Here is a 57,671-nt window from a genome sequence, read left to right on the forward strand (position 1 = left end):
CAACGCGCCCGGCTGCGCGGGCAGCGGACAGTGCGCCGCCGGATGCCCGCACAACGCGAAGAACGGCGTCCACCTCAACGCGCTCCCGCAGGCGTGCGCGGCGGGCGCGCGGATCGTGACGCGGGCGCGCGTGGAGCGGATCCTCGTGGAGCGCGGGACGGCGACCGGCGTCCGCGCGCGCCGTCCCGACGGGTCGGCCTTCGAGATCCTCGCCCCGCGCGTCGTCGTCGCGGCGGGCGCCACGCAGACGCCTCCGCTGCTGCGGCGGTCCGGCCTCGGCGGGCATCCGGCGCTCGGCCGCGGCATGGCGGTCCACCCGGCCACCAACCTGGCCGGGCGCTTCGCCGAGCCCGTCGTGGCGTGGACGGGCGTCATGCAGAGCGTGGGCATCGAGGAGCTGCACGCCGACGGCATCCTGATCGAGGCCACGGCGAGCCCGCCCGGCATGAGCTCCTTCCCGCTGCCCGGCACCGGCCGGGCGCTGCGCCGCGAGCTCGCGAGCGCCGACCGGCTCGCGGTGCTCGGCGCGATGATCGCGGACGCGCCGTCCGGCCGGGTGCACGGCGCCCGGCACCGCCCGCTGCTCCGCTACGACCTCGCCCCGGACGACGCCGGACGCCTCCGCCGCGCGCTCGTCGCGATGGGCCGGGTGCTGTTCGCGGCGGGCGCCGAGGAGGTCCTCACCGGCCTGCCCCGGCACCCGGCCGCCCGGACCGCCGCGGAACTCGCGGACGCGGTCGCCGGCACGCCCGCGGCCGACCTGCACCTCGCCGGGTTCCACCCGACCGGCACCGCGAAGCTGGGCGCCGACGCGGAAGCGGCACCCGTCGCGCCGGACGGGCGGCTCCGCGGCGTGCGGGGCGTCCACGTCGCCGACGCGTCCGTCCTGCCGACCTGCCCGGAGGTCAACCCGCAGCTCACCGTGATGGCGATGGCCCTGCGCATCGCCGAGGGCATCGCCGAGGGCGCCGCCGGAACGTGACGGCGAGGGTCCGGTGGCGGTTCAGGAGCCGAGGTAGCGGAGGACGGCCAGCACGCGGCGGCTGTAGCCGGTCGCGCGCGACAGGTCGAGCTTGTCGAAGATCGCGTTGACGTGCTTCTCGACCGCGCTCTGCGAGATGTGGAGCTGCGCCGCGACCGAGGCGTTCGTGTGGCCCTGCGCCATGTGGTCCAGGACGTCCCGCTCCCGGGGCGTCAGGCGGCTCAGCGGGTCCACGTGCGTGCTTCGCTTCAGCAGCTGGCGCACCACCTCGGGGTCGAACGCCGCACCGCCCGCGCCGACCCGGTCGAGCGCGTCGAGGAACTCGTCCACCTGCGCGACGCGGTCCTTCAGCAGGTAGCCGACGCCGGTGGTGTCGGACGTGAGCAGCTCGGTCGCGTAGCGCTTCTCCACGTACTGCGACAGCACCAGCACCCCGACCTCCGGCCAACGCCGCCGGATCTCCAGCGCGGCGCGCAGCCCCTCGTCAGTGTGGGTCGGCGGCATCCGCACGTCCACGACCACGACGTCCGGCGGGCCGGCCGCCACCGCCGCGAGCAGCGCGTCGCCGTCGCCGACGGCCGCGGCGACCTCGTGCCCCTCCTCGGCCAGCAGGCGGACCAGGCCCTCGCGCAGCAGCGTCGAGTCCTCCGCGAGGATCAGCCGCACGGCAGCTCCGCGGTGATCACGGTCGGGCCGCCGGGCGGGCTGTCCACGCCGAACGTCCCGTCCAGCGCCGCCACCCGCCGGGCCAGGCCCGCCAGGCCGCCGCCGTGCGGGTCGGCTCCCCCGGTCCCGTCGTCCTCGATGCGCACGCGCACCATCCTCGCGCACCCCGCGCGCTCGTGCGCGGCGACCCGGACCTCCACTCGCCCGGCGCCGGAGTGCTTCGCCGCGTTCGTCACGGCCTCGCACACCACGAAGTAGGCGGCCGTCTCGACCGCGTGCGGCGGGCGCTCCGGAAGGTCGTAGCCGATCGCCACGGGCAGCGGCGACCGCTCCGCCACCGTCTCCAGCGCCGCCCGCAGCCCCTCGCCGTCCAGCGCCGCCGGATACACCCGCCAGCTCACCTCGCGGAGGTCGCCGAGCGCGCGCTGCGCCTCCTCGTGCGCCTGCCTCAGCAGGACGGCCGCGCGCTCCGCGTCGCCCGCCGCCCGGCGGGCGCGGCCGATCAGCATCCCCAGCGCGACGAGCCGCTGCTGCACGCCGTCGTGCAGGTCGCGCTCGATGCGGCGGCGCTCGTCGTCCACCGCCTCCACCACCTGCGCCCGGGTGACCGACAGCTCCGCGATGCGGCGCTCGTACTCCGCCAGCGGGGACGGCCCGAGGCAGCGCCGCGCCACGGCACGCTCCAGCGCCACGACGCCGACGAGGCCCTGCGCGGCCAGGAACGCCAGCACCAGCCCCGCCGCGGTCAGATAGAGGACGATCCACCACTCCGGCGCGATGCCGTCCACGTAGTCGCCGGTGACCCACCATCCCCACGCCAGCCCGGCCGCCTCCTCCGCCCCGTACGCGAGGAGCAGCAGGATCAGCCCGCCGAGCAGCCCCACCGGCACCCGCAGGACGAGGTAGGCGAGCGCCCGCAGCGGCCCGTACTCGGCGGGTCTCCCCTCCCCCAGGAACGCCGCGAGCCGCCGCCGCTCCAGCTCCGCGAGCCGCAGCGCGCCGTCCCCGACCGACCGCGGCACCGTCCGGCGGCCGCGCGAGAAGGCCAGCGCGTACACCATGACCGGCGCCGCCACCAGCAGCAGCCCCAGCTCCGCGCCCGCGGAGCAGGCGCCGAGCGCGAGGCCGACCACGGCGCGCGCCACCGCGCCCGCTCTCCGCCGCAGGCCACTGCCACCGTCTCCGTGCTCCGGGCCGGGCGGCGGTGCGGTGGCCTGGCCGTCAGAAGATGCGATCACGTTCGAGTTCTCTCATCCCTTGCTTCTCCGCCCGATGCGCCCCGGGCTCCTTCCCCGCCCGCCGTGACCTCACGATACGGACGGCGACGAACGCCAGCGCCCCGGCCGCCACCAGCGCGACGACCAGCTTGGAGTAGATCCCGACGTACTGCTCCACCGTCCGCCAGTTGTCGCCCAGCCCGTATCCGGCGAGGACGAACGCCGTGTTCCACAGCAGGCTGCCCAGCGCCGTGTACAGCAGGAACGTGCCCATCCGCATCCGCTCCACCCCGGCCGGGACGGAGATCAGGCTGCGGAAGATCGGGATCATGCGGCCGAAGAACACCGCCTTGGCGCCGTGCCGCGCGAACCACGCCTCCGTCCGGTCGAGGTCGGCGAGCTTCACCAGCGGCAGCCGCGCCACCAGCCGCCGGATCCGGTCCCGGCCGATCAGCGCGCCGATCCCGTAGAGCGCCAGCGCGCCCGCGACGGACCCGGCCGTCGTCCACAGCAGCGCCGCGACCAGGCTCATCCGCCCCTGCGCCGCGGTGAACCCGGCGAGCGGCAGGATCACCTCGCTCGGCAGCGGCGGGAACAGGTTCTCCAGCGCGATCGCCAGCCCGGCGCCGGGGGCGCCCATCCGGTCCATCAGTCCGGTGGCCCAGCCCGCGATGCCGCCCGCCGGCTCGGTCCCGGCCGCCGCGGTGAGGAGGTGCGTCGTCTCGATCATGCCTACGACGCTAGGAATCCGGGGGGTGCCGCCACCATGGAGCGCACCGCCCGGACGACCGGCCGCGCGCCGCACCCCCGCCCTGCGGAAAACCGCACCCCGCGGATCGACACCCGCGCCCGCAGGAACCCGCGCCCGCGTGCATCGGGAGGTCGAACGCCACGGATGGGCCGAAACCGCCACCTGGCAGGGCAAGGCAGTCCTAGGCTGTGCTCACAGCGCTCCCAGGCACCGCGGGATGCCAGGCGCCACGCGAGCGCGTCGCCACCGGCCAGGTGCGAGAGCGTCGTCACCGCCGCCGCCGGGCCGGGAACGAAAGGAGCACCGTGGTCGAGGACATCCCGGAGGAGGCCCCTCCCGGCATCGACACCTCCACGCCCAGCTTCGCCCGCGTGTACGACTACTTCCTCGGCGGCAAGGACAACTTCGCCGTCGACCGGCAGGTGGCCGACATGGTGATGCAGCTCGTCCCGGAGGCCCCCGTGGTCGCCCAGGGCAACCGCGTCGCGATCGGACGCGCGGTGACCTACCTAGCGGGCGAGGCCGGGATCGACCAGTTCGTCGACATCGGCTCGGGGCTGCCCACGTCCAGCAACGTCCACCAGTACGCCCGGGACGCCTCGCCCAGCGCGCGCGTCGTCTACGTGGACAACGACCCGATCGTGCTGGCCCACGGCCGGGCGCTGCTCAGCGAACCGGGCGTGGCCACGTTCATCCAGGGCGACCTGTACGAGCCCGACAAGATCTTCGCGGACGAGGCGCTGACCGCGCTCATCGACCTGGACCGGCCCGTCGGCGTCATCCTGGCCGCGATCATCCACCACGTGCCGGACGAGCGGGACCCGGCGGGCGTCGTCCGCGGGCTGCTGCGGTTCCTGCCGCGCGGCAGCCACGTCATGCTCACCCACCTGCACGACTCGGGCGACGACCCGCGCGTGGAGGAGGCCAAGCGCGTCCTCCAGTCGGGGCTCGGCGGGTCCTACTTCCGCCCGGCCTCGGAGATCGAGCGGTTCATGGACGGGCTCACGATCCTCGAACCGGGAGTGGCCCACGTGACCGAGTGGCGGCCGAACGGGCCGCCGGGACCGCTGGAGCATCCCCTGCACACGCAGATGGTCGCCGTGCTGGGACGCAAGGACTGACGGCGGCGCGGGACCGGGCCGCCAGGTGCGCGGCGCGCTCCAGCTCGTCCTCGAAGGCGAGCACCACCATCTCCGGGCCGTCGGGCCGCGGCCGGACGAGCAGGTAGGGGATCCCGGCGCGCTCGGCCAGGTAGGCGACGCCGTCCTCGTCGTGCGCGTAGAGCCGGGCGCCGCGGAACCGGGCGAGCACCTCGTCGTACGGGGCGGTCTCCTCGCGCATGCGGGACATTCCCCCATCCCCACGTGTCGCGCCTGTTTCCGACGGGTGAAGGGACGCCCAACTCCGTCCGAGCAACATCCTCGAACGGCAAGGGGGTGAGTCGGCCGCCGCCCAGGAACCTTAGATGGCGGTGGCCGACTCACCCCGGTCTACGACCGGTTACGGACGGTCATCACTGCGTCTGGCCCACACAGGTCCCCGTCTGCTCGCTCCCCACCGGGATCAGGTCGACGGGGATCGCGAGCACGTTGGCGTCGGCGCCGCACAGGCCGATGGGGACGTTGAGCAGGGTGTTGGAGTTGGTGTTGGTGTCGCCGCCGGCGTCGGCCTGGGCCGGGCTCGCGGCGACGAGCACGCCGAGGATCAGGGTCGCCGCACCGACGGCGAGGGGGGCTGCCTTGCGCATGGGAGTCTCCGTTCTGCGGGCCCTGTCGCGGGCCGGTCCGAGGCGAATACCCCGCAACTTCGGAGAGTAATCGATCGGTCACGGAATGCTTGCCATTCGGTCGCCCCGGCGGAAGGTGCGGAAGGGAGGCGGCCTCCGCTCGACCTGCGGATTAAGCGGAGAGTGAAATCCGTGCCGGGCCCGCGGCCGCACGAGGAGGCTCGGCGGACCGGGATCCCGCAGGCAGCGGCGGGTTCCGGGCCATGGCGGCGGCAGGTTTCGGACACCGTGTCCGGCCAAGAAGTTTTTCTGATCGACTTTTCCGTTAAGAGCCCTTCTTGTAGCGTTCGCAGCGTTTTGTGAAGTGAATTCATGATCGGACTTTCCCGCCACGAGATCATGTAAGGACGCCGCGATGCCTCTGGCGACAGGTCTGGCCGCGGCCGCGCTCCTCGGCCTGCTGACGCTGCTGGCCACCGCGCGGCACGGCCGGCGCCGAGACAGCTCCCCCCACGGCCACCCCGAGTCGCTCACGGCGGTCCTCGACCCCGGCGACGAGGAGTACCTCGCCTGGCTGGCCGACCACCACTGGCCCGGTGACGAGTACCTCGACCTGGAGCACGAATGGCGGGTCGAGTTGGGCCTCCTCGACCCGTCCGGGCTCTACGACTCGCCCGAGTGCCCCCAGTGCAACCTCCGCCGCGAGGACGTGTGGCCCTGCCCGGCGTGCGGGCGGCTGCTGCACCCCTCGTGCGGGCACGGCATGCGGCGCCGGAGGGTCGACCGCCCCTACCGGACGCACGGGACCAATCCGGAGGCCGTCATCGGCGAGTGGATCTGCACCGGCTGCGCGTCCGTCGTCGGCCTGGACGTCGACCACGGGGACGAGCAGGACGGCGATCTTCTGCACTGAACGTCCCGAAATGCCCCGCCTTCCGGGCCGCCACACGCCTCGAAAGGTAAAGAATTCCCCATAGACTTGCATATTTCGGACGGGCAGCGGCAGGCTTGAACTATGTCCCTATTACCGGGACGTAGTGGAGGATCCCGTGACCGCACCCGCACCGACCTGCCCGCACGAGCCGCCCTGCCCCGCGTCCGGCGCACCGGACCGGGAGGCCGCCCGCATCGTCGCCCACCACCCCGAGCAGGGGTGGAGCCTCCTCTGCAACGGCACCGTCGTGTTCGAGGACACCGGCGAGCTGCTGCCGGACGGCCGCGCGATCGCACCGCACCGCCCGGCCACCACCGTCTAGAACCGCCGCGCTCCAGACGCCGCCGCCTGCGGAACCCCGCCGCCGCAGGGCGGGCGGTCCCCGTCCGCCCTCAGGCACCCGCCCCCTCAAGCGGCGCGATCCTGATCGGGACGGCGTTCAGCCAGGCCATCCCGGCGAGCCGCTCCAGGTCAGCGGGGTCCGGGGAGGCCAGTACGTTCACGTTCGCGCCGCCCGCCTCGTTCGCCCGGCGCCAGCCGCCCCGGTGCCCCCAGCCGTGCGGGACGGCGACGGTCCCCTCGGTCATCTCGTCGGTGACCCGCGCCGGGATCTCGATGGACCCGTGCGGCGAGGTGATCCGGCAGAGCGTCCCGTCCGCGATGCCGTACTCGGCGGCGTCCTTGGGGCTGATCCGCGCCGCCTGGGCGCGCCCGCCCCGCATCAGCGCCGGGGAGTTGTGCATCCACGAGTTGTGCGAGCGGATCTCCCGGAGGCCGATCAGGCGCAGCGGGAACCCGTCCGGCGGCTCCGCGGCCGCGGCGAGCCGCTCGACCTCCGCGACGATCTCCGGCGGCGCCAGGTGCACGCGCTTGTCCTTGTGGACGATGCGGCGGCGCAGCGTGCCCGTCCGCTGGTGGTCGCCCAGGACGATGCCGTGCGGCGCCTTCCGGAGCCGGCGCAGGCTGAGGCCGCGGCGGCGCAGCCCGTACCAGTCGCCGGCCGGGCCGGTGCGGATCAGGGCGTCCACGAGGAACCGCGGCGAGGGCCGGACGCCGAGGCGGTGCGCGAGCCGCTGGACGCCGAACGCGCCGAGCCCGAGGCCCATCCGGCGGGCCAGCCCCTCGATGATCTCCCATTCCTGGCGGGCCTCGCCGCGCGGCGGGACGACCGCCTCCGTCCACGTCACGTAGGGCGTGAGGTGGTTCTGGAGGAACGGCAGCGGGAAGTCCTCGCGCTCCAGGAACGTGGTGGCGGGCAGCACGTAGTCGGCCTTGCGGCCCGTGTCGCTGACGTAGAGGTCGATGCAGACGAGCAGGTCGAGCTCGTCCATGGCCTCGCCGAGCGCCGTCTCACCGGGGACGCTGAGCAGCGGGTTGCCCGCCGACACCATGAGCGCCCGCAGCCTCCCCGGGCCCGGTGTGGTGATCTCCTCGGCCATGACGCCGGCGGGGAAGGTGCCGAGGACGTCGGGGTAGCCGCCGACGCGCGACCGCGTCCGGCCGTAGGTGGCGAGCCCGGACATCCGCAGGATCTCGTCCACGCGCAGCGGCGCCGCGCCGAACAGCGCGCCGCCGGGCCGGTCGAGGTTCCCGGTGACCAGCGTGACGGCGTCGATGAGGAACGCGGTGAGGGTGCCGTGGCGGCCGAGGCAGGTGCCCGTCCGCCCGTACACGACGGCGCGCCCGGCGCCCGCGAGGTCCCGGGCCAGCCTCCGGGCGTCCTCGGCCGGCACGCCGCTGCGCGCCTCGGTGTCCTCGGGGGCGAAGCCCTCGGCGAGGGACCGCAGCCGGTCGGTGCCGGACGCCTGCCCGGCGCACGCGGCGGCGTCCTCCAGCCCCTCCGCGAAGATCACGTGCAGCAGGGACAGCAGCAGCCAGGCGTCCCCGTCCGGGGCGACGGGCAGGTGCTCGTAGGCCCGCGCGGTCTCGGTGCGGCGCGGGTCGGCGACCACGACCCGGCCGCCGCGGCGCACGATCGCCGACAGGTCCTCGCGGATGCGCGGGGCGGTGATGAGGCTGCCGTGCGACACCAGCGGGTTGGCGCCGAGCATGAGCAGCAGGTCGGTCCGCTTGAGGTCGGGGATCGGGACGAGCACCGGCGCCCCGTAGAGCAGCGCGCTGGCGGCGAAGCGGTTGTTGACGTCCTGCGACCCGGCCGAGTAGACGTGCGGTGACTTGAGCGCGGCCATGAACGAGTTCATCCACAGCGGATGGCTGTAGGAGAACGTCGCCGGGTTCCCGAAGTACCAGCCGATGGACGACCCGCCGTGCTCGCGGCGGATCGCGTTCAGCCGCCTGGCGATGTCGCCGAGCGCCTCGTCCCAGCTCACCCGCTCGAACTCGCCGTCGGGACGGCGACGCAGCGGATGCAGGACCCGGTCGGGGTCGTTCTGCACCTCCGCCATCGCGATGCCCTTCGGGCAGGCGAAGCCCTTGGACAGCGGATGCTCCCGGTCCGGCCGGATCTGGAGCAGCTCACCGTCCCGGACCGTCGCCTCCAGCCCGCAGAGGGGCTCGCAGATCCGGCAGTAAGTGTGCACTTGCATCGTCCGCATGCGCCGATTGTGCACCAACCGCGCCCCCGGCGGGAGGGCCCCCTCCCCCGCCGGAGATCCCCTCACCGGATCACATGGCGGTCGAAACCCAGCCTGGCCAGCTCTTCCATGGCCGCCCACGGCTCCTCCGGAACCGGCATCGGAACCTGGTGGCCGCGCTCCGCGTAGACGACCATGCGCTGGAGGTCTCCGACCATCAACTCGATGAGCTGCCGCTCGTCCCCGCCGTCCCGGTAGGCGTCGTAGCCGAGGTCCGGTCCGGTGACCTGCCACGCGACGTCCGCCCACTGCCGCCGCGCCGTCGCCAGCGCCCGGCGCGTCATGTACGGCTTGGCGACCAGGATCCCCCGCCGCACCGCGATGCCCAGCCGATCCAGCAGCGCCCGGGTCGCGGTGATGTTCTCTCCGGTGTTGGACGCCGTCTCCTCCAGCAGCAGGGCGTCCTCGGGCACTCCCGCCGCCAGGACGACCCGCGCGAACACGCGCGCCTCCGTTTCGTCCCACCCGGCCGTTATTTTGCCATTGCCACCCGAGACCACTACCAGCGGCGCCCGGCCATCGCGCCAAAGCCGCGCCGCGTGCGCCGCCACCCGCGTGTCGTGGCAGCCCAGCGCGAGGAGCACGTCAGCCTTGGAAGGGAGGTCGGTGAGCACGAGATGGTCCCAGACGACCCGGGCCAGCTCGCGGGCCCGTTCGTCCACCGCGGGCGCCGCGCGCCGCCCGTCCCGGTGCCGGGCGGGCCGATCGTCTCCGGAAGTTCGCATGTCGGGCTCCCATCCGATCGATCACTTGGGTAGCGTTCTACTGTTTTGCTACTTACGCAGGAATCGTGCGAAACTCGACCGCGAAAGGACGGGGTGGTGTGATCGCATTCCTGGTCCTCGTGTCACTGGTCGCCCTGTTCGGCCTGTGCCTGCCCAACCTGTTCCGCCCGATGGCCCCGTCCCCCGCCGCGGACGAGTCCCCCGACGACGCCTCGGGCCCGCCGCCCGACGTCCACCCCGAGTCGATGACGGCCGAACTCGACCCCGGCGACGAGGAGTACCTCGCCTGCCTCGCCGACGAGCTGTGGCCCGAGGACGAGTACCTGGAGATGGAGCCCACCTCGGACGGCGAGGAGGAACCGGGCAGCAACAGCAAACACCGCTGACCACGGCTCCCATGTCGCTCCCGCCGCTCCCGTAAACCGCCGCACCGGACGAACCGTCCCACGGTAGTCGGGCGCTCCCCTCGACAGCTCCGGAAGGCGGCGGCACGGGGAGCCCGGCATGTTCGAGTCCGGCCCGCTCCCGCGTCCGCCCTGAGGCGACGTTGCGAGGACGCGATGGCAGTGCGAGACGTGCCAAGGCCCGGCTACATCGGAGTGGACGTCGACCCCGGCGGAACGACACGGCTCTTGCGGCTGTGTCACCTGTTCCTCGGAGAAGGCGAGACGGCCCTGGCGCTTGCCACGACCGTCAAGGCGCTCCCCACCCTCACGCATGTCCTCGTGACCGACCAGAGGATCCTCGGCTTCGCCGCGGAGAAGCTGGCCCAGGAGGGGCCCCGGCAAGAGACGCCCCTGGACGCGGTCGCCGCCGTCGAGCTCCGGCGGTCGTACAAGCAACGCTGGTTCCTCGTGACACGTGACGAGTCGGGCACCGAGACCGACTTCGGCGACCTGCACGAGCAGGACGCTCCTCGCGTCCGCGAACTCATTCAGAGCAGCATCCGGCCGCCGCACCCGAGGCCCGCGGTCCCCGCTCCCGCACAGCCCCCTGCACCGGCACCCGTCTCGATTCCCACGCCGAGTCCGGCCCCTGCGCCCCTCCCGGCCGCCGCACCTCCTTCAGCGCCGGCGCCGGCGCAACCGGGCTGGAGCTACAACCCGCCGCCGACATGGCCCGCACCGCCACCGGGATGGACGCCTTCGCCCGGCTGGCAGCCGGATCCGAGCTGGCCTCCCGCGCCGCCGGACTGGCAGTTCTGGCTGCCTCCAGCACCTCCGGCGGCCCCGGCCGCGGCGATGCCGCCCGCGCCCGCACCGGTGGCCCCGGCACCGGTTCCGCCCGCACCGGCCCGCCCCGCGCTGCCTACTCCCGCGCTGCCTACTCCCGGGCCGCCTGCTTCCGGGCCGTCCAGGAGCATGCCGGGGTTCGGCGGAAGGAAGCAGCGCATCGAGGAGCTGGAGGCGGAGAACGCCGAGCTGCGTACGTGGCTGGAGCGGCTCGGCGGGCTCGGGGCCCGCGAGGTCGCCGCCGAGATCGAGCGGCTGCGCTCGGAGGCGGCCGATGTGGAACGCGAGAAGGAGAAGGCGCGCCTCCGCCTTGAGCGCCTGCGCCGAGAGATCGTCGAGACGGAGGACCTCGCCCTCCTCCAGGAGGCCGGCGTCTATGAGTACCAGCACCCGCTGGCCGATGTCGTCGCCTACAAGGCCGAGCTGGCCCGCGTGAAGGACCGGATCAAGGCGATGGCCCGCAACGGCAAGGCGGTCGTGGCGACGACCGACTGGACGGTCAACGGCTCGGCGAGCCAGGGCGGCAAGATGGTGCGCGATTTCTCCCGTCTGATGCTGCGCGCCTACAACGCGGAGGCGGACAACCTCGTCCGGACGATGCGTCCGTACAGGCTCCAGTCGGCGATCGACAGGCTCGACAGGAGCGCGCAGACGATCGAGCGCCTCGGCAAGACGATGGACATCCGGGTGAGCCGCGAGTACCGCCAGATCCGCGTCAAGGAGCTCGAACTCACGGCGGACCACCTCGCGAAGGCCGAGGAGGAGAAGGAGCGGATCCGCGCCGAACGGGAACGCCAGCGTGAGGAGGAGAAGGCGCGCAGGGACTTCGAGCGTGAGAAGGCGCGGCTGCTGAAGGAACGCTCACACGTCGAGTCCGCCCTCGCCCGCCTGGAGGCCAGGGGTGACGAGGCGGGCGCCGCCGACCTGCGCTCCAGGCTGGCGGACGTCGAGAACGCGATCTCCGACGTCGAGGGCCGTGCGGCCAACGTCCGCGCCGGCTACGTCTACGTCATCTCCAACATCGGCGCGTTCGGGGAGCGCATGGTGAAGATCGGTATGACGCGCCGCCTGGAGCCGATGGACCGGGTCCGCGAGCTCGGCGACGCGTCCGTCCCCTTCCGCTTCGACGTCCACGCGCTCATCTTCAGCGAGGACGCCGTCGGCCTGGAGAACGCCCTCCACCAGGAGTTCGCCGAGCAGCGCGTCAACCGGGTCAACCTCCGCCGCGAGTTCTTCCACGCCACGCCCGCCGAGGTGCGCGGCGTGCTCGAACGCATGGCGGGCAGCCATCTGCTCGAATACACCGAGCTGCCCGAAGCCGCCGAGTACCGCGCGAGCCGCCGCGCCTGACCGGGCGGACGCCGCCGCCGGTCAGGGGGCGTCGAAGAGGGCGCTCACGGACTCGCCGTCGTGGATGCGGCGGACGGCCTCGGCGAGGGCGGGGGCGATCGACAGGACCTGGAGCTTGCCCTCGTGCTCGCCGTCCGGGACGGGCACCGTGTTGGTGCAGACGATCTCCAGGACGTCGGGCTCGGCCGCCAGGCGCTTGAGGGCCCCGGCGGCGAACAGGCCGTGGGTGCAGGCCACCCGGATCGAGCGGGCGCCGAGCTCGCGCAGCCGGTCCAGCAGCTCCAGGACGGTGCTGCCCTTGGCGATCTCGTCGTCCAGCACGATCACGTCGCGGCCGGCGACCTCGCCGATCACGGTGCTGATCACGACGCGGTCGTCGGAGAAGCGCTGCTTGGCGCCGGCGGCGACCCCGACGCCGAGGAGGCGGGCGAACGCGGCGGCCTCCTTGGCGTTGCCGAGGTCCGGCGAGACGACCGTCGTCCGCGACAGGTCGTAGCGGCGGAAGTGCGCGGCCAGCTCGCGCAGCGCGTGCAGGTGGTCGACCGGCACGGAGAAGAACCCGTGCACCTGCGGCGAGTGCAGCGTCATCGCGAGGACGCGGCTCGCGCCGGACGTGACGAGCAGGTCGGCGACGAGGCGCCCGCCGATGGAGATGCGCGGGCGGTCCTTCTTGTCCGAGCGGGCGTAGGAGTAGTGGGGCATCACCACGGTGATGCGGGCGGCGGACGCGCCGCGCGCGGCGTCGCACATCAGCAGCAGCTCGACCAGGTGCTGCTGGACGGGCGCGACGAGCGGCTGGATCAGGAACACGTCGCGCTCGCGGCAGTTGGCCTGGAGCTGCACCTCCATGCAGTCGTTGGCGAACCGGTCGACGCGGACCGGGCTCAGCGGCACCCCCAGATGCGCGCACACCTCGGCGGCCAGCTCGGGGTGTGCACTGCCACTGAAGACGGCGATCTCGCGCACGGGGACGGCTCCACTCGCATCGGATCAGGCGGGCGGCCTCCATGCTAGGGGTGGCGGCGGCTCGGGCGCTTCAAGATCAGGTGGAGTCGCCGCCGTTCAGCGGGACGCGGCGGGCGAGGATCCTGCGGTGGGTGATCCGCCAGCCCTCCGGCAGGCGGACGGCGGTGTCCTCGTAGGTGACGCTGCCGCAGGAGCCGTCGGTGCGGATGCCGATCCCCTTCGAGCGGACGCGGGCCCGGTCGGCGGTCTCGGCCTCGACCACGACGTTGGTGACGTGGTGGCCGACGGGGTTCCCCGCGCCGAGCGCGAGCGCGGCGTCCCGCAGCGCGGCGAGCCCCTCGATCGGCTCGCCGCCGAGATCGGTGACGTCGTAGACGACGTCCTCGGTGAACAGCTCCCGCATGCGGTCGAGCTCGCCGGCGTCGGTGAGATGCCCGTGCAGGGAGACCAGATCGGTGATCGCCAGGCGGTCCTCGATGGTGAACGGCATACCCGTCCTCTCTAAATGGGGAGTTCCCCGTTTAGAGAGGACGGTAGCAGGACGGCACGCCGCCGGTCATTCCTTCTCAAGCAGCGTCTTCAGCGCGGACATGATCTGCGGCCAGCCCTGGCTCACCAGGCCGATCAGCGCCGTGCCCGGCTTCCCGGCGTCGTGCAGGACGGTGAGCTTGACCGACGTGTCCTTGGGTTCGAGCTCGAAGGTCACCTTGGACCGGGGGTCGCTCGACAGGTCGGCCAGCATGTCGTCGGCCACGCCGTTGGCCTCGGCCCACTCGGGCGTGAACGTGTGCCACGTGTAGGCCAGTCTCCGGTAGGGCTCGGCCTCCAGGACGACCTGGTCCGGGTGGCTGATCGTCACGCCGTTCTCCGTCCAGGTGATCGGCGACCCCGGCTTCCAGTCGGTGTCGAAGGCGACGCCCCAGTACCGGGCCGTGAAGGCCGGGTCGGTCAGCGCCTCCCAGAGCCGCTCCGGCGTGGTCTCGATCCAGATCGTGTAAACGAACGCGCTGTCGGACACGGTCGCTCCTTCCAGAGCCGTCTTCAGATCGGTCAGCGCCCGCGCCCGCTCCCGGTCGTACCGGCTGATCCAGCGGTCGGCGATGGCGTTGATCGGCACCGCGTTGAGGTAGTGCAGCTTCTCGCGGCCCCGCCGCACCGTCGTCACGAGGTTCGCGGCCTCCAGCACCGCCAGGTGCTTGCTGACCGACTGCCTGGTCATGTCGAGCCCGGCGCACAGGTCCCGCAGGCTCTGCCCGTTCCGGGCGTTGAGACCGTCCAGCAGCCGGCGCCGGCTCGGATCGGCCAGCGCTTTGAACACCTCGTCCACGGCGACTCCCCAACACGCAACCATTTGGTTGCCTATCGGCACCATAGGCAACCGACGGGTTGCCTGTCAAGATGGCCGTTCGCTCGCCGTCTGTGCTGGTCGGCGCGGTTCTCGGACGAAGCCGAATGAGAAAGCATCCGACAGAACGGAAGGCGCCGCCCGCACTGGGCTACGGTTTGCGAAGGCCCTTACGGCGATCCCGTGCAGGAAGCGGACATGAGCACAGCTGCAGTCGAGCCAGCCGGCGGTGGATCCCACGAGGCGTGGGAGGCCGGGCCGACGGTCGCCCGGATGGTGCTCGGCGCGCAGCTCCGGCGGCTGCGCGAGGCGGACGGGTACAGCCGCGACGAGGCCGGGGACGCCCTCTGCCGGACCGGCGCGTGGATCCGCGACCTGGAACTCGGGCGCGCCAGGCTCGCGCTGCGCGACGTCGCCGCCCTGTGCACGGCCTACGGCCTCACCGACCGGGCCGCGCGCGCGACCCTGCTCGGGCTCGCCCGGCAGGCGAACGCGCCCGGCTGGTGGTCGGCGTTCCAGGACGTGATCCCGCCCTGGTCGGAGGCGTACATCGGGCTGGAGCAGTCCGCCAGCGTGATCCGCACGTACGAGACGCAGATCGTCCCGGAACTGCTGCAGACGGAGGCGTACGCCCGCGCGCTGCTGGCCCGGCGGCACTCGGAACGGGACGCCGAGCGGATCGTCCGGCTGCGGATGCGGCGGCAGGGCATCCTGCACCGGACCCGCCCGGTGCGGCTCTGGGCGGTGATCGACGAGGCCGCCCTCCGGCGCGCGTTCGGCAGCCGTCCGGTCGCGTTCGGCCAGCTGGAGCACCTCATCGACATGTGCGACCTGGCGCACGTGACGCTCCAGGTCCTGCCGCTGGACGCGGAGGCCCCGGCCGTCTCCGGGGGGACGTTCACGCTGCTGCGCCCGCCCGAGCGCGAGCTCCCCGACGTCGTCTACGTGCAGCGCCTCAACGGCGCGATGTACCCGGCCGACGCCGATGCCGTGGCCTCCTACTGGCACGCCATGAACCGGCTCGTGCTGAAGGCCGCGCCCGCCCGGTCCACGCAGCCGATCCTGCTGAGGATCCTGCGGGGGCTGTGACGCCCGCCGGGAGGAGGTACCTCGAACCCGGGCGACGGATCATGTCCCGCGCCCCCGTACAGAACAAGACAGGACACCTCATGCGCGCAGCCGCCTGCAAAGCGTGGGTACGGCTGGCACCATGAGCGACGGGACACCATGGTCTGCACGGGCGACGAGAGCGGCTCACCATGATCGACGATAGTGCGCGACCCGGCGGGTCGGAGGACTTCATCGCGGCGCTCAACGCGTTCTACGTGTCGTGCAACCGGCCGCCCTACCGCAAGCTCGCGGAGCTCTCCGAGCAGCTGAGCGACCTCTACGGCAAGCGCGGCCTGCCCGTCCTGTCGGCGACCGCCGTGTTCGAGGTGCTGGCGGGCCGGCGCAAGCGGCTGCCGTCCTCGGCCTGGGTCGCCTCGTTCATCCTCTGCTGCCAGCGCCGGGCCTGGGAGACGGGCGTCCTCCCCGTCGACCCGGGCATCGAGGCGCTGCCCTCCTGGCAGGCCAGGCTGCGCGCCGCGCACGGGCCGCCGGCCCCGCGCCGCGGCGACCGCTCGTCCGCCGCATGCGAGACCGCGGTTCCCGGTGGCCGCGCGCCCTCCGTGCCCGGCGCCCGTACGCCGCCGGACGCCGAGACCGACCCCGCCGTCCCGCTCCGCCTCACCCCGTCACACCGGGCGGCCATCGCCGACTACGGCGAGCACGGGCGGGAGCTCCTCGACCGCGCGCCGACCGGCGAGCCCGACGCCGTCTACCGCATCGCGGTACTGATCGGCACCGACCCGGCGCGCGTCCCGGAGGCCGCGGCGCTGCTCATCGAGGCGGCGGCGGGCGGCCATCCCGGCGCCCTCGACCTGCTGGACGCCGGCTCCGGCGACCTCGACCACCGCCACGCCGCCGCGCACGCCTACCGGCTCGGCGAGGCCGCGGCCCGCACGGGCTCCCCCGCGACGGCGCTCGCCTACTACCGGGCCGCCGTCCAGGGCGGCCGCCTCGACGCCGCCTTCAAGATCACCGAGATCCTCCAGGACGCCGGAACGGAGGCCCCCGCCTCCTGGCTCGCCCCCGCCGGAGACCACCGGAACACCGAACCCCCACCCCACAACACCTGACGGAAGATCAGGTGGGGGCGCTGAGCGGGGTCAGCCAGTGGATCTCCAGGTCCTCGCGCAGGTACTCCAGGCGGCGCCGCTGGAAGTCGGCGAGCTCGGGCCGCGCCAGGTGCGCGCGGAGGTCGTCGGCCGAACGCCACAGCTCGTAGAACACCAGCGTGCCCGGGTCGGCCGCGTCGCGGTGGACTTGGTACTGGAGGGCGCCCGGCTCGGCCCTGGTCGGTTCCACGAACGACAGCAGCAGCCGCTCCAGCTCCTCCGCCCGCTCGGGCCGGGGACGGGCGAAACCGTAGACGCCGACGGGACCGCCGGTCTCAGGTACGACGATTGTCATACCTTGGACGCTAGCGAGCACCAAGGTACGATGCAAGTCGTACCTAGGGGGTGGGATGGATCTCGGGAAGGTGTTCGCCGCGCTGGCCGACGACTCGCGGCGGCGGGTCGTGGCCGAGCTCGCGGCCGACCCCGGCGGCGGCGAGCGCGCGTGCGGCTCCTTCGACCTGCCGGTGAAGAAGGCCACGCGGACGCACCACTTCCGGGTGCTGCGCGAGGCGGGGCTGATCGTCCAGCGCGACCACGGCAACGGCAGCGCCGTCTCGCTGCCGAGGGCCGACATCGAGGAGCACCTGCCCGGCCTGCTGGCGCTGCTGGTCGAGGAGCTCGGCCCCCGGCCGGGCGCCGGCTCCGCCTAGGGCTTGCGGCCGACCGCGCCGAACGCGTCCACGGCCTCGGGGGCGTCCCCGACGGTGACCTCCGGCCGCCACTCGGTCACCGACACCACGCCGGGCTCCAGCAGTTCGAGCCCGTCGAAGAAGCGGGCGATCCCCTCGGGCGAGCGCAGCACCAGCGGCGCGTTCCCCGAGGCGTTCCAGACCTCGACGATCCGGTCGGACGCGGCGCCGTGCACGACGTTCGTCCCGTCGTACATGGCCAGGAAGCTCCCGGACGGCAGCGCCGCGACGAGGCGCCGGACGATCCCGTACGCCTCCTCGTCGTCGGTGATGAACTCCAGGATGCCCATCAGCGTGAGCGCGATGGGACGGGAGAAGTCGAGCGTCCGCTCGGCCGCCTCCAGGATGCGGTCGGGCTCGCGCAGGTCGGCGTCGATGTACGCGGTCGCGCCCTCCGGCGTGCTGGTGAGCAGGGCCTGCGCGTGGGCCAGCACGAGCGGGTCGTTGTCGACGTAGACGATCCGGGACTCGGGCGCCGCGCGCTGGGCGACCTCGTGGGTGTTGTCGACCGTCGGCAGGCCCGTCCCGACGTCGATGAACTGGCGGACGCCCTCCTCGGCCGTCAGGTGCCAGACGACGCGGTTCAGGAACAGCCGGGACGCGCGGGCCAGCCGCGCGACGTCCGGGAGCATGGTCAGGATCTGGTCGCCGACCTCCCGGTCCACGGGATAGTTGTCCTTGCCGCCCAGCCAGTAGTTCCAGATGCGGGCCACGTGGGAAACGCTCGTGTCGATCTCGGGCGCGGGTCCGTGCTCGCTCATGCGCCGCCCTTCCGCGGAGGTTAGCCGGACCCCCATCCTGTCCCGGGACGCGGCGCGGCGACAGCGATTCGCGCACGGCCGCCGCGCCCTGATCCCTCCCCCGCTCCGCTCTGTGGTCTCCTTGGCCGTACCCGGGCCGGGTGCTATCAGTCCTTGACCACGGTGTTCGCGGAGATCCGCGCCGTCGCCGCGTCCAGGGTGACCCGGTGCCGCGTGCCGTCCGCCGCCGCGACGCGGGCCTCCCAGGCCGCGCCGTCCCGCCGCCGCTCGAACTCCAGCGAGGTCACCCGTCCCGGAACGGCCTTGAGCGCGACGTCGGCGGCCGCCGCGGCGGTGACCTTCGCGTTCCGCAGCGCTGCCGCGCCGTCCGCGGACCTTCCTTCGTGGCCGCGGTGGCGCCCGTGGTCATCGCCGTGATCGTCGCCTCGGTCGTGCCCGTGGTCGTCGCCGTGGTCGTCGTCGCGTCCGCGGTCGTCCCCGCGGTCGCGCGGCTCGTTGGTCAGGACCTTGCCCGTGCCGGAGTCGACGACGACCTCCCGCCAGGTGCCGTCCTGCCGGGCGAAGGCGGCCACGCTGTCGGCGGCGGCGAGGCCGGCGCGCTCGGCGAGGCGCCGCCAGTGGGCGGCGAAGTCCGGGCGCGCGAGCGGACGCGGCGGCTCGGGCCTCGACGTGTCGGGCAGCGGCGAGCTCTCGCGCGGGTCCTTGGGGGTCCTCGGGAGCTGGGCCAGTGCCTGGACCTCGTCGGTGTAGGGCAGGTCGTAGCGATACTGGACGGGCAGGCCGAGCGCGGGGTCGCTCTGCGGCGGGTCGCCGTCGGGGCGGGGATCGAGCACCAGGCCGGGCAGCGAGAGCGCCACGAGGGGCAGGTCGAACAGCTTGTCCGACTCCGTGCCGAGCCATTCGCGGGCGGGCGCGGAGGTGCCGCCGTAACGCGGCCAGCCCGCGGCGCCGTCCGCGGTGAAGCGCCACTCCTTCGGCAGGTCCAGGCCGTCCTGGCGGATCACCGGCAGCTCGAACGGGACGAGCTGGCGGCCGGCGATCGGCACGTTGGGCGGGCTGACGCTCTGGGTGAGCGCGAGGGCCTGCACCATCGGCAGGGTCGGGTGGCGGCGCCAGACGAGGGGCAGCGCGGCGCCGAGGGTGTCGGGCGGCAGCGCGCCGCTGTTCACCAGGGTCCGCAGGAGCACCGGGTCGGCGCCGTACTGGAAGGCCCAGGCGCCGAGGCCGGCCGAGGGGGCGGACTCGCTCCGCGCCTCGAAGCCGATCGCGTCGAAGGCGAGCCGCACGAGGGGCGGGAACAGCTCGCGCCCGGTGACGGTGCGGAGGGGGACGGTCGCCAGGCCGCCGATCCAGTCGTCGAAGCCGGGCAGGGCGTCGGCCGCGGTGGGCGCCTCGGTGCTCAGCCAGAACAGGCCGCTGACCGCCACCTCGGGTGCGTCCAGTGCCACGTCGGCGGACTGGAGCTGGAATCCCCCGCCGACCGGGCCCAGCACCCATGTGGCGGTCATGCGCTGGGCCGCGGCGAGGGTGAGGCTCCAGGGCTGCTCGCCGGGGACCCGGCCGAGCCCGGCCGGATCGTCGTTGCCGAAGCTGACGGCGCCGCGCAGCAGGTTGCCGGGCACCGGGGCGGGCTCCTGCCGGGCCGCGCCCGCGTCGAGGTAGATCTGCTCGGACAGGTTGGGCAGCGGGAGCTGGGCCCAGCCGTCGTCCAGCGGAGTGAAACCCCACAGCACGGGCGGCGCGACCGGCCCGGTCTCGCCCTGCGCCGGCCGGCTCCAGGACGGTTCGGGCAGCAGCAGCGTGGCGCGGAGCCGGCGCGCGGCCTCGTTCGGGTCGAAGGCGAGCGAGGTGGCGCCGAGGGTGACCCGCTCGCTCCAGCCGGTGCCGTCCCGGTCGGCGTCGTAGCCGAACGTGCCCGCGGGACCGGCGGGCGGGCCGCCCGCCGCCAGCTGCACCCGCAGTTTCGTGCCGTCGGCGGCCACGCGGGCGCTGGTGGGCGTGATCCGGGCGAGCGTGTCCGGCTGCGCGGCCGGATCGTAGGGGCGGCGGTCGGACAGCAGCACGGCGAACTCGTCGCCCGCGAAGCCGATCGGACGCGTGCCGGGCTGCTCCTGCCAGGGCGCGATCTCCCAGAACAGGCGCGGGACGGAGAGCGGGTCGGCGAGCTCCAGGGTGGCCCACCCGGGTGCGGGGACCGGCTCGGCCAGGCCGTTCAGCGGGTTGTTGGGGTTGACGTAGCGGTTGAAGCGGCGCCAGGAGTCGATGATCGCCACCCGTTCGGCCGCGGTCAGCCGCTCGGCCTCGATCGTCATCCGGAAGCCGCGCACCCGCGTCCCCGCCGCCGGTTCGGGGTCGGGGACGAGCCGGGCCAGCTGGAACACGGCGGTGACCTGCGCGCTGTCCCACAGCAGGCGGACCTTCCCGCAGACCGACAGGCCGCCGGAGTGGACGGAGAGGGCGCCGAGCAGGCGGGCCGGGCCGGTGCGCTGGGTGATCGCCGCCGTGTCGAGCCCCAGTGCCGTGTACAGCTTCTGGGTGGCGCCGGCCTGGGCCGTCATCGGATCGAGGACGATCTCCCCGCCGAGGCAGGTGAAGGCCGGCAGCTTGCCGGCCGCGTTCTTGGGCCAGCCGTCGGGCGGGGCCTGGAGGAGCAGCAGGCTGGCGGTGCCGGCGGTGATCGCGGCCCGGATCGCCTGCGGCGACAGCTTGCCGTCGGGCTTGTTCCCGCCGCGCTTCCACACGTACTGCGGCGTGCTCCCGTTGGTCGGGCTGATCGTGACGCTGGTGGCGTAGACCAGCGCCAAGACGGAGCCCGGCAGCAGCACACCGTCCTCGCCGACCGCCTGCCGCGGTGTCGTGTCCGCGAACAGGGTGCGGAACGCGAAGTCGGTGACCGGATCGGCCAGCCGGATCACGTCGGCCTCGGCCGCCCAGAACGGGCCGGAGATCTTCAAGCTCGGCAGCTCGGGAAGGGTCGTCATCTGCTGCTCCTGGTCCGCTCTCGGCCTCGGGGGCCGCACTCGAAGGCCGTGGTGCCTACACGTCCGCGGGCTCGATCGGCCGCGGTTCGCTCGGCGTGGCGCTGCCGCGGTGGGCGCGGATCACTAGCGACCGTCCGCTCATGCCGCCGCCCTGGCTCGCGCGGTGCAGCCGCCGAAGGGCGAGCTGGTCGGGCCGGCCGGGGTAGGCCGGGAGCAGCGCGTCCGGATCGTCGGCGCGCATCATGCCGTGGTAGCGCATGAGCACGGCGCCGAGCAGCAGCTTCCCGGCGAGGACGCCGCTCAGCCCGGCCTGCGTGGGGCGTACCGCGACGGTGAAGGGGACCGTGACCGTGGACGGCGGCGGGCCGCCCGTCCCGGCGTCCCGTACCGCCACGATCAGCTTCTCCACGGCCGCGGCGAACTCGGGGAACCGGGCCCACCGCCGCAGGGCGTCGATGTCCGCGCCGCTCATCGCGCCGGTCCATCCGATGGTGGTGTACTGCGTGCCCGCCGCGTTGCGTGCGACCTGCACCCTGCCCCGGAGCTCGTCGGGGATCTGCTCCGGTCCGGCGGGGATCTCCACCCGGGTGCTGGCGTCGGGATCCGCGCCCGCGGCCTGGGCGATGAGCTGGTTGACCGCACCGGTGAAGGCGCTGTCGCCGGGAAGCAGCCGCAGATCTCCGGCGGCGGCGTCCGAAGGTCCCTCCCAGACCAGGGTCAGGGTCTGCGCGGGCAGGAAGTCGATCAGCGCCGCGAGGCGGCTCGGCAGCGTCGCGGCGGGGGCGCTGACCGGCTCGGTGACGTCCCAGCTCTCGTACAGCCGCCGGATCTTCGCCGCGTCCGCCGCGCCGACCAGCCCGACCAGGGCGTCGCGGTCCGCCCGCGTCATCACCCCGGCGAACAGCAGGCGCCCGTGCTCGTCGACGGCCACCCGGTTGCGCGTGCCGAGCGGCAGGTTCGCCGTGGGGTAGCCGGCGCTCAGCCGCTCCTCGCTCACCTGCACCAGGTCGACGGCCAGCGGGAAGTCGCCGAGGGGGTCCGCCGGGGGCGCCAGCGTGGTCCGCGCCACCAGGAACCGCTTGCCGAGCTGGCGGTGGGTGAACCGCCCGGCGACCGGGTCGTAGAAGCACTCGGCCTGCACCTCGATGTTGCCGCTGAACAGCTCGACGATCTGGTAGACCACCTCGGGGTCGGGCAAGGCGCTGAGCTTGCGCGCCGCCGCCCCGTTGCCGGCGGGGTCGGGCCGCTCGCCCGGCCAGCGCTGCTGGGCCTCGTCGGAGAGGCTGTCCCAGAGCCGGCGCAGCGGGACGGTGACGGTCCGCACGCGGGTGTCGGGCTCCAGTGGGGCGTCGCCGGGGATGCCGTCCGGGAAGGGCGGCAGCCGGTGCCAGACGATGTCGGCGCCGCTCACGGTGGCGCTCGGCAGCGGCGAACGGTAGGCCAGGTCGCGCTGGGTGACGCTGTTGACCGGCGAGACGGTGCCGTCGGTCTGGGCGATCACCAGCAGGCGGTGCTCGTAGTAGAAGGGCAGGGCCCGCCACTGGAGGGCGAGGGCGCCCCGAGAGAAGTCGCCGACGCGTTCGGGCAGGTCGAGGCCGCGCAGCTCGTCCTGGTCGGCCGCGCCGCCGAGGTCGAGGTGGTCCGGCGTGCCCGGCAGGCCGTCCGGGACGGGCGGGTACTCCCCCTCGACGAGCCGCACGGGCAGCTCGTGCTGGTGGTCCGCCGCGAAGTCGCGCACCCAGCGGTACCAGGCCGGGTAGCCGAAGCGGCGCAGGAGGCTGAAGGCGACCTGGCGGAAGGCGAGCTGGCGCACGAGGGTCTGGTTGCGCTCGGCGAGGGCCTGCTCGTGGTGCTGGGCGACGATGACCTCCCAGATCGCGCCGGGCGCCGGCGGGGCGGCCGGGGTGGCCGGCCCGTCGAGCCGGCGCGAGCCGAGGATGAGCGGAGCGTCGACGGCCTGCGTGCGCCCGATCACCACGTCGAGGCCGCCCGCCGCGGGGTCCACCTTCACGGCCGGGGCGCCGGCGTCGGCGGCGGCGCGGCCGGGGAAGAGCGTGGGCGAGCGGCGCAGGCTCTGCCAGAGCAGGTCGTAGCGGCCGAAGGGCTGGAGGTAGTAGCGCAGGGTGTGCGCCCAGCGGTCCTCGACCGGCTGGGTGTAGGTCAGGCGCCCGCCGGCGTCGGGCGTCGCCAGCGCGGGCGAGCCCGCGCGCGGGTAGGCCGTGGCCGTCCAGGGCCCGGTGCCCGTCCTGCCCAGCCCGTCCGGCCCCGTGCCGATCGCGCCGCCGGCGTCGAAGAAGCGCGCCGTCCAGGCCAGGACGTCGGGCAGCGCCTTGGCGATCTCGGCCTCGCCGGTGGGGAAAGTGACCTTGCGGGTGCCCGGCACCTTGGGGTCGTTGCTGTTCAGGGTCTCCACGTAGTACGTGAGCCGCAGCCACTGGACGCGCTCGGGCGCGCTGCCGTCCGCCGCGGCGAACACCTTGGCCAGGGCCTCGGTCGCGACGGTGAAGTGGTCGGTGCGCTCGTCCGTCGGGCCGAACTCCTCGCTGCGCACCGTCCCGGCCAGGCCGTCCGCGGCCTGGCGGTCGGCCGCGGCGAGGGAGGGACGCACAAGCTCGATCTGGGCGGCGCTGAGCATGGTGCGAGCGCTGAGCAGCTTGCGGCCCTGGTCGTAGTCGAGCAGCGACGCGATCGCCGGGACGAAGGGCCCGGGGTCCGCGCTCAGCTTCACCGACGGGCGTACCTCGATCGTCGCGGGCAGCGTCGCACCGCGCAGGAGCATGGCCGCCTCGCCGTTCAGCGGCAGCCTGATCCGGCGGGTGGTCGGGGTCGGCTGCGGTTCGAGCTCCAGTTGACCGGTCCTGCCGTCAGGACGGTCGACCAGGCTGCAAGGCGCGGTGAGCGTGAAGCGCACCTCGACCTCGGTGTTCGAGCGTCCGCTGATGGTGACGGCGCGGTAGCGCAGCCGCTGCCGCACGGCGGGCCGCAGGCTGAGCTGGACCAGGGCCAGGAGGTCGTCGCCCTCGGCCGGCCGCTCGCCGAGCTGGACGCTGCGTCCCGGCTGGAACAGCAATTCCACATGGAGGTGGCGGCGGAGGGCGGCGAACGCCGCGGCGTCGGGGTCGGGATCGGGGCCGGTCCCGCCGCTCCCGAGCCGCGCGAACAGCTCCTTGAGCAGTTCCAGCAGCTTCGGGCCGTGCAGGGTGCCCGCGGAGGGGTCGTGGAGGCTGAAGGTCACCGCCAGGCCGAGGCGCTGGAGCGCGCCCCAGCCGTACCGGTCCGCGCCCGGCGGGCAGCTGGCCAGGAAGTCGGCCAGGTCGTTGGGCAGCGTCGGCGGGCTGGCCTGGAGCGCGGCGGCATAGCCGTCCGACAGCCGGCCCTGCGGGTCGGTGGTGCTGCCGGGGCGCATCGCGCGCAGCCGCTCCACCAGGCGTTCGAGCAGCGGGTGCAGCGCCGTCTCGCGCCTGCCGCCGGGCTGGGTGACGCCCTTCCACTCCGGCCATTCCAGGTAGGAGTCCTGCCAGGAGTACCAGGGGCCGCGCTCGTCCCGCACGCCCTGGGCGGACGGATCGGGCGGGCGGCGGCGCTGGACGGCGCCGGGGTACCAGGCCTCCCACTGGCCGGTGTTCAGCGTGTCGCCGGGCGCGAGCGGCAGGTCGTCCGCCGGGATCATCTGGACCTCTTGGAGGAGCCGCAGCTCCTCGGCGAGGCGGGCGGGACTGGCGAAGGTGTCCGTGGTGGCCGCGTCGATGTTCAGCTCGTACAGCCGGTAGCCGGCGTTCAGCTCCAGAGGGTAGGCGGCGTCGCCGCTCGGTCCCTGGTTCCAGCGGAACCGGATCGCCCGGATGCCGAGGGGATGCGGCCGGAACCCGACGGTCGCGCCGATGTCGCCGGTGAAGACGAACGGGGGCGGCCCGGCCGTCTCCGCGGCGGACCCGTCGGCGTCCTGGACCGGCATCGGCGTGTGCGCCAGGCCCGGCTCGGCCCGCTCGTCCTCGGGCCGCACCACGTCGAAGGCGGTCGGGCGGGGCAGCCACTCCAGCTCCGCCGGGCGGCGCTCCTCGCGCGGGTTGCCCGTGTGCTCGATGCGGTCGGCCGGCGCGGGCGTGGTGGGCGGCGCGGCCACCGCTTCGGCGGCGAGCATGAGCTGCACCGGCGCCAGCGCCGAGGGCACGTCGCGGTCGGAGATCGTCTGGAAGAAGACCCGCCACGCCTCGGGACGCCACGCGCCGTCGGGCAGCACGCCCCGCTCGCGGAGCACGGCGACCGGGATCACCGCTCCGCGCGCACCGGGCGGCCCGAAGACGGGATCGAGGTCGATCTTGATGTCGGTGGGCAGCGGCCGGGCGTTCGACGTCGGCAGGCCGGCGGTGCGCCCGCGCTGGGTCGTGCTGTCCAGGCCGTAGGAGCCGATCGGCACCGTGCTCTCACGGCGGAAGATCAGCCGGTAGGTGCGGATCGGCACCGCGGGGCCGTCCTGGCGGGCCGGCTCGCTCCACTCGACGTAGACCTGGCGCGGCGCCAGCACCGTGGGGGTCGCCGCGGTGCCCGCCGGTTCGAGGTCGGACGGGGCGATGCTGTAGCTCACCGTGAGGTCGCCGTCCACCGGCACCGCGGGAGGAGTGCTGGGGTAGCGGGTCGCGATCAGGGTCAGCGGGCGCCCGGCGGTCCCGGCGAAGTCGACCGGGGTGATCGTGTAGACGTAGCCGCGTCCCTCGCGCGGCAGGGCGGCGCGGTCGGCCGCCGTGTCCGGGAAGTGGTCGACCACCTGGAAGCGCGGCTGGAGCAGCGCGAGGGTGTCGGTCGGGACGGCCTCGCCCGCTTCCCCGGCGCCGGGGACGTCGGTGGTGTGGCGGTGCAGCACCGCGACCGGTTTCACCGTGGTGGTGTGCTCGGCCTCGCCGCCGTCGAGGGCGCGCCTGCGCACGAGGTAGTGGGCCAGGTGGTGGTCGGGGTCGTTCTGCGCCCGGCTCATCCCCGGCGTGCCCGGGCGCTGCCAGCTCAGGTCCCAGGCGAGGGCGATCGTGCTCGCGTCGCTGTACTGGCGCACCTGCTGGAACTCGGGCGGGAACAGGCTGAACTGGGCCTGGGCGACGTTGAAGGCGCGCACGTCCTGGCCCGCCGTTCCGGGGTCGGTCGCCTCCGGCCGCTCGCGCTGGCCGATGGACGGCTGGGCGTCCAGGCCGGTCGCCACCTGGTCGAGCCACGCCGGACGGTGGCCGTCGGCGCTCCGCACCGCGAACACCAGTCCCATCTGGAAGGCCAGGGAGCGGGCGACGATCTTGGCGCGCTCGGCCTGGTCGGCCTCGGCTTGGAAGGCGCGCAGGTCGGAGATGATGTCGTGGATGATCACTCCGCGCATCTGGTGGGCCTGCTGGTCGGCCTGGACCGCGCCGACGGTGCCGGGATCGCCGCCGTCCTGGGCGGTGCCGTCGGCGGCGTAGATCGTCGTGTCCGGGCCGAAGGCCGACTCCAGCAACCGCTCGTAGAGCTCCTGGCGGTCGCGCTTGAGGAAGGGCGAGCCGCTGAACTGCTCGTACGCCCCGCGCACGGCGGCCTCGAAGGAGCCGTCGGACGGGTTCTGCACTCGCGGGTCGCTGACCGGTGGCCGATAGCCCGGCAGCGCGCCGGGGTCGCCGACCGGGCGGGCGACCGCGCCGTCCCCCGCGCCCGTGTAGGTCTGCTTGAAGGCGTTGGCGAGGTGCTGGGCCAGGCTGAGCCCGTCCGCCAGGGGCGCGGGGGCGCCCGGTTCTCCCGTGGCCTGGTTCACGACGCGGCGCTCGGCGGAGCCGTCGGCGTAGAGCCGCGCCGCCCAGTTCACCTTCCAGGTGATCGGCTCGCCCGCGGTGACCGCACCGCTCACGTCGACGAACCGCGGATCGGGCAGGGGATCGAAGTGCCGGAGCGTGTAGCTCTCGCCCGCCGCCGGTTTCGGCACGCGCAGGGCGAAGTCCTTCCCGACCGCGGTGCCCGCGGAGGGCGGCGGCGGCAGGAAGCCCCGCTCGGGTTCGGCCACCGGGAAGCCCTCCTCGTCGAGGACGAGCCGCCCCTGCGCGTCCCGGTGCAGCCGTTCGGCCTGCGGCAGCAGGACGAAGTACGTGTGCTTCTCCGCGTCCCAGCTCGGCGCGTCGCGCAGGACGAAGACGACGTAGCCGGGCACATGGAACACGTCGGCCTCGGCCGGGGCCGCCGTCTCCTCGCCGAGCACGGCCCTGAGGGCGCGCGGCGGCAGGGCCGGGCGCCGCGCGTCCAGCCCGCGCGCGAGGTCCGGCGCGGCGTCCAGTGCGGTGCCGGTGCCGGGCACCGGCTCGACCTCGGTGGCCTCCAGCCCCAGCGACAGGAACCCCTTGGTCCGGTCGAGGGCGGCCTGGACGTTGTCCTCCTCGAACGCCACCTTGACCGTGGCATGGAGGCTGTGGCCGCAGCACGAGACGCCGACCGTTCCGACGCCCCGCACGCCGGGCACGCTCAGCCCCTTGACGCCGATCTCCAGGCCGGCGCTGAACGCGATCTCCAGGCTGAATCTGAACGAGAGCCGGATGGTGGTGAAGACCAGCGGGATCTTGATCCAGAACTCGATGGCGAAGGCGACCTGCACCTCCAGCCCGATCGCGCCGTAGACGGCCGAGCCGTTCACGGGGTCGCGGAAGTCGATCACGCCGATGTAGCGCGCCCCGAAGGCCACCCGCGCGGTGGCGCTGATCCGCATGCCGACCAGCCCGAGGTCCACGCCCGCGCTCAGTTCGAGCCTGCCGCGGGCCAGGAAGCTCGTCCCGAGCACCATCTCCGTGGTCGAGACGCGGAGGATGAACCCGCCCTCGACCTCCACGGCCAGCGGACCGAGCTGGGTGTGCCAGCGCAGCATGTTCGGCCAGCCCAGCTCGTAGTGGAACAGCCCAGGCTCGATCAGCAGGGTCGCCGAGAACCGGCTGTTCGCGATCGCGTCCCGGACGAAGTCGGGCAGCGGCGGATGGACGCCCGGCTTCCCTCCCTCGGGCTTGAAGACGTGGGCCAGGAAGCGCTTCTGGCGGGGTGAGAGCAGCACGAAGCCGCTCAGGATGGGGTTCTCGCGGACGCCGTCCTTGTTGGTGACGTAGTCGGCGTAGTTGGTGTTGAACCAGCCGCGCACCGCCATGAAGAAGGTCAGGTCGCTGCGCAGGGCGATGATCGCGTCGACGAGGAAGACGCAGGCGAGGTCCGCCTCGGCGAGGGCCTCGTAGCGCAGGGGCGAGGCCGACGCGGAGGTCTGCGAGATCATCGCCCGCAGGACGATCGTCCAGCGCGGGTCCTGCCCGGCGTCCTCCAGGTCCACCGCCCAGCGGTCGCGCTTGGACAGGTCCCCCTGGGTGCGCGACAGGCCCTCCAGGGTCTTGAGCAGTTTCCGGACGTCGTTCTCGGCGTCGGCGGCCTTGATGGCGGCGATCGTGAAGCGGTAGCCGAAGCCCATGCCGATCTCGCGCAGGTAGATCTGGATCACCGGGATCATGAAGCTGACCTGGCGGATCTCCAGGTAGAGGAACCAGGCCCGCAGCCACGGCGAGCCGGCGCCGCGGCGCACGCGCAGGAACCCGAAGCTGGCCGCGATGGCGGGCAGGCCCTGGATCTGCACCAGGCCCTCGCCGACCAGCCCGGTCTGGTCGGGCTGGTCGACGAAGTCGACCGCGCCGTTGAGCCGGAAGGCCGCGCCGATGGCCAGGTTCACCGCCAGGTGCGTGAAGTGGATGCGCGGCAGGAACTCGCCCGGCAGCGGCAGGCCGATGAACAGCTCGTGGTAGTCGGGCCGCGAGTCCGGCGTGTCGCCCGGGCCCTGGGCGAACTTGAGCTGGCCGGTCACCTGCATGGCGCCGTCGCCGTCGAAGAAGTCGCACTGCGGCACGAATCCGATGGCGCGCAGTTCCATCTCGAAGCAGCCGAGGAAGTTGAACGACACGGGTTTGGGCAGCTCGATCAGGAACTTCACGTGCTTGGCGATCACGCGGGCGTCGCCGGTGAGCGGGCACTGGACGAGGTCGATGCGGGTCTTGCCGAGCAGGGCCAGCGGCCCGTCGGGGTCGTCGCCGGGGGCCGCCACGAACTGGGCGGACCCGGTGACGGTGAAGTAGAGGTGGAAGGCGCCGTCGTCCACGAACCGCAGGCCCAGGGCGTCGACCGAGAACTGGAAGCGCGTGCCCTTGCAGTCGAGCAGCTTGACGCCGCGCAGGTTCGCCGCGCCCTGCACCAGGGTCAGGTTCCCCCCGTCGCGCTGGGCGAACTGCAGGGCGATGTCGGCCGTGGCGTCGCCGACGAGGTCGGGCGGCAGCGGGCCCGAGCCGGCGATGGTGAAGTCGGCGATGCGGTTCTCGCGGATCACGAAGCCGCTGTCGGTGAAGCGGAAGCGCGTGCGCAGGCCGTTGAGGCGGGCCGGCCGGTCGGTGACGGCGGCGGCGAGGCTGACGCCCTTGGGCGTGAGGGCGAAGTCCCGCACGCTGAAGGTGATCGGCTCCTCGCTGGCCCGCGTGAAGTCGAGCTCCAGCACGGCCCCTTCGGGCTGCTGGATCTGGTAGTGGTAGTCCTTCGTGGCGATGGTGAGGTAGTGGAAGGTCTTGTCGCCGAGATCCCTGCCCTTGAACCGCCAGCGCAGCCCGAATAGGTCGGGGAACTCCCGTTCGGCCTCCGTGGAGCGCAGCTCGATCCCCTGGTCGTGGTCGACCTTGAGGGCGAACGTCCGGAGGTTGAAGGTCAGGCGGCACAGCAGGTCGAGGCTGATGCTCAGTATCCGCACCCGCACCCCGATGTCGAAGGCGACCTCGCCCTGCGGAAGGGTGATCGGCAGCCCGTCGAGCGGTGTGCGGGTGTAGAGCTGCACGAACTGGGAGTCCCCGCCCTGGCCCTGCTTGAGGAAGGGCAGCGTGAAGTCTCCGCCGCCCGCGTCGACGTCGACGCTCAGCTGCGCCGTCCAGCCGTCCTGGAGGTCGGCCGGGTCGAACGCCACGGGCGTGCAGAGGGCGGCCGGGTCGTTGAGGTCGAGCGGGGCGATCGGCGTGGTGAGCTGGCGGAAGAAGCCGGGCAGCTCGGCGGCGCCGAGCGCGACGTCGAGCAGCACCAGGCTCCGCGGGCCGTCCGCGGGCGTGAGCGAGACGCTGAAGAGGGGCTTGCCGGGCGGCTGCGGCGTCTCGTCGTTGTGCAGTTCGCGGTCGCCGTCGCGGTTCCAGGCGAAGGTGCTGCCCGCGGTCACGGCGCCGTCCCCCGCCAGGGTGACGACGAAGGCGGCGCGGCCGAGGCCCGCGCCCTGGCGCAGCAGCAGCAGCGAGAAGCGGCTGGAGGCCGGAAGGCCCACGCTGAGCCCGGGGAGCGCGAAGGCGGCGCCGGGCGCGGCCGCCTGCCAGTCCAGGCGCACCTCTTCAAGCCCGTCGCCGATGATCAGCCGCAGCGTGACCTGCTGCTCGCCCGCCGGGCTGCGGTCGCCCAGGTTCGGCAGGAACCGGCCGAGCAGCCCGTTGAGACCGCCCTCCTTCCACTGGAGCACCAGGCACGCCTTGCCGCCCGCGCGGTGGAAGGCGACCGCGGCGCCGTCGACCACCACGCCGGTGTCGCCGACCATCACCGGGTGGGGCAGCTGGGCCGTGAACGGCGCGTCGAAGACGATGCCGTCCTTGCTGGCGCTGCCGCTGAGCTTCGGCATGGCGAGCTGGACGAAGGGGCGTCCGGGATCGGGCTCGTAGCGGACGTCGCCGCCGCCCGCCACCCTGCGCATGGGGCGCAGCAGCTCCGGGCCGAACCGCAGCGCGACGGGCACGTCGGTCACGCGCAGCACCGTCTTCGGCAGCACGTCGATCTCCAGGCCCAGTTCCGCCGCCGGGGCGTCACCGCCGCCGGGGAACAGCACCAGGCTCACCGCGTCGACGCCGGGCAGGCCCAGGACGAACTCCTGCTCGAACAGCAGCCGGGTGGTCAGGTTGACCTCGCCGGCCTTGGCGGTGGTCTGCGGCGGCTCGATCCAGACATGGTCGAGCGTGGCCGGATCGGAGGGCCGGGGCAGGAAGGCAGGCCACTTGCTGCCGAAGTACTCGTTGAGGGTCACGAACATGGTGCTGCTCATGGCAGGCAACCCCCCCACGCCTCGCGCGAGTCGACATCGGCGTAACGGTCGTACTTATCCTGATCTTTTTCGCTGAGCACCGTCGGCGTCGAGGGCAGCGGCACGGGGATGACGGCGGACGGCAGGACGACCCCGCTGCCCGGCGTCCCCCACGCGCTGTTCCAGACGTTGAGCGCCTGGTCGATGTCGGCGATCTTCTGCTGGTCGGCCGGGGCGAGCAGGCCGAAGGCGTCGCTCCAGAGCCGCACCCGGTACTGCTGCACCAGCAGGTCCTCCTCGTCGAGGAGGCCCACCGCGTGCTCGACGTCGCTGTAGAGGCTGCGCCGGAAGGCGTTGGCCGAACCGATGACCGCCCAGTGGTCGTCGACGATCGTGCTCTTGGTGTGGACGATCACATCGCGGCTGAACGCGCGCACCCGGCCGCGCTGCTGGGCGTTCAGGTCGTGGAGCAGCCCCTTGAACAGCGCGACGTTGGCGTACGGCGGGAAGTGCGGGTCGTTCGGGTCGGTGGCCCCGCAGACCAGGATGACCTTGAGGTCGTCGCGGGCCTTGAGGGCCTGGTTCAGCCAGATCATGATCTCGACCGACCAGAACCCCTGGTCCTCGATGTAGACGTAGCGCTCGGCGGTGAGGACGGCGTTGAACCAGGCGGAGCGCACCTCGAAGAGGCCGTCCGGGGCGAAGGAGATCTTCTTGTTCTCGGGGAGCAGGTTGATGGTCTTGTAGTTGAAGCGCGGCACGGTGCGCAGCGACTGGACGTGGTGCTTGCCCACCGCCGTGGTCGGCAGGGTGCGCGCCGGAACGACCGGAGTGGCGGCCGTGTGGCTGGCGATCTTCTCGTCGGCGAAGCGGAACGACCTGATGTCCCGCGCCTTGAGCTCGTTCCACATGCTGCGGTACAGGTCGTACATCGCCTGCACCGCCGGTCCCTCGACCTTCGCCTGCACGTCGTGCCACGTCCTGGACGGGTGCGGCTGGCCGCCGTGGCGGTCGCCCACCAGGTCGAGTCCGCCGGTGTAGCCGATGGCGGTGCTGCCGTTGCCGACCAGCACCATCTTGGCGTGCACCGCGCCGGCGGAGTGGGCGATGATGTTCAGGCATGCCTTGTCGGCCAGCGCGGGCGCCTTGCGCAGCTCGCGGATCGAGCCCATGGTGCCGACGTTGACGTCCCGGATGCTGCCGGCCCCGTTCTGGACGGACGCGGTCAGGACGAAGTAGTCGGCCATCACCGAGAACGAGATCCAGCCCAGGACGCGGACGTCGACTCCGGCCGCCGCCTTGGCCTTGAGCAGGTCGACCAGATGGTTCGGGGCTCCGGGCCCGTCGAGCGAGAACGGGTTGTCCAGCCCCACCGAAGGCCCGGTCGACGCGCCCGACGAACTGGGCGAGGGGTTGACCCTCCCGCCCAGCAGATGGAGCCACCAGCCGGCGATGTAGAGGAACTGGCCGCTGTTCTCGCTCGGCGTCCCCTGCCCGAGGGCGGCGATCTGCGCGGCGAGGTCGGCGAAGTAGGTGCCGCCGTCGATCAGCGGGGTGACCCGGCAGCCGCCGAACGTGGCCGGCAGCGGTTCCGAGGGAGGACTCGTGTCATCGGGCTGGACGAAGTACTTCTTCCTCAGCGCATCGATATCGGCCACCAGACGACTCCCGAAGATCCAAAAGATTCCACGACAGAGCAGAACTCTGGTCACTGGAAACAGCGAGATAACGCCGGACCTGGCCGGGAATCAGAGCCGGAACGATAGAGCGGGACAACCGCTGACCTGACCTTGTCACGCGACGTCCGCCTCGACAACGGTTCGGCCCGATCCGGTCAGCACGGCCCCGCACCCGCGTGTTTCGCGGATCTTTTAGCCCCCTCAAGGCGGAGAATAGGCCCGAAAGATCGATCAGCGCGACTCAGGTCCGGACGATCTCCCGTAACGTCCACCGGGCCAGCGTTGATCGTTGACGCTTCGGCACGCGACGCACGTCCTCAAGAAGGGGAACCGGCGTGTTGGCCTGAACGTCTGTGAGACATGCCGCGAGAGACGGAGTGGGATCGTGTTGCATGAACTCGCCGATGCGGCGGCCATCATCCAGGCGATCGCAGTGATCCTGGGAATCCTGTTCGCGGTAGTACAACTCCGCCAGGTGTCGATGGCCCGCAACCTGGAGACGATGAACACCCTCTTCGACGGATTCGACGAGCTCTCCACGTATGCCGAGAGGAAGGCGATCCTCGATACCGGCCCGGTCGACCCGGCCACCGCTTCAGAGCGGGACCTTCTGCTCTACGCGCGACATGCCGACTTCTTTCACTCCCTCGGCTTCTACTCTCGCAACAAATTCGTGTCGCGCCGGTATCTCCTGGAGCTCTACAGCGGCGGGATCATAAGCATGTGGCAGTGTCTTGAGCCGTTCGTGCAGTACATGCGCGATGAGAAGGGTGTATCGAACTACAGCCACGACTTCGAGGACCTGGCCACCGCCGCTCGCGCGTTCCGAGCGAAGAGGTTCCCATCCGAGAACCTCAGCTGGGCCGCAGGAATATCGACTGGCGACGGGACCGGCTGAGCACGATCTGAGTCTGGACACCCGCGACGGGCTGCCGTCCGGAGCGGACTGTCCCCGTGCGGCGACCGAGTACGGCGACGAGGTGATCGCGCCGTCCGCCATGGTCGGCGGGAGTTCAGCGGTGAGCGCGGGCAGCGGGAAGGCTTTGCCAATTCGGTTCTCGTCCAGGGAAACGTGATGTGCGGGGCCGGTAATGGACATCTTCTGTGGGCGGTGGGATGTGGTCCTCGGCGGGGTTCGACGATCATGATGCTGCGTGTCCGGGTGGCCTGTTCGCACCGGGCGGGTCGCGCGAGCGAATCGACGAAGGAGCGCATGTGCAGCATGACGTCCGAGTTCGCAGGAGCCGCGGGTCGCGTCAACGCCGGGTCTTAACGGCGGCGGCTACCGGGATGGCGATGATCGTGGGGCTGCTGGCGGGGCCGCTGGACGGCTCCGCGATGGCGGCCACGGTCGACACCACGCGGAACAATGCGTGGACCTCGTTCGCCAACAACAGCATCACGTCTTATGCGTCGTGGAGCGGCGCTGACGGGACGATCGGGGTGAAGCTGCCCGACGGAAAGGTGTCGTTCGCCTTCAGCGACACCCTGCGCGGGCCGGTGACGCCGGAAGGCTTCCATCCGCCGTTCCAGACGGCCGGGGTGTTCAACTCGATGGTGATCGCCGACAGTACGTCCGCGAGTGCCGCCCTGCAGACCGTCCGGGTGCTCGACGAGGGCAACAACTGGAACGCCAAGCCGCTGGTTCCCGCGGACCCGGGATACAAGTACTGGGCCGGAGACGGAGGGGTCTACGGGGGCCGGCTCGTCCGCTTCTACACCCGGCTGACCGCGGGGCCCTCGGGCTGCTTCATCGTCGGTGAGCCGAAGAGCACCTACGTCGCCAAGTTCGACTTGACCGACCCCAACGGCCGTCCTGAGCTCCCCACCTACAACGCGGGGGCGTCCTATGCCATCAGCCCCACGTTCGCGCCGCAGCACATCTCCTGGGGCACCGCGATCCTCGATGACGGCGGCTACACCTACATCTACGGTTCGGAGGACGACTGCGGCCAGCCGGACCGCCGGCTGCACATCGCCCGGGTGCCGACCGGTCAGTTCAACCAGCCGTGGGAGCAGGTAGCCGACCTGCCGATGCCGAACGGGCTGGGCAGCGAGTTCAGCGTCTCCAAGGTCGGCAGCACGTACCAGCTGATCACCCTGAAGGGCAACGACCGTGTGATCGTCGCCTACCCCTCCTCGACGCCGGCGTCGTTCGGCGGGACGCCGACGGTCCTGTACAACCTCCCGGTGTACAAGTCCTCGGACCTGCTCCAGTACGCGGCCCGCATGCAACCGGCGCTGACGACCTCCAGCGAGGTCGTGCTGAGCTACAACACCAACACCGTCCGGGTCAGCAAGGACGGTTGCGTCGACGAGAACGTCCTGGACGCCTCGATCTACCGGCCGCGATTCGTCCGGCTCTCGCGCAGCGCACTTCCCTCGGCGTCCAGCGCCGCACGGACAACGACCGCTGCGCCATTCCCTCCGACGGCGACCGCGGCCCGGCGGGGCCTGGTCTGGAACACCCAGGGACTGGCGGGCCGCCCGGCCGCACAGGCGACCGCGCAGGCGATGGCGGCGGCGTCCGTTCCGATCCCCATCGGGAGCGTCGTCTGGGGGCCCCGCGACGCTTGCGGCGCGAACGCCTCCCCGTCCAACCTCACCGCGACCAAGGACCCGGCCCCGGCCCTGACGACCAAGGTCACCTGGACCTACAAGGGCCCCACCGTGGACACGAGCGTCGCCCGCTGGACGCCCAACGAGGGCTGGAGCGCCCTGCCCCTGATGCTCCTCGGCGCCTCGCCCCTCCCCGCCGTCCCAGCCATCCAGAGCCCTCCGCTCAGCGTCCTGTCGGGGACCCCGCAGCGCGTCCAGTGGACCGACACTCCCTACGCTCAAAGCGGCCAGACCATCAAGTACCAGCTCTGCATCAAGCCCGCCAACCGCGGCATGACCCCCGACGTCAACGACACCGACGGACGCTGGCAGGAGGGCGAACCCAGCCCCGACTGCCAGTTCGTCTCCCTCACGATCCCCTGACCTGACCCCCCGCCCCGCTGGACCGGCCCGAACAGCCGGTCCAGCGGGGCACCAGGGCTGGCAACTCGCCCAGGTTCCTGGTCGACGCCAGATGGACCGGCACCAGCGACTACGACGGCGAGCGCCGCTACACCTGAATCCTGGGCCAGTTGCGCGCACGCCGCGACAACTCCGCCGCCATGTCGTGGCCGGTCGTCAACGCCGTGCTCAACGACCTGGCGGTGACCCGGCGAAGCCTGCGGTAAATATCGCGACTAGCGCTCCTGAACCATTCGGTTCAAGAGCTCTCCTAGGTCGATATTACGCCCGGCCGCAACTTCACTCGCTCAGGCACGAAGACCCCTCATGGTTCTCTCGGGCATTTCGGTGACCATGCGCTTTGACTGGGAGAAACCGGCGAGCCCGACTGTGACAGCTGCTGCTGGCGAAGCCACCGAGTGTTCACCGCAAATCCCGGCAAAGCTGGGGAGAAAGGGCTCTCAAAGGCGAGGAAACGACCTACGGTGAGGATGGGTTGTCGTCTTGGGGAAGCGGGGCACAGAGATGGATGGCGCGCACGATCCGGATTCGCCGCCGACCCCGGAGATCGATACCTCGGTGTCGCACTCGGCGCGGATCTGGGATTACTGGCTGGGCGGGAAGGAGAACTACGCGGTCGACCGGAGACTGGGTGATCAGATCGCCGAAGTCCTCCCCGACATCGTCGAGCAGGCGCGCGCGGATCGCCTGTTCCTCGGGCGCGTGGTCACCTACCTCGTCGCTCAGGGCATCCGGCAGTTCCTGGACATCGGCACCGGGCTGCCGACCGCCGACAACACCCATGAGGTGGCACAACGACGCGCACCTGACGCCCGCGTCGTCTACGTCGACAACGATCCCCTGGTGCTCACGCACGCGCGGGCCCTGTTGACCAGCACCCCGCAAGGGGCGACGGCCTACCTCGACGCCGACATGTACGCGCCCGAAGCCGTCGTGGAGGGGGCGCGGGCGACGCTGGACTTCACCCGGCCGGTGGCGATCACGATGCTCGGCGTCGTGTGGCACATCACCGACGACGCGCAGGCTCGCGACATCATCCGCCGACTGATGGACCAGACGGTTCCGGGCAGCTATCTGGCGATCGCGCATCCGACGCTGGAGGTCACCGGCGAGAAGATGGCCGAAGCGATCCGCCAGTGGAACCGGTTCGGCAAGCCGCCGGGCTGCCACCGCGACCCGGCCCAGCTCGCCGGACTGTTCGCCGGACTGGAACTGGTCGAACCGGGGATCGTTTCCTGCACCCGATGGCGTCCGGAGAACACGTCGTTCGGTGAACCGGCCGCCAGCGACCAGTACGGCGGTCTGGCGCGCAAGCCGTGACCTGCGGAACGCGGCACCCGCCGCGAACCGGTCGCAAGCAGGCACGGGGAGCGCAACGGGCGTCTGCCGGGCACGCGCTTCCCCGGTCACCACCGACCCGGGCGTGAGCCTGGCCGCCGAAGCACTCGTCGTCCAAGCGGGCGGAGTTCAAAGTACTGGGTGGTATTCGCACTCCTGGACGGCGGGGCAAACCACTCATGCCGGACCTGTTGCGGCGCGTCACCGGCTATGACTGGCGGGAGTTGCAGCGAACTGGTACGGCTGGACACTAAGCACCCAAACTCGACCTCCACCTGGTCAAGCCCATGCTCCTCGGCGCTCGCCCGCAGTGGAGGCCGCGCGGGTGCGCGGCCCGCACGGACCGACCCCACGAACGGCCCCACGAGGTGAGGAGGGCGGCGTGAGCGTGATGCCGAGCGGTCTGCTCGCCGCCCAGGTGTCACAGCAGATGAGCGCCGACGAGGCTCCCGGCCCCACCATGCCGCGGTTGCTGCTGGGCGCCCGGCTGCGCCGGCTGCGCCGCCAGCGCGGGCTGCACAAGCGCGACGCCGCCGCGGTCGTCGGCTCCGAGGCGCGGCTGGCCGGCCTGGAACTGGGGCTCATCGGCACTCGGCTTCAGGAGGTGGTCGCGCTGTGCGACCTGTACCGCGTCGAAGAGCACGCCACCCGGGTGGCCCTGGTCGAGCTGGCCCGCCAGTCGCATCGCCCCGGCTGGTGGCTGCGCCACCGCCGCGTGATCCCCGGCTGGTACGTGCCCTACCTCGGAGCCGAGCAGACAGCCAGCACCATCCGCTGCTACACCTGCCAGTTCATCCCGGACCTGCTGCAGACCGCCGAGTACGCGCAAGCCCACATCCGGCTTCTGCACCCCCAGATGCCGCCGGCACGGCGGCGGCAACTGCTTCAGCTGCGCATGGAACGCCAGCAGATGCTCTACCGCGATGAACCCACGCGGTTGTGGGCGGTCCTGGACGAGGCGGCACTGCGCCGCCCCGTGGGAGCGGTCCGAACGATGTACGACCAGCTTGAGCGGCTCCGCGACGTCTGCCTGCTGCCGCAGATCACCATCCAGGTCATGCCGCTGGCCGGCGGGACGCCCGCCGTTCTGGGCAGCCCGATCACGCTGCTGCGCTGGTCCGCCGGCGAACTCGCCGACCTGGTCTTCCTGGAGCAGATGAACTGCGGGGTCTACCCGGACCGGCCCGACGACACCGAGCTCTACCGGCACGGCCTGAACCTGCTGGTCGCGCAGGCGCTGCCACCCAGCGAGAGTCCCGAGTTCCTCCGCACAATGATCAACTGCCTGTAGTCGTTCGATAGCGAATATGGCATGTGGCACAGACGCGCGGCCGCGCCACGTGCCAGGCTGACCCTCGGCCGCACGCCCCGATCCGGCCGATGACCCGACATGCTTGAAGGGGCGTGCCGTCCGCCGGCGCGTGACAACGGGCTCGGCGACCGCAGCGGAACCAGGAGGGTGCGATGGCGAGGGACACCGGCCGCTTCGATCCCCACGATGCCCCGCTGCCGGCCACCCGGGCAGCGGGGTCCCCGCACCCGTCGGTGCACCCGCCGGTCGCGCCGAGCGTCCTGGTCCCGGGCGGATACCGCAGGGCACCGGCGGGCAGAACCGACCGGCCGCGACGCCACCGTTCCGCCCCGTGCCGCACACGCGCCGAACCGCCAGGCGGCAAGCGTCCCGAGCAGGCCTCGGGCCCGACCAGCAGCGACCGGGACGTGATGGCTCACCACCCCTTCCTCCCCTCGGGGCACGGCGACTTCATCGCCGAGCTCCAGCGATTCCGCGCCGACTGCGGCGACCCGCCCTACCCCGGCGTGATCAGCAACGTCGAACGGCTGGAGACGCTGTATCCGCTCAGGCACCCGCGCAAGACCCTGCCCACCACCCTGTCGGCCTCCGCCATCAGCCAGGTCTTCAGCGGCTCACGGCCCCGCCTGCCCTCGGCCGAGCTCCTGGCCGTCCTCGTGCTCGCCCACCTGTACTGCGCCGTGGAGAACGGCAGCGTCCAAGGCGATCCCGACACCGGTGCCCCGCGGCACTGGCAGGAGATCTTGCAGGCGTGGCAGGCACGGCGCCGCCAAGCCCAGCTCGCACAGCGGCCACCGTCCTCAGACGACCAGCCGCCGGCCGATCACCGGCCGAGCCCTACCGTGAACACCGCTCCGTCCGGCGGCCGTCGCGCCGACCCCGTCCATCCGACCGAACCCGAGTTGGAAACGCTCAGCGCCCACGGCCCCTACGGCGCCGTCCTGGCCGAGCGAGCACGAGACGGCGACAGCCACGCCATCTACCAGATCGCTGTGATCCTGGCGACCAACCCGTACCACGCCGCCGGCGCGCTCGCCTACCTGCTCGATGCCACGGCCGCCGGACATCTCGACGCCGCCGAGCTGGTCCCCTCCCCCGGCCAGCGCGTCGACCATCAGCGCGTCCGCGCCCACGCCGGCGAACTCGCACGCGCCGCCGAGGCACGAGGCGACCAAGCGGCGGCGCACGCTTTCCGCTCCTGCGCCCTCCAAGCCGAACTCGGCGAGACCTCCGCCGCCGCACCGGAGCACGACGGCAGCGACTAGGACCGCGCCTGCCCTCCAGCCTTCCCCCGGTGCGGTGATCTGCGGGTAGCCCGACGCCATGCCGCCTGTCGGCTGTGAGCTCGTTGTGCCTTGCCAGTCCCTACGCCACTGCCTTCAGACCAGCCCGGCACGCGCAGCGGGGACGCGGCGAACCTCCCCAAGCCAGGCCGTGGCCGTCCCCGCCTGGTCGGCTGCGCCCTGGTTCGTCGGCTGCTGCTGCGGTCGCCTCGGCCCGCGCCCGGGGCCGCGCCACCACCGTCCAGCACACATTCCGCGCGAATACCGTGTTTCATCTTCCAGCAGACATATGCCGCCCATTCACCGAGGCTGCATCATTGCCGACATACAGCATCGCTGTGCGGCGCTCAACGAACGTGCACCAACGTTCACCGGCCTTCACCGGCATCTTCGCCGCCTTCACGATCATGCCTTTCTTCGCCGTCGGCGCTGGTCTTGCTTCGATCGCTCCTGAGAACCAACCGAATCGCGAGACAGTTATGCCACTTCATGCCGACACACAAGCCTTTTCACGTCACACGAGAAAAGTCCCCCATGTCTCTTCCGTTCACTGCCTCGCAGCAGCGGAGCCGCCTGGTTCCGCATCGCGCTCAGGCCCGATGCGCCGGTGACCGCCACCTCCGTGACCGTGCACGCGGCAGCGTCGACGAACGCGCCCACGGGCGCGCAGGCGCCGGCCCACAAGGCCCAGAAGAAGTCGCTCTCGGGATGGCACTGACGACCGTGTGGATGCTGAAGACCGGCCGGCTTCTGGATCGAGACCCGATCCTGCACGAACTCACCGCAGAAGAACTCATCGAGTTCTGGAGCGATGACCTCTACGAATGCGCAATCAATCAGGAGACGAAGACCCAATGAGCGGCGCTAAGCCCCGCCACCACCTGCTCATCGCCACCGACATCACTCGGTTCTCACAGCGCGACGAAGCGGCGCAGATCCTCCTGCGCAAGGTCATGTACCAGATCACCCGGCAGGCATGCGACACCGCCGGACTCCCCTGGCACACCCTGAGCCCCGAAGACCGCGGCGACGGCATCCTGCTGGTCTCCTCTCGGGCCGGCCTGGAGACCTTCCTCACCACGCTGATACAGGAGCTGCGCGCCGGCATCCAGGCCCACAACCGAACCGCCCAGACGGCCGACCACCGCCTGCAGATGCGCATCGCGCTGACCGACGGTTACGTGCACCGCGACGAGTACGGCGTCACCGGCACCGCCGTGAACTCACTGTTCCGGCTGCTCGACGCCGAACCACTCAGGAAGCAGATCCAGGAGGCCCAGGCCGACTTCGGTCTCATCGTCTCCGATTCGGTCTACCAAACGGCAGCCGGATACCACCTCATCGATCCCGGGTCGTTCAGCCAGGCGGATGTCGACGTCAAGGGCACCCGTCTCACCGCCTGGATCCTGGACCCGATGCCTGGGCGGGAGGCCTGACAGGAACCACCGCACACGCGGACACCCCGCTGCCGATCGAACGCCGCCTGGCGGCCGAAGCCGGCTTTCGGCGGCTTCACCGAGGCACCCGCCGGTGCGGCGACCAGTGCGACGACGGCCGCCATCAGCGGGACGACGGTCCACAGGCGACGGAGGATGCCGCGGAGGTCGGCGGGGACGGGCGGCGCCACGGAGGGGACGGGCGCCGCCCGCCGTGCGAGGTCAGCCTCCGGCGTGGTCGCCGACGGCGTCCTTCGCGGCCGGGACGTCGTCGCCGGGAGCATGGCTGCTGCGGCTTTCCGCCCAGAAGCGGGCGTAGCGGCCGTCGGCGGCGAGCAGCTCGTCGTGGGTTCCCGACTCGACCACGCGGCCGCCGTCGACGAACGCGATCTGGTCGGCGTGCGCGATGGTCTCCAACTGGTGGGCGACCACGATCCGGGTGCGGCCCTCCTGGAGCGCCAGCGCGCGGGTGATCGCCGCGGCGTTCGCCGGGTCGAGCGCGGAGGTCGCCTCGTCCAGCAGCAGGATCGGCGCGTCCTTGACCAGTGCCCGGGCGAGCGCGACGCGCTGCCGTTCGCCGCCCGACAGCGCGTGGCCGCCCTCCCCGACGCGGGTGGCGAGGCCGTCGGGAAGGCGGTCGGCGATCGAGTCGACCTGTGCCGCCGCGACGGCGGCGGCGAACTCGGCGTCCGGGACGTCCGGCCGTCCCGCGCGGATGTTGTCGGCGAGGGTGCCGTCGAACAGGTACACGTCCTGGAACACGAGGGCGAGGCGGTCCATGAGCGTCGGCGTGGTCAGGTCGCGGACGTCGGCATCGCCGACCGACACCGAGCCCGCGTCGACGTCGTAGAAGCGGGCGATGAGCCGGATGACGGTTGATTTGCCCGCCCCGGACGGGCCGACGATCGCTGTCATCGTCCCCGGCGGGACCGTGAGGTCCATGCCCCGCAGGACGGGTTCGCCCGGCCGGTAGCCGAACTCCACGCCGCGGAGCCGGATGCCGGTGTGCGCGGGCTCGGCGCCGGTCTCGGGCTCCGGCAGCGGCGGCGTGGCCAGGAGTTCCTCAAGGCGGCGCAGCGCTCCGGCGTGGTGCCGGACGGTGGCGCCGATCTGCGCGAGCGACGAGATCGGTTCGAGGAACCGGACGGCCAGCACCAGCAGCACGATGACCTCCGCGCCGCGTCCGGCGTCGGCGGTCACCTGGACGGCGCCGACGGCGAGCAGGACGGCGAGCGCCGCGACGGTCACGGCGGCGAACAGGGCGCGGCCGGGCGCGCCGCCGCGCAGCCTGCGGGCGGCGGTCCGGTGGTGCTCCGCGAGGGCCCGGTCGAGCAGCCCGTTCTCGTTGCGGACGCGGCCCGCCGAGCGCAGCACGCCCTGCGCCTCGGCGAACTCGACGACCCGGTCGGTCTGCCGCGCCGCCGCCTCGTCCGCGGCCTCGTCCGAGCGCGCGATCCAGCCGACGCTGACGCGGTAGCCGAGGTAGAGCAGCGGCGCGAGCGCGAGCGTGACGGCGCCGAGGACCGGGTTCAGCACGGTGATCGCGACCGCCACCGTGAGCGGGGTGACGACGGCGGTGACGATCGGCTGCACCAGGTGGGCGACGGTTCCGGCGCTGTCCTTGACGCCCTGGCTGACGTCCTGCGAGAGCGTGCCGACGCGGGCGGCGTCGAACCAGCCGATCGGCAGCCGCGCCAGGTGGTCGCCGATCCGGTGGTGCAGGACGCTGATCAGCCGGATGCCCAGCCGGAAGCTGACCATCGACTGCACGTAGAAGGCGGCCAGCGTCGCGGCGGCGACGGCCGCGAGCGCGCCCGCCCACGGCCACATCGCTTCGGTGTCCCCGTCCAGCAGCCTGCGCAGGACCGGGATCGCCAGCACGAACGTGAGCCCTTGCAGGACGGCGAACGCGAACACGGCCAGCAACTGGACCAGCAGTCCCCGCTCGTGGCCGGCGAACACCCGGCGCGCGGCCGCGATCATCGGATCCCCGCTTCCATCGGCTCGCCCATCCGGGCGACGAGTCCGGCGTACCGTCCCGAACCGGCCATCAGTTCCCGGTGGGTGCCGCGCTCGACGATGCGCCCCTCCTCCAGGACGAGGATCTGGTCGGCCGTGGTGACGGTCTCCAGCCGGTGCGCGATGACGAGCACGACCCGGCCCGCCATCAGGGCGGTGAGCGCGCGGCCGATCGCGGCGGCCGACTCGGGGTCGGCGAAGGCGGTCGCCTCGTCCAGCACGAGGATCGGCCGGTCGGCGAGCAGGGCGCGGGCCAGCGCGACCCGCTGCCGCTCGCCGCCCGACAGCCGGGCGTCCTCGCCCACGACGGAGTCGTAGCCGCGGGGCAGCGCGGCCAGCCGCTCGTGGATCTGGGCGGCCCGCGCGGCGGCCTCGACGTCCGCGCGGGACGCCTCTGGCCGGGCCAGTGCGATGTTGTCGGCGACGCTCGCCTCCAGCAGCACGACGTCCTGGAAGACGAACCCGACCCGCCGGTACAGCTCCTCGGCGTCGAGGTCCCGCAGGTCGGCGCCGCCGATCCGGATCACACCGGACGTGGGGTCGGCGAAGCGCGGCAGCAGCGATGCCAGCGTGGACTTGCCCGACCCCGACGGCCCCACGAGCGCGGTGACGGTGCCGGGCTCCAGCGTGAACGACACGTCCCGCAGCACCGGGTGGCCGGGCCGGTAGGCGAAGCCGACGTTCTCGACGACGACGCGGTGCCCGTCCGGTGCCACCGGACGCTCCGGGGCCTCCAGCACGGGCGTGGCCAGCAGCTCGCGCAGCCGTCCGGCCGCCGCCGTGGCCTCCTTGAACGACAGCGCGCCCGTGAGCCCGAGCAGCGCGTCCCCGATCGCCAGGCCGAGCAGCGTGAACGGCAGGACGTCGACCGCCGGCATCGTCCCCGCCTGGACGAGCGCGCCGCCGGCGGCGAGCGTGACGACCAGCAGCAGCACCGGCGACACCAGCGCGGTCGTCGCCGAGATGACCCGCAGCAGCGGCGCGTTCGCGGCCGTGAACAGGATCCGGTACTCGTCGGCGGCGCGGGCGAACGCCGCGTGCGCCCGTCCGGCCTGCCCGAACGCCTTGACGACCGCGATGCCGCGCACGAACTCGACGACCGCCGTGTTCAGCGCGACCATCGCCGCCCCGGCGCGCGCCACGCTGCCGTGCGAGCGGGCCAGCAGCCGGGTGTAGGCGACGACCGCGACCACCACGGGCGCCAGCACGACCAGCGTGAGCGGGACGTCCACGCTGAGCAGGTAGAGGACCGACGCCACCGGCGCCGTCACCGCCACGGCGAGGTCGATCGCGGCGTGCGCGACGAGGTAGTGGAGGTCCTTCACGTCGTCGTCGAGCGCGCTCTTGACCCGGCCCGGGCCGTTGTCGCCGAACCATCCGAGCGGCACCCGCGACAGCCGGGCGGCCACCCGCCGGCGGACGTGCAGCTGCAGGTCGAGGTCGGCGCGGTGGCCGATCTCGTAGGCCGCGCCGACGAGCGCGAACCGCCCGGCGGCCCCGGCCGCGCCCACGGCGACGACCGTCCAGACGCGCCCGGTGTCCGGGTCCCCGTCCAGGACGGCGCGGGCGAACTCGTACACCGCGATGTACGGGACGAGTCCGGCGACCGTCCCCGCGACACCGAGCACGACCGCGAGGACGAGCCTGCCGCGGACGGGCGCGAGGACGTCCCACAGGGCGTTGGGGGGTGAAGAACGGCTCACGAAGCCTCTCCTTGAATTAGGTATACCTAACCTAATTCATCCCCCGCCCCCGCATCGAGGCTCCCAGCGATCAAGGAGTGTTGAGAGAGCTCGAAGGACGCAGCACGGACGCGTCCGGGGCGTTCGCCGCGGACTGGCCACGGCGGGCAGGAGGGGCCGCCACACTGTTCGTCACGCGGCCCGCCGCTGCGCGCGGGCGCGAGATCGAGGTGGAACAGAGGAGCCTGACGTCGTGAGCAGGGTGCATCGATCGATCGTCTGCCTCGACGTCGAGGGCTTCGGCGATCCCCGGAGGACCGACGATGACCGGGCCGTAGTGCGGGACGGGCTGTACCGGGCCGTGTCCGAGGCGTTCGACGAGGCGGGCGTGCCCTGGCAGGACTGCCATCACGAGGATCGTGGTGACGGCCTCCTGGTCCTGGTGGCATCCGAGGTCGCCAAGGAGGTCCTGGTCACCGGCCTTCCGGGGCGGCTCGCCGTGAAGCTGGCCGTCCACAACCGGGCGGAGGGGCCGCGGGCACGGATCCGGCTGCGGATGGCGGTGCACGCCGGTGAGATCCGGCACGACGCGCACGGGGTGATCGGCAGCGCGATCAACCTGGCGTTCCGGCTGCTGGACGCGGCGCCGGTCAAACGGGTGCTGGCCGGCTCCTCGGGACTTCTCGCGCTGGTCGCCTCCGACTGGTTCTACACCGAGGTCGTCCGGCACACTCCGCGGAGCAGGCCCTTCTCGTACCACCGGATCCGGGTCGCGGAGAAGGAGACCGACACCGTCGCGTGGGTCTGTCTGCCCGACGATCCGTCCCCGGACGGCGCGAGGCTCGCAGCGGTACGAGCCGTCCCGCCGCCGGACGACCCGTGGTCTCCGCCGTGGCAGCTACCGGCGGACACCGTGCACTTCACCGGCCGGAGCGCTGAGCTCTCGCGGCTGCTGGCCCTCGGGTCAGGTGCCCGGCGCCCGGTGGGCGCCGCGATGGTGGGCGCGATCGACGGTATGGCGGGGATCGGCAAGACGGCGCTGGCCGTCCATGCCGCCCACCGGCTCGCGGATCGGTTCACCGACGGATGCCTGTTCCTGGATCTGCACGGGTACACGCAGTCGGTCGCGCCGCTGAGCCCCGCGGAGGCGCTCGAACGGCTACTCCGCGCGCTCGGGGTCCCGGGCCGGCGGATCCCCGGCGGCGTGGACGAGCGCGCCGCGCTCTACCGCGGCCGCCTCGCCGGAAGCCGGACGCTGATCGTGCTCGACAACGCCGCGGGCGCGGAGCACGTCCGCCCGCTGCTGCCCGCGGAGCCGAACTGCCTCGTGCTGGTCACCAGCCGCCGCCGGCTGGCCAGCCTGGACGAGACCCTGCCGATCTCCCTGGACGTGCTCGGCCCCGCCGACGGGCTGGCCCTGCTCGCCGCGAGCGCCGGACGGCGCCTCGCCGGGGCCGGCGAGCGTGCGGCGGCCAGGCAGGTGGTGGACCTGTGCGGCCGGCTGCCGCTGGCCATCCGGATCGCCACGGCCCGCCTGCGCTCCCGTCCCGCGTGGACCGTGGCGGACCTGGCCCGTTCGCTGGCCGAGCGGCACGGCGCGCTCGCCCGGCTCGACGACGGCGAGCGCGACGTCGCCGCCGCGTTCTCGCTCTCCTACGGCGCCCTGACGTCCGGCCAGCGGCGGATGTTCCGGCGTTTCGCACTGCACCCCGGCAGGGAGGGCGGCACTCACGCGGCGGCCGCGCTCGCGGGCACCACCGTCGCCCAGGCCGAGCGGCTGTGCGAGGACCTGCTCGACGCCCACCTGCTGCACCAGTCCGCGCCCGGCCGCTACGGGTACCACGACCTGATCCGGGACTTCGCGGTCGAGGCCGCCGCCACCGAGGAGCCGCCGGACCGGTGCCGCGCGGCCGTCACCAGCCTGCTCGACCACTACGTGGCCACCGCGAGCGCGGCGATGCGCGTCCTGTACCCGGACGAGGAGGACCGCCGCCCGCGCGTCCCGGCGACCCGCTCGCCCGTCCCGCCGGTGACCGAACCGGCCGCCGCGCTGGCGTGGCTGGACGTCGAGAGGCCCAACCTCGTGGCCGCGTGCGCCCACGGCACCGCGCACGGCTGGCCCGAGCGGACGACTCGGCTGGCCGCCGTCCTGTTCCGGTACCTGGACGTCGGCGGCCACCTGGCCGACGCCGAGGCCGTCTACGGTCACGCGCGGCAGGCGGCCGAGGACGCCGGTGATCGGACCAGCGAGGCGCACGTCCTGACCAGTCTCGGCGGCGTCTACTGGAACCAGGGCCGCTACGAGCACGCCGCCCAGGCCGTCCAGGACGCCCTGGCCATCTTCCAGGCGACAGGCGACCGCTTCGGCCAGGCCCGCGCCCTGGGCAACCTCGGGCTCATCTACTGGCGCCAGGGCCGGTACCCGCAGGCCGCCGACCACAGTCGGCAGGCCCTCGCCCTGCACCGCGGCTCCGGCGACCTCGCGGGCCAGGCGCGCGCGCTGGGGAACCTCGGCCTCGTCCGGTGGCGGCAGGGCGAGAACGGCAAGGCCATCAGGGCGGTGCGGCAGGCCATGGCCTGCTACGGAAAGCTCGGCGATCGGCGCGGCGAGGCGCGCATGCTGGGCAACCTCGGCAACGTGCGTCACCACCAGGGCCGCCACGCCCAGGCCGTCCACCACCATCGCCGCGCGCTGGCCCTCTACCGCGAGCTCGGCGACCGGGTCGGTGAGGCGGACGCGCTGACCAATCTCGGCCTTCCCCTGAGACGCCAGGGCCACGTCCAGCAGGCGGCCGACCACCACCGGGAGGCCCTGGCGCTCTACCGCCGGCTCGGCGACCGCAACGGCCAGGCCCGTGCGCTCAACGGCCTGGCCGAGGCGCTCACCGAACTCGGACACACCGCCCGAGCCCGCACCCACCACGATCTGGCGCTGACCTTCACCCTCGGCACAGGCGATCCCTACGAGCAGGCCCGAGCCCACACCGGCCTGGCCATCACCCATCACGGCACTGCGGCGCGCGACCACGCGCAGCGGGCCTTGGCCATCTACACCGACCTAGGAGTTCCCGAGGCGGCGGATCCGGTGGCCGTGGTGGGCCAGGGCTGTTGACGCCGGCGGCAGGCAGGCTCAAGGTGCGTCCGGGGGCGCCGCGAAGCCAAGGAGCCGAAGATGCCCGCCCAGGACCAGACCGTCCGCCCGTTCCGCATCGGTTTCCCCGAAGCCGAGATCACCGAACTGCGCCGGCGCGTCAACGCGACCAGATGGCCCGAGCGCGAGACGGTCACCGACGACTCGCAGGGCGTCCGCCTCGCGCTGATGCAGGACGCCGCGCGCTACTGGGGGACGGACTACGACTGGCACAGGTGCGAGGCGGCGCTCAACGAGCTGCCGCACTTCATCACCGGGATCGACGGCCTGAACATCCACTTCCTCCACGTCCGGTCCCGGCACGAGGACGCCCTCCCACTGATCGTCACGCACGGATGGCCCGGCTCGATCATCGAGCAGTTGAAGATCATCGGACCGCTCACCGACCCGGCCGCGCACGGCGCGAGCGCGCAGGACGCCTTCCACCTGGTGATCCCGTCGCTTCCCGGATACGGGTTCTCGGCCAAGCCGTCCACCACCGGCTGGGACCCGGCCCGCGTCGCCCGCGCGTGGGCGACGCTGATGGAGCGCCTGGGCTACACCCGGTACGTGGCGCAGGGCGGTGACTGGGGCGCGGCCGTCACCCAGACGATGGCCGTGCAGGCGCCGCCGGGACTGCTCGGCATCCACTCCAACATGCCCGGAACCGCCCCGGCCGCCATCAACACCGCGGTCAAGCGCGGCGACCCGCCGCCGCCCGGCCTCACCGAGGAGGAACGGCGCGCCTACCAGCAGCTCAGCCGCTTCTACGCCTCACATGTCGCCTACGCCCAGTTCATGGCCACGCGTCCGCAGACCCTGTACGGGCTCGCCGACTCGCCGGTCGACCTGGCCGCGTTCATGCTCGACCACGGCGACGGCACCGGCCAGCCCGGACTCGTCGAACAGGCCCTGCAAGGACGCCTCAAAGGCGACCTCACCCGCGACGACGTCCTCGACAACATCACGCTCTACTGGCTGACCAACACCGGAGTCTCCTCGGCCCGCCTCTACTGGGAGAACAAGGCCGACTTCTTCGACGCCAAGCCCATCACCATCCCGTTCGCCATCAGCGTCTTCCCCGACGAGCTCTACCAGGCACCGCGCAGCTGGGCCGAGCGCGCCTACCCGCACAACCTCGTCCACTACAACCGGGTCGACCGCGGCGGCCACTTCGCCGCCTGGGAACAACCCGACCTGTTCGCCACCGAGATCAGAGCCGCGTTCCGCACCCTGCGCTGAAGCGCACCAGCGGAGCGGTGCTCTTGGAGCTCAGTTCCTGCGCGAGATGACCATGATGTATTCGCAGGGAGCGTCCGTTCGGTTGGCGAAGCCATGGTCCGCGTCGGCCTGGAAGAACAGGGAGTCGCCCGTGTTCAGCGTCTCGTTGATTCCGCCGACCGCGACGGTGAGGGTGCCTTCGAGCACCACGAGCTGCTTCTCCGTCCCCGGCGGATACGCGGGCAGCAGCCCGGTGGAGACCTGCGCGGGAAGGTAGTGGACGACCATCTCGGCTCCCCCCGCGCCCGGCGCCGCCGACACCATGTGCCGCTCGAAGCCGGTCTCCGGATCCCGGAACACGGGCCGGTCGTCCTTGCGCATGACGACGGCCACGCCGGACGCGGCGGCGGCCGGCGCACCGATGAGATCCGAGAGCGCCACGTCGAGCGCGTGAGCGATCCTGGACGCGACGCCGATCGTCGGGCTCTTCTCACCGCGCTCGACCTTGGACAGCATCGCCCGGCTGACCGCCGACCGCGCGGAAAGCTGTTCGAGCGTCAGTCCCGCCTCCTCGCGGCGCCGCCGCACGTTACCGCCGAACGCGCCGGCCAGGTCGTCACCATGCTGCGGTCCGGCCGCGTTCACGTCTTGCTCGGCCACCGTGCTCCTCGGTCGATGGGCATCTCGCAGCCCACAGTGTAGGGTTTCTCCTAAAGAAGACATGCGTCTCCTATTGGAGACATGCACGGGAGGCTCCATGCGTCTGATCTCGACCGGCCGACATCACGCCACCTTCGACTTCGGCGACCTACAGGTGGTCTCGTTACGCGACGGGTACATCGACATGCCGCCGACGAGGCTCCGCGACGAGGACGGGCGCCCGCTCGCCGAACTGCCCGCCGCCGTCCCCCTGGTCGGCGACAAGCTGCGGCTGTCGGTCAACGCCTTCTACGTCACCGACGGCACGCGCTCGGTCCTCATCGACACCGGCGCGTCCGACGTCTGGCACGACCCCACCATGGGACTGATCTACGACGCGCTCGGCGAAGCGGGGATCGACCGCGCGCAGATCACCGATGTGGCCATCACCCACAGGCACGAAGACCACGTGAGCGGCCTGATCACGCCGGACGGTTCAGAGGCGTTCACCGGACTGGAGCGCGTGTGGATCGGCGCGGGCGACACCTCGGTATTCACGGGAAGGCTCGAACCGATTCGCGACCGAGTGGTACCGGTGTCGGAGAAGGTGGCGATCAACGACTGGGCCACCGCGATCCCGGCCCCGGGCCACACACCCGGCCACACCGTCTACGACATCGGCAGCAGCACCGGCCACCTGCTCGTCTGGGGCGACACCGTCCACGTCCCGACGCTCCAATTCGAACAGCCGAACGTGTCCTGGGAGCTCGACGGCGACCAATCCCAAGCCCGCACCGCGCGAGCGTCCCTCCTCGAACAACTGACGCGACCAGACCACTACGTAGCCGGCGCCCACCTCGACTCACCCGGGATCGCCCGCGTAACCCCGTCCGGCGATGGCTACACACTGACCTACCTAGCACCATCCCTCACCTAATCGATGCAGGCACCTGTGTCCTGGTCCTTGACTGCTGATCGCGCCGTGACCCGCTACCGCGCTAACGGTCGGAGACTCGGCCCGCTCACTGGTCGTTCAAGGCCAGCGTGTGATGTTGGGATTGGCTATGTTGCGGTGTGGGGACTCTAGATCCAGACCGTCGGACTCGAACATCGTTATTCCGACGGTCAACGCGACGTCGGCAGGTTCAGCGTTCAAGTAGAGCGGGAGCCCGTAACGCACGTGCGTGAAGCCATGGTTGGTGTCTTCAGTGATCTCGATCGTCCAGCCGAACTCCTCATCCCATGCCAGGAAGGTCGATTGGGCACCCGGCCAGATGAGGGACACTTTCGTTTCGCCGCAATGAATGGCCCTGATGCCCAATGTTGTCAGGTCGTCGATGACGGCCTCGATATAGCGGCCCGGCAGGTGCTCACTCATCTGCGTTCTCTTCCCTGATCCGATCCCGGTGCGGTGGCGCACCCCTGCGTCGGCCCCGGGCGCGCCTGCACTCCCGACGAGGGAACAGTCCGTCAAGCGCTCCGCACGGTGCCCCTCCCACGTGGGGACCTGGTCGGCTTGAGCCGTCGGTTCCTTCGCGGGAGGGGCACCCGGTTCAGCTGCACGTCGGCGGCCACCAGCCTGCGATCATCGATCGCGCGGGCTAGCGCTGCAATGTCAGCAGGCCCGGACGCCACGGCAACTGGTCGTAGGGGCCGCTGGCGCTCGGGGACTTGCCCTGGTAAAGGAACTGGAGGTTGCAGGGGTCGATGGTCATGGTTTGGTCGGGGTTGCTGCGCACCAGGTCACCATGGCTGATGTCGTTGGTCCAGGTGGCCCCGCTGTTGGCCTTGCCCGCGAACGGGCTGCTCTCGCTGCCGGCCTGCGGAGTCCACGAACCGCTCAGGCTGGACGCCGTGAACGAGCGGAAGTACCGCCCGTTCGCCCCCATCGCCTCAACGATCATCAGGTACTGGTTCTGACCCTGGACCTTGTAGACCTGGACCGCCTCGAAGAGGTTGGCCGTCGAGTCGCTCATCACCGTCGTGTACGACGAGCCGAAGCTGCCCGGGAAGTTCCCGATCGGCATGCTCGCCCGGTAGATCTTGCCGTTGTCACCGGCGAAGAACAGGTACATGTTCGCACCGTCACCGATCAGCGTCTGGTCGATCGGGCCGGTGCCGGAGCCGGAGATGCTCCCGGTGAACAGCGCCTGCGGTGAGGACCAGCCGTTGGGGTTGGTGGGGTCGCTCGACGTCCGGTAGATGAAAGGCCACGCACCCCACTGGTACGCCAGCACCCAGACGTTCTTGGGCGCGAAGTAGAACAGCGTGGGCGCCACCGCGGCCTGGCTCATCCCGACCTGGCCGGCCGAAGCCATGTCGGACCAGTTCGTGAAGGGACTGAAAGCCATCGAACCGTAGGACGACCCCGACACGTTCGACGCGTAGACCAGGTGCTTGCCGTTGTAGACGACGTTGGTGAAGTCCTTGAGCGAGACCCACCCGTGCTGCGGCGTCGCCAGAACGCCTGTCGACGTCCAGCGGTACGCCGACGGAAGAGGGCACGTGCCCGTCGGGGGCGGTGTCGTGCCGGACAGGCCGGTCCACTTCTGGTTGGAGCCGCCGTTGCACGGCCAGATGTCCACCGCGGTGCCGTTGGCCGTACCGGCCCCCGTGACGTCCAGGCACAGCCCGGACTCCACGCCGACCACCGTGCCGTCGGAGTTCACACGCCACTGCTGGTTGGCACCACCGCTGCAGGTCCAGATCTGCACCCGGGTACCGGCAGCGGTCGTGTGGTTCGGCACGTCCAGGCACTTGCCGCCGTACACGGTCAGCTGGCCGCCGGCAGTCGAGGTCCACTGCTGGTTCGCGCCGCCCCAGCAGTCATAGATCTGGAGGTAGGTACCGTCGGTCTGGCTCTGCCCCAGCACATCCAGGCACCGGCCGGAACCGTCGCCGCGCAGGCTGCCGGTGACGTCGGCCCGAGCCGGGCCGGCCACCAGGGTGACCGCGAGGGCGAGCGTACCCGCAGCCGCCATGGCCAGCGGGGCCGTCAGCGCGCGGCGCCCCATCCTGATAGCTGCTCCGTACATGCGAACCTCCTCCCGGTCAGCTGCGGGACCACTTCTGGTTGTCGCCGCCCCAGCAGGAGTACAGCTGGACGGGGGTGCCGTTGCCGGTGCCCTGGCCGGAGGCGTCCAGGCACAGGCCGGACTGGACGCCGACGATGGTCCCGTCGGAGTTGACGCGCCACTGCTGGTTCGCGCCGCCCCAGCAGGAGTAGATCTGCACCTTCACGCCGTTGCCGGTGCCGGCGGCGTCCAGGCACTTGTTGCCGTAGACCTTGAGCTCGTTGGCGGACGTGTAGGTCCACTGCTGGTTGCCGTTGCCATTGCAGTCCCACAGCTGCACCTGGACGCCATCGGCCGTGCTCGCGCTGGGCACGTCCAGGCAGCGGCCGGAGGCGACGCCCTTGATCGGTCCGGTGTCGCCGGACGGTGGAGGCGGAGTGGTCGACCCGCCGTTGAGGGCGTCGAGGACGGCGGTGTAGGCGGGCTTCTTGCTGCCGTTGCCGTCGAACAGCAGCGGGGTGTCCGCGGACCGCCAGGAGTCGGTGTCCCGCACGCCCCAAACCGTGATGCCGACGCAGCGCGACACGGCCAGGCAGTCGTTGGTCACGTTGGCGTAGGTCGTGGGCGAGGCACCCTGGATGTCCAGCTCGGTGATGGCCACGTCGACGCCGAGGGCGGCGAAGTTCTGCAGGGTGGTGCGGAAGTTGCTGTTGTAGGGGCTGCCGCTGTTGAAGTGGGACTGGAACCCGACGCAGTCGATCGGGACGCCGCGGGACTTGAAGTCCCTGACCATGTTGTAGACGCCTTGGGTCTTGGCCGCGTTCCAGTTCTCGATGTTGTAGTCGTTGTAGCAGAGCTTGACGCCCGAGTCGGCCGCCCGCGCGGTGCGGAAGGCGACCTCGATCCAGTCGTTGCCGGTGGCCTGGAGGTTGGACTGGCGCCGGCCGCCGCTGCCGTCGTCGGCGAAGGCCTCGTTCACCACGTCCCAGTAGGCGAGCTTGCCCTTGTAGTGGGCCATCACACCGTTGATGTGATTGATCATCGCCTGGCGCAGCGCGCTGCCGCCGAGGCCCTGCATCCAGCCGGGCTGCTGACCGTGCCAGGCCAGGGTGTGGCCGCGGACCCGCATCCCGTGCTGCACCGCCCAGTTGTAGACCTGGTCGCCGGCGGTGAAGTTGAACTGGCCCTGCTGGGGCTCGGTCGCGTCGATCTTCATCTCGTTCTCGGGCGTCACCATGGTGAACTCGCGGCCCGCGATCGTGGTGTACGCCGAGTCGCCGAGCCTGCCGGCGGCGATGGCGGTGCCGAAGTACCGCCCGCTTTGCGCGGCCGCCGCGCCGAGCGTGCTCGCCGCGGCATGCGAGGGAACCGCCGCCGCCAGCGCCGCGGTCGTCGCCCCGACGGTACCGAGGGCGAGGGTGACCAGGGCGCGGCGGAAGCGGCCGACGGATCGCGGGATTCCGGACGATGGTGTTTTCTTGGTGCTCACTCCTGAGCCTCCGTAACTGAAGCACGGGAAATGCCAGAAAAGCGGGGACGACCCGCGGAATCGACGCCGCGTCCCTTCGCCGGGAACGCACACCACCAAGGCGTCGTTAGTCGGTGGGCCGTGCCACACCTGGCACGCCCAACCGCTCGGGGACTCAGTGTGAGTAACGCCCGGAAAGCATGTCAAGACTTTCGAAGATGTTTCGGAAGCTCATCCCGGTCCGCCCACGCTATCCACCTCTTACAGTGGACGAGGACGCCGTCGAAAGGTTTCGGTGATCTCCATCAGCGGACGGACCGCATGAAAGTTCCCATGGCGATGCTTTCACCCGCCACGTGCATCTGCGCGGATAACCCCAGATGAGCCGCAGTCAGCTCCGGTCTCATATTCACGAGGCGCATCGGACGCTTGACATGCCTCCCCGGCTCATATTTGCTCCGCCCCACCACCACCTTCGACCGACCCGCTGAAGAAGGGAGCTCGATCGACCATCCGGATCGTCAGCGATGACGCCCCAGAGCCGCGCCCGCCGTGTCCGACTAGCGCCTTGGTCGCATCGGCGGTCGTGCACCCCCGGGTGAGGGGAGGGCATGGCCATCTCCCCGCGCTGCTCTCTAGGCTCGGCCGGGCTCCTCGGATGCGAAGGGACGCGCTTTGGCCGGTCGTGGATCGCATGACGACGAGATAGGGAAGCTCCTCGGCCGGATGAGCCTCGCGGAGAAGCTCGGGCAGTTGCAGCAGTTCGCCTGGACGGGTGACACCGGCCCGGGTCAGGGGCAAGCGGCCCAGGTGCGCGACATGGCCCGCGCCGGACGGCTCGGCTCGGTGCTCAACGTGTACGGAGCGGCGCTGACGAACGAGCTTCAGCGCGTCGCCGTCGAGGAGTCCCGCTTGGGGATCCCCCTGGTCTTCGGTCTGGACGTGGTGCACGGATTCCTGACGACCTTCCCGATCCCCCTGGCGCAGGCGGCGAGCTTCGACACCGGGGTCGCCGAGCGGGACACCGAGGTGTCGGCCCGGGAGGCGCGGTCCTCCGGCGTCCACTGGGTCTTCTCGCCGATGATGGACGTCGCGCGCGATCCGCGCTGGGGCCGGATCTCCGAGAGCTTCGGGGAGGACCCGTACCTGACCGCGGTGTTCGCGGCCGCGAAGGTCCGCGGCTACCAGGGCCCGGACGGCGCGGCGATACCGCCCGGCAAGGTGGCCGCCTGCGCCAAGCACTTCGCCGCCTACGGCGCCGTCGAGGGCGGCCGCGAGTACAACACGGTGGACCTGTCGGAGTCGCGGCTGAGGGCGGTGCACCTCCCCCCTTTCCGGGCCGCCGTCGACGCCGGTGCCGCCACGGTGATGGCGGCGTTCACGGCGATGAACGGGGTCCCGGCGCACGGCGACCGCCGTGCGCTCACCGGCGTCCTGAAGGACGGCTGGGGGTTCAGCGGGCCGGTGGTCAGCGACTGGACGGGCGTCGCCGAACTCGTCGCGCACGGCTTCGCCGCGGACGCCCGCGATGCCGCCCGCCTGGCCTTGGGCGCGGGCGTCGACATGGAGATGGTCTCCACCTGTTTCGCCGACCACGCGGAGCGGCTGCTGGCCGACGGCCGCCTCGCGCGGGAGCGGCTCGACGACGCGGTGGCGCGCGTCCTGCGGCTGAAGTTCCGGCTCGGCCTGTTCGAGCGGCCCTACTGCGACGGGCACGGGGAGGTCACCATCTCCTCGGCAGGCGACCGGCGGGCGGCGCGGAGGGCCGCGGGCCGCTGCATGGTCCTGCTCAAGAACGACGGGCTGCTCCCCCTCGTCGGCGGCCGCTCGATCGCCCTCGTCGGCCCGTTCGCCGAATCCCAGGACCTGCACGGGGCGTGGGCGGGTCCGGGCGCCGGGCGCTTCCCGGCGGTCACCGTGGCGCAGGGCGTCCGGGAGGCCGCGGGGGGCGCGGAGGTCGTCTGCGCCCGCGGCGTCGATCCCGAGGGCCGGGATGTCTCCGGCGTCCCGGCGGCCGTCGCCGCCGTCGAGGCCGCGGACGCGGCGGTGGTCGTGGTCGGTGAGCCGTCGCACCTGAGCGGCGAGGGCGGGTCACGCAGCGACCTCGGGCTGCCGGGCGCGCAGGACGCGCTCGTCGCCGCGGTCGCCGCGACCGGCCGCCCGTTCGCGGTCGTGCTGGTCTGCGGCCGTCCGCTCGCCCTCGGGCCGTGGCTGGACGCCGCGTCCGCCGTCCTGGTCGCCTGGCACCCCGGCGCCGAGGGCGGCCGCGCCGTCGCCGACGTCCTGTTCGGCGACGTCGACCCGAGCGGGAGGCTCCCGGTGTCGTTTCCGCGCGTCACCGGCCAGGTCCCGGTCCACTACGACCACGAGAGCACGGGCCGCCCCTGCGAGCCCGGGCGCAGCAACCCCCGCTATGGGTCGCGCTACCTCGACCTGGAGAACGGTCCCCGGTTCGCCTTCGGGCACGGCTTGAGCTACACCACGTTCCGGTACGGCGAGCCGAGCCTGGACGTCCCCGCCGTCTCCGCCGAGGAGATCCGCGCGGGGGCGACCGTCGAGGCGTCGGTGCGGGTGACCAACACGGGTGAGCGGGAGGGGGACGAGGTCGTCCAGCTCTACGTCCACGACCGGGTGGCGAGTCTCGTGCAGCCCGTGCGCCGGCTCCGCGGGTTCCGCAGGATCACCCTTCCCGTCGGCGGGAGCACGACCGTGCGGTTCACCCTCGGCGCGGACGACCTCGGTTTCTGGACGAACGCCGCCGGCGGCGAGTTCCTCGTCGAGCCCGGCGAGACGGACGTCTACCTCGGCGGCGGCTCGTCGGCACCGGGCCGGTGCACGCTGACCGTCACCTGACCGCGGGCGCTCAGGGCAGCAGGCCGTGCCGGCGCGCGGCCACGACCGCCTCCAGGCGCGACCGGACGTGCAGCTTGCGGGCCGCGTTGCGCAGGTAGCTCTTGACCGTCTCCGTGGTGACCCCGAGGTCGGCCGCCACCTGCGTGTTCGTCCAGCCGAGGGCGACGCAGGCGAGCACGTCCAGCTCGCGGGCCGACAGGTACGGCGCCGACCGCGGCCCGGACGGCGCGGCGCCCGCGCCGCACAGCTTCGCGCAGACCTGCTCCAGCCGCTGCCGCAGGGCGTCGTCGTCCAGGCCCTGCGCGAGGACGCGCAGCTCCGCGTACGCCTCCCGGACCACCTCCTGCTCGGCCGCCGGCGCGGTCCGCGCCCCGCCGGGCT

42 protein-coding genes (1 of these 42 running past the window's edge) are annotated in these 57,671 nt (G+C 72.2%); 20 read left to right on the top strand and 22 right to left on the bottom strand.

Features of this window, described 5'->3' with window-relative positions; genetic code table 11:
* On the top strand, positions 1–982 hold a 982-nt coding region (locus E1300_RS13025; protein ID WP_131757245.1), incomplete at its 5' end, for a GMC family oxidoreductase N-terminal domain-containing protein.
* Positions 983–1,003: 21 nt separating this feature from the next.
* On the opposite strand, the gene E1300_RS13030 is transcribed toward E1300_RS13025, so the two are convergent.
* Genes E1300_RS13030 through E1300_RS13040 form a run of 3 tightly spaced genes read right to left on the bottom strand, consistent with a single transcriptional unit; the run spans position 1,004 to position 3,595 of the window.
* A complete protein-coding gene (locus tag E1300_RS13030; RefSeq protein WP_165502811.1) occupies positions 1,004–1,648 on the bottom strand; it encodes a response regulator in 645 nt (214 codons plus the stop codon).
* The gene (locus E1300_RS13035) at positions 1,639–2,886 is read right to left on the bottom strand and encodes a sensor histidine kinase (RefSeq protein WP_306440653.1); all 1,248 of its coding nucleotides are present in this window, start codon (positions 2,884–2,886) and stop codon (positions 1,639–1,641) included. Before E1300_RS13035 ends, E1300_RS13030 begins: the two co-directional genes overlap by 10 nt.
* Positions 2,870–3,595, bottom strand: coding sequence for a DedA family protein (locus E1300_RS13040; protein ID WP_131757246.1), 726 nt, complete (start codon positions 3,593–3,595; stop codon positions 2,870–2,872). Before E1300_RS13040 ends, E1300_RS13035 begins: the two co-directional genes overlap by 17 nt.
* A 326-nt stretch (positions 3,596–3,921) precedes the next feature.
* On the opposite strand from E1300_RS13040, the gene E1300_RS13045 reads away from it, so the two are divergent.
* Positions 3,922–4,737, top strand: a complete 816-nt coding sequence (locus E1300_RS13045; RefSeq protein WP_131757247.1) for an SAM-dependent methyltransferase — start codon at positions 3,922–3,924, stop codon at positions 4,735–4,737.
* Between the two features lie 392 nt (positions 4,738–5,129).
* Here the strand turns inward: E1300_RS13045 and E1300_RS13050 are convergent, their stop codons facing one another.
* Entirely contained in the window at positions 5,130–5,363 is a 234-nt protein-coding gene (locus E1300_RS13050) for a hypothetical protein (RefSeq protein WP_131757248.1), read from the bottom strand.
* Positions 5,364–5,757: 394 nt separating this feature from the next.
* On the opposite strand from E1300_RS13050, the gene E1300_RS13055 reads away from it, so the two are divergent.
* Positions 5,758–6,255 (top strand): hypothetical protein, encoded by a 498-nt coding sequence (locus tag E1300_RS13055; RefSeq protein ID WP_242619122.1) that lies wholly within the window; start codon positions 5,758–5,760, stop codon positions 6,253–6,255.
* A gap of 136 nt (positions 6,256–6,391) precedes the next feature.
* Positions 6,392–6,598: a DUF5999 family protein gene (locus tag E1300_RS13060; RefSeq protein ID WP_131757249.1), complete on the top strand. Its 207-nt coding sequence runs from the start codon at positions 6,392–6,394 to the stop codon at positions 6,596–6,598.
* Positions 6,599–6,668: 70 nt separating this feature from the next.
* Here the strand turns inward: E1300_RS13060 and E1300_RS13065 are convergent, their stop codons facing one another.
* Together E1300_RS13065 and E1300_RS13070 are read right to left on the bottom strand one after the other, a co-directional pair.
* Positions 6,669–8,831 carry a molybdopterin-containing oxidoreductase family protein gene (locus tag E1300_RS13065; RefSeq protein WP_131757250.1) on the bottom strand — a complete coding sequence of 721 codons (2,163 nt, stop codon included), beginning with the start codon at positions 8,829–8,831 and terminating at the stop codon, positions 6,669–6,671.
* Between the two features lie 62 nt (positions 8,832–8,893).
* Complete coding sequence (locus tag E1300_RS13070) at positions 8,894–9,595, bottom strand: YdcF family protein (RefSeq protein WP_131757251.1); 702 nt, start codon at positions 9,593–9,595, stop codon at positions 8,894–8,896.
* A 98-nt stretch (positions 9,596–9,693) separates the two neighbouring features.
* Between E1300_RS13070 and E1300_RS13075 the strand changes: the two genes are divergently transcribed.
* Positions 9,694–9,981, top strand: coding sequence for a hypothetical protein (locus E1300_RS13075; RefSeq protein WP_131757252.1), 288 nt, complete (start codon positions 9,694–9,696; stop codon positions 9,979–9,981).
* A gap of 174 nt (positions 9,982–10,155) precedes the next feature.
* Positions 10,156–12,177, top strand: a complete 2,022-nt coding sequence (locus tag E1300_RS13080) for an SNIPE associated domain-containing protein (protein WP_131757253.1) — start codon at positions 10,156–10,158, stop codon at positions 12,175–12,177.
* A 21-nt stretch (positions 12,178–12,198) separates the two neighbouring features.
* Here the strand turns inward: E1300_RS13080 and E1300_RS13085 are convergent, their stop codons facing one another.
* The 3 genes from E1300_RS13085 to E1300_RS13095 form a co-directional block, all read right to left on the bottom strand.
* On the bottom strand, positions 12,199–13,143 hold the full coding sequence (locus tag E1300_RS13085) for a ribose-phosphate diphosphokinase (protein ID WP_131757254.1): 945 nt from the start codon (positions 13,141–13,143) through the stop codon (positions 12,199–12,201).
* A 76-nt stretch (positions 13,144–13,219) separates the two neighbouring features.
* A complete protein-coding gene (locus tag E1300_RS13090; protein ID WP_131757255.1) occupies positions 13,220–13,633 on the bottom strand; it encodes a nuclear transport factor 2 family protein in 414 nt (137 codons plus the stop codon).
* A 66-nt stretch (positions 13,634–13,699) separates the two neighbouring features.
* Entirely contained in the window at positions 13,700–14,470 is a 771-nt protein-coding gene (locus E1300_RS13095; protein ID WP_131757256.1) for an ArsR/SmtB family transcription factor, read from the bottom strand.
* Between the two features lie 216 nt (positions 14,471–14,686).
* On the opposite strand from E1300_RS13095, the gene E1300_RS13100 reads away from it, so the two are divergent.
* Together E1300_RS13100 and E1300_RS13105 are read left to right on the top strand one after the other, a co-directional pair.
* Complete coding sequence (locus E1300_RS13100) at positions 14,687–15,577, top strand: helix-turn-helix domain-containing protein (RefSeq protein WP_131757257.1); 891 nt, start codon at positions 14,687–14,689, stop codon at positions 15,575–15,577.
* 170 nt (positions 15,578–15,747) lie between these two features.
* On the top strand, positions 15,748–16,668 hold the full coding sequence (locus E1300_RS13105) for a hypothetical protein (RefSeq protein WP_131757258.1): 921 nt from the start codon (positions 15,748–15,750) through the stop codon (positions 16,666–16,668).
* Between the two features lie 7 nt (positions 16,669–16,675).
* On the opposite strand, the gene E1300_RS13110 is transcribed toward E1300_RS13105, so the two are convergent.
* Entirely contained in the window at positions 16,676–17,002 is a 327-nt protein-coding gene (locus E1300_RS13110) for a putative quinol monooxygenase (RefSeq protein ID WP_131757259.1), read from the bottom strand.
* Positions 17,003–17,057: 55 nt separating this feature from the next.
* Between E1300_RS13110 and E1300_RS13115 the strand changes: the two genes are divergently transcribed.
* Entirely contained in the window at positions 17,058–17,360 is a 303-nt protein-coding gene (locus E1300_RS13115) for an ArsR/SmtB family transcription factor (protein WP_131757260.1), read from the top strand.
* On the opposite strand, the gene E1300_RS13120 is transcribed toward E1300_RS13115, so the two are convergent.
* The 4 genes from E1300_RS13120 to E1300_RS13135 form a co-directional block, all read right to left on the bottom strand.
* On the bottom strand, positions 17,357–18,160 hold the full coding sequence (locus E1300_RS13120) for an SAM-dependent methyltransferase (protein WP_207399688.1): 804 nt from the start codon (positions 18,158–18,160) through the stop codon (positions 17,357–17,359). The two genes, E1300_RS13115 and E1300_RS13120, sit on opposite strands and share 4 nt — an antisense overlap.
* 146 nt (positions 18,161–18,306) lie before the next feature.
* Positions 18,307–21,141, bottom strand: coding sequence for a PepSY domain-containing protein (locus E1300_RS51505; protein ID WP_207399689.1), 2,835 nt, complete (start codon positions 21,139–21,141; stop codon positions 18,307–18,309).
* 55 nt (positions 21,142–21,196) lie between these two features.
* Positions 21,197–31,216 (bottom strand): hypothetical protein, encoded by a 10,020-nt coding sequence (locus E1300_RS13130; RefSeq protein WP_131757262.1) that lies wholly within the window; start codon positions 31,214–31,216, stop codon positions 21,197–21,199.
* On the bottom strand, positions 31,213–32,853 hold the full coding sequence (locus E1300_RS13135) for a phospholipase D family protein (protein WP_131757263.1): 1,641 nt from the start codon (positions 32,851–32,853) through the stop codon (positions 31,213–31,215). Before E1300_RS13135 ends, E1300_RS13130 begins: the two co-directional genes overlap by 4 nt.
* Before the next feature lie 406 nt (positions 32,854–33,259).
* On the opposite strand from E1300_RS13135, the gene E1300_RS13140 reads away from it, so the two are divergent.
* The 5 genes from E1300_RS13140 to E1300_RS13160 all read left to right on the top strand — a co-directional run bounded on the left by E1300_RS13140 (position 33,260) and on the right by E1300_RS13160 (position 39,810).
* Entirely contained in the window at positions 33,260–33,772 is a 513-nt protein-coding gene (locus E1300_RS13140) for a DUF4760 domain-containing protein (RefSeq protein ID WP_131757264.1), read from the top strand.
* Between the two features lie 392 nt (positions 33,773–34,164).
* Entirely contained in the window at positions 34,165–35,856 is a 1,692-nt protein-coding gene (locus tag E1300_RS13145; protein ID WP_131757265.1) for a DUF5005 domain-containing protein, read from the top strand.
* A 543-nt stretch (positions 35,857–36,399) separates the two neighbouring features.
* Entirely contained in the window at positions 36,400–37,215 is an 816-nt protein-coding gene (locus E1300_RS13150) for an SAM-dependent methyltransferase (protein ID WP_131757266.1), read from the top strand.
* 409 nt (positions 37,216–37,624) lie between these two features.
* Positions 37,625–38,524, top strand: coding sequence for a DUF5753 domain-containing protein (locus E1300_RS13155; RefSeq protein ID WP_242619125.1), 900 nt, complete (start codon positions 37,625–37,627; stop codon positions 38,522–38,524).
* 431 nt (positions 38,525–38,955) lie between these two features.
* Positions 38,956–39,810 (top strand): hypothetical protein, encoded by an 855-nt coding sequence (locus E1300_RS13160; protein ID WP_131757268.1) that lies wholly within the window; start codon positions 38,956–38,958, stop codon positions 39,808–39,810.
* Between the two features lie 289 nt (positions 39,811–40,099).
* On the opposite strand, the gene E1300_RS50005 is transcribed toward E1300_RS13160, so the two are convergent.
* A complete protein-coding gene (locus tag E1300_RS50005; protein ID WP_165502812.1) occupies positions 40,100–40,237 on the bottom strand; it encodes a hypothetical protein in 138 nt (45 codons plus the stop codon).
* Positions 40,238–40,536: 299 nt separating this feature from the next.
* Here E1300_RS50005 and E1300_RS50010 point away from each other — a divergent pair, with 299 nt between their 5' ends.
* Entirely contained in the window at positions 40,537–40,686 is a 150-nt protein-coding gene (locus tag E1300_RS50010) for a hypothetical protein (protein WP_165502813.1), read from the top strand.
* Positions 40,653–41,264 (top strand): hypothetical protein, encoded by a 612-nt coding sequence (locus E1300_RS13165; protein ID WP_131757269.1) that lies wholly within the window; start codon positions 40,653–40,655, stop codon positions 41,262–41,264. Before E1300_RS50010 ends, E1300_RS13165 begins: the two co-directional genes overlap by 34 nt.
* Before the next feature lie 222 nt (positions 41,265–41,486).
* Here E1300_RS13165 and E1300_RS13170 read toward each other — a convergent pair whose 3' ends face one another.
* Together E1300_RS13170 and E1300_RS13175 are read right to left on the bottom strand one after the other, a co-directional pair.
* Positions 41,487–43,247, bottom strand: a complete 1,761-nt coding sequence (locus E1300_RS13170; RefSeq protein ID WP_131757270.1) for an ABC transporter ATP-binding protein — start codon at positions 43,245–43,247, stop codon at positions 41,487–41,489.
* On the bottom strand, positions 43,244–44,986 hold the full coding sequence (locus E1300_RS13175) for an ABC transporter ATP-binding protein (RefSeq protein ID WP_131757271.1): 1,743 nt from the start codon (positions 44,984–44,986) through the stop codon (positions 43,244–43,246). Before E1300_RS13175 ends, E1300_RS13170 begins: the two co-directional genes overlap by 4 nt.
* A 232-nt stretch (positions 44,987–45,218) precedes the next feature.
* On the opposite strand from E1300_RS13175, the gene E1300_RS13180 reads away from it, so the two are divergent.
* On the top strand, positions 45,219–48,077 hold the full coding sequence (locus tag E1300_RS13180) for a tetratricopeptide repeat protein (RefSeq protein ID WP_165502814.1): 2,859 nt from the start codon (positions 45,219–45,221) through the stop codon (positions 48,075–48,077).
* Between the two features lie 60 nt (positions 48,078–48,137).
* Positions 48,138–49,337: an epoxide hydrolase family protein gene (locus E1300_RS13185; RefSeq protein ID WP_131757273.1), complete on the top strand. Its 1,200-nt coding sequence runs from the start codon at positions 48,138–48,140 to the stop codon at positions 49,335–49,337.
* Between the two features lie 30 nt (positions 49,338–49,367).
* Here E1300_RS13185 and E1300_RS13190 read toward each other — a convergent pair whose 3' ends face one another.
* Positions 49,368–49,976 (bottom strand): helix-turn-helix domain-containing protein, encoded by a 609-nt coding sequence (locus E1300_RS13190; protein ID WP_131757274.1) that lies wholly within the window; start codon positions 49,974–49,976, stop codon positions 49,368–49,370.
* Between the two features lie 97 nt (positions 49,977–50,073).
* Here E1300_RS13190 and E1300_RS13195 point away from each other — a divergent pair, with 97 nt between their 5' ends.
* Positions 50,074–50,892 carry an MBL fold metallo-hydrolase gene (locus E1300_RS13195; RefSeq protein WP_131757275.1) on the top strand — a complete coding sequence of 273 codons (819 nt, stop codon included), beginning with the start codon at positions 50,074–50,076 and terminating at the stop codon, positions 50,890–50,892.
* 96 nt (positions 50,893–50,988) lie between these two features.
* On the opposite strand, the gene E1300_RS13200 is transcribed toward E1300_RS13195, so the two are convergent.
* The 3 genes from E1300_RS13200 to E1300_RS13210 form a co-directional block, all read right to left on the bottom strand.
* Positions 50,989–51,333 (bottom strand): hypothetical protein, encoded by a 345-nt coding sequence (locus E1300_RS13200; protein ID WP_131757276.1) that lies wholly within the window; start codon positions 51,331–51,333, stop codon positions 50,989–50,991.
* A 223-nt stretch (positions 51,334–51,556) separates the two neighbouring features.
* A complete protein-coding gene (locus tag E1300_RS13205; protein WP_131757277.1) occupies positions 51,557–52,969 on the bottom strand; it encodes a non-reducing end alpha-L-arabinofuranosidase family hydrolase in 1,413 nt (470 codons plus the stop codon).
* A gap of 37 nt (positions 52,970–53,006) precedes the next feature.
* Positions 53,007–54,458 carry an endo-1,4-beta-xylanase gene (locus E1300_RS13210; RefSeq protein ID WP_207399690.1) on the bottom strand — a complete coding sequence of 484 codons (1,452 nt, stop codon included), beginning with the start codon at positions 54,456–54,458 and terminating at the stop codon, positions 53,007–53,009.
* 705 nt (positions 54,459–55,163) lie between these two features.
* Here E1300_RS13210 and E1300_RS13215 point away from each other — a divergent pair.
* Positions 55,164–57,290, top strand: a complete 2,127-nt coding sequence (locus E1300_RS13215) for a glycoside hydrolase family 3 N-terminal domain-containing protein (RefSeq protein WP_131757278.1) — start codon at positions 55,164–55,166, stop codon at positions 57,288–57,290.
* Between the two features lie 10 nt (positions 57,291–57,300).
* Here the strand turns inward: E1300_RS13215 and E1300_RS13220 are convergent, their stop codons facing one another.
* Positions 57,301–57,671, bottom strand: the final stretch of a protein-coding gene (locus tag E1300_RS13220; RefSeq protein WP_207399691.1) for a helix-turn-helix transcriptional regulator. 532 nt of this gene lie beyond the right edge of the window; the window shows 371 of its 903 coding nt (coding positions 533–903); its start codon lies off the right edge, out of view; it ends in the stop codon at positions 57,301–57,303.

The organism is Actinomadura fibrosa, from assembly GCF_900659615.1.
GTDB lineage: Bacteria > Actinomycetota > Actinomycetes > Streptosporangiales > Streptosporangiaceae > Spirillospora > Spirillospora fibrosa.

What these genes read in the sequence shown, in the direction of transcription:
- E1300_RS13040 (WP_131757246.1), bottom strand. Translation starts at nt 3,595, where the DNA reads ATGATCGAGACGACGCACCTCCTCACCGCGGCGGCCGGGACCGAGCCG.
- E1300_RS13050 (WP_131757248.1), bottom strand. Translation starts at nt 5,363, where the DNA reads ATGCGCAAGGCAGCCCCCCTCGCCGTCGGTGCGGCGACCCTGATCCTC.
- E1300_RS13055 (WP_242619122.1), top strand. Translation starts at nt 5,758, where the DNA reads ATGCCTCTGGCGACAGGTCTGGCCGCGGCCGCGCTCCTCGGCCTGCTG.
- E1300_RS13065 (WP_131757250.1), bottom strand. Translation starts at nt 8,831, where the DNA reads ATGCGGACGATGCAAGTGCACACTTACTGCCGGATCTGCGAGCCCCTC.
- E1300_RS13070 (WP_131757251.1), bottom strand. Translation starts at nt 9,595, where the DNA reads ATGCGAACTTCCGGAGACGATCGGCCCGCCCGGCACCGGGACGGGCGG.
- E1300_RS13080 (WP_131757253.1), top strand. Translation starts at nt 10,156, where the DNA reads ATGGCAGTGCGAGACGTGCCAAGGCCCGGCTACATCGGAGTGGACGTC.
- E1300_RS13090 (WP_131757255.1), bottom strand. Translation starts at nt 13,633, where the DNA reads ATGCCGTTCACCATCGAGGACCGCCTGGCGATCACCGATCTGGTCTCC.
- E1300_RS13100 (WP_131757257.1), top strand. Translation starts at nt 14,687, where the DNA reads ATGAGCACAGCTGCAGTCGAGCCAGCCGGCGGTGGATCCCACGAGGCG.
- E1300_RS13105 (WP_131757258.1), top strand. Translation starts at nt 15,748, where the DNA reads ATGATCGACGATAGTGCGCGACCCGGCGGGTCGGAGGACTTCATCGCG.
- E1300_RS13110 (WP_131757259.1), bottom strand. Translation starts at nt 17,002, where the DNA reads ATGACAATCGTCGTACCTGAGACCGGCGGTCCCGTCGGCGTCTACGGT.
- E1300_RS13115 (WP_131757260.1), top strand. Translation starts at nt 17,058, where the DNA reads ATGGATCTCGGGAAGGTGTTCGCCGCGCTGGCCGACGACTCGCGGCGG.
- E1300_RS13120 (WP_207399688.1), bottom strand. Translation starts at nt 18,160, where the DNA reads ATGAGCGAGCACGGACCCGCGCCCGAGATCGACACGAGCGTTTCCCAC.
- E1300_RS51505 (WP_207399689.1), bottom strand. Translation starts at nt 21,141, where the DNA reads ATGACGACCCTTCCCGAGCTGCCGAGCTTGAAGATCTCCGGCCCGTTC.
- E1300_RS13130 (WP_131757262.1), bottom strand. Translation starts at nt 31,216, where the DNA reads ATGAGCAGCACCATGTTCGTGACCCTCAACGAGTACTTCGGCAGCAAG.
- E1300_RS13145 (WP_131757265.1), top strand. Translation starts at nt 34,165, where the DNA reads ATGGCGATGATCGTGGGGCTGCTGGCGGGGCCGCTGGACGGCTCCGCG.
- E1300_RS13150 (WP_131757266.1), top strand. Translation starts at nt 36,400, where the DNA reads ATGGATGGCGCGCACGATCCGGATTCGCCGCCGACCCCGGAGATCGAT.
- E1300_RS13155 (WP_242619125.1), top strand. Translation starts at nt 37,625, where the DNA reads ATGCCGAGCGGTCTGCTCGCCGCCCAGGTGTCACAGCAGATGAGCGCC.
- E1300_RS13160 (WP_131757268.1), top strand. Translation starts at nt 38,956, where the DNA reads ATGGCTCACCACCCCTTCCTCCCCTCGGGGCACGGCGACTTCATCGCC.
- E1300_RS50005 (WP_165502812.1), bottom strand. Translation starts at nt 40,237, where the DNA reads ATGATCGTGAAGGCGGCGAAGATGCCGGTGAAGGCCGGTGAACGTTGG.
- E1300_RS50010 (WP_165502813.1), top strand. Translation starts at nt 40,537, where the DNA reads ATGGCACTGACGACCGTGTGGATGCTGAAGACCGGCCGGCTTCTGGAT.
- E1300_RS13165 (WP_131757269.1), top strand. Translation starts at nt 40,653, where the DNA reads ATGCGCAATCAATCAGGAGACGAAGACCCAATGAGCGGCGCTAAGCCC.
- E1300_RS13170 (WP_131757270.1), bottom strand. Translation starts at nt 43,247, where the DNA reads ATGATCGCGGCCGCGCGCCGGGTGTTCGCCGGCCACGAGCGGGGACTG.
- E1300_RS13185 (WP_131757273.1), top strand. Translation starts at nt 48,138, where the DNA reads ATGCCCGCCCAGGACCAGACCGTCCGCCCGTTCCGCATCGGTTTCCCC.
- E1300_RS13195 (WP_131757275.1), top strand. Translation starts at nt 50,074, where the DNA reads ATGCGTCTGATCTCGACCGGCCGACATCACGCCACCTTCGACTTCGGC.
- E1300_RS13200 (WP_131757276.1), bottom strand. Translation starts at nt 51,333, where the DNA reads ATGAGTGAGCACCTGCCGGGCCGCTATATCGAGGCCGTCATCGACGAC.
- E1300_RS13205 (WP_131757277.1), bottom strand. Translation starts at nt 52,969, where the DNA reads ATGGGGCGCCGCGCGCTGACGGCCCCGCTGGCCATGGCGGCTGCGGGT.
- E1300_RS13215 (WP_131757278.1), top strand. Translation starts at nt 55,164, where the DNA reads ATGAGCCTCGCGGAGAAGCTCGGGCAGTTGCAGCAGTTCGCCTGGACG.